This is a genomic window from Microbacterium sp. NPDC089188 (assembly GCF_040685155.1).
Classification (GTDB): Bacteria; Actinomycetota; Actinomycetes; order Actinomycetales; family Microbacteriaceae; genus Microbacterium; species Microbacterium galbum.
Genome location: NZ_JBFBHH010000003.1, coordinates 1 through 57,480, shown reverse-complemented (window position 1 = coordinate 57,480; position 57,480 = coordinate 1). Strand labels below are relative to the sequence as shown.

The window sequence follows — 57,480 nt, the reverse complement described above, 5'->3', positions numbered from 1 at the left end:
GCGGCGGGCAGGTCCAGGCCCGACAGGTCGAGTTCTTCGGTGCGGGGCAGGCGTCCGATCGGGCTGTCCACGGCATCCACCTGTCCGTCGACGCGACGGATGATCCAGTCGATCACGCGGGCATTGTCGCCGAAGCCGGGCCAGAGGAAGCGGCCGTCGTCGCCCTTGCGGAACCAGTTGACCTGGAAGATGCGCGGTGCGCGGTCGAAACGCAGCTTCTCGCCGACCTTCAGCCAGTGGCCGAAGTAGTCGCCCATGTTGTAGCCGCAGAACGGGAGCATGGCGAACGGGTCGCGGCGGAGCTCCCCGACGGTGCCCTCCTGCGCGGCCGTCTTCTCGCTCGAGACGGTCGAGCCCAGGAAGACGCCGTGCGACCAATCGGTGGCCTCGAGCACGAGCGGGACGTTGGTCGCGCGGCGACCGCCGAACAGGATGACGTCGAGGGGCACGCCCTCGGGGGTCTCCCAGTCCTCCGCGATCTGCGGGCACTGCGCCGCGCCGACGGTGAAGCGCGAGTTGGGGTGGGCGGCGGGGCGGCCCGACGCGGGCGTCCAGGGGTTGCCCTCCCAGTCGGTGAGGTGCGGGGGCGCCTCGTCGGTCAGCCCCTCCCACCAGACGTCGCCGTCGGGACGCAGGGCGACGTTCGTGAAGATCGTGTTGCCCCAGAGGGTCTCGATCGCGGTGACGTTGGTGGACTCGCCGGTGCCGGGTGCGACACCGAAGAAACCGGCCTCGGGGTTGATCGCCCAGAGGCGTCCGTCCTCACCGGGGCGGATCCATGTGATGTCGTCGCCGAGCGTTTCGACGCGCCACCCCGGGATGGTCGGGCGCAGCATCGCCAGGTTGGTCTTGCCGCAGGCCGAGGGGAATGCGGCCGCGACGTGGTACGCCTTGCCCGTCGGGTCGATCACGCGGATGAGCAGCATGTGCTCGGCGAGCCAGCCCTCGTCGCGACCGATGACCGACGCGATGCGCAGGGCGAAGCACTTCTTGGCGAGGATCGCGTTGCCACCGTATCCCGACCCGAACGACCAGACCTCGAGGGTGTCGGGGAAGTGCACGATGTACTTGTCGTCGTTGCAGGGCCACGCCACATCCGCCTGGCCCGGGGCCATAGGGGCACCGACCGAGTGCACGGTCTTGACCCACGGCGCGCCCTGGGCGATCTGCTCCGTGACGGCCGTGCCGACGCGGGTCATGACGCCGATGGATGCCACGGCGTAGGCGCTGTCGGTGATCTGCACGCCGATGTGGCTGAGGGGGCCGCCGACGGCGCCCATCGAGAACGGCACCACGTACATCGTGCGACCGCGCATCGAGCCCTCGAAGACGCCGTTCAGCGTCTCGCGGATCTCGGCCGGCGCGATCCAGTTGTTGGTGGGGCCGGCGTCCTCTTCGCTCTCGGAGGCGATGTAGGTGCGCGACTCGAGGCGCGCGACGTCGCCGGGGTGCGAGCGGGCGAGGTAGGAGCCGGGGCGCCACTCGGGGTTCAGCTTGATGAGCTTGCCCTCGTCGACCATCTCGCGCAGCAGCGCGTCGTTCTCGGCGGCGGAGCCGTCGACCCAGTGGATGCGGTCGGGCTTCGTGAGGGCCGCGACCTGGTCCACCCACGCGGTGAGGGCGGCCAGGCCGGGACCGTCGACGGCCGGCTTCACGCCGTATCCGGGACGGGCGGGGGCGGCGGCGACCGCGGCGGCGCGGCCGGTGGAGCGGGAAGCGAAGATGTCGGCGAGAGCCATGTCGTTCTCCTCGGTTGAGAGCGAATTCGGTGTTCTCCCCCATCTTGAGGGCCTGGTCGCCGGTCTTTCGAGGAAGATTGCGTGTAAGAAACTCGGTTCTTTCGATATGGTCAAGGAATGGCCTCGTCCTTCGAACTCACCACGCTCGGTCACCGCATCCGCCATCATCGACTCGCGCGCGGGTACACCCTCGACGAGCTCGGCGCACTGGTGGGCGTGGCCGGCAGCCAGCTGAGCCTCATCGAGAACGGCAAGCGCGAGCCGAAGCTCTCCCTGCTGCAGGAGATCGCGCGCGCGACCGAGACCGAGGTGACCGAGCTCCTCTCCCGCGAACCTCCGAACCGTCGCGCGGCCCTGGAGATCGAGCTCGAACGGGCGCAGACCAGTCCGTTCTTCCACCAGCTCGGCATCCCGCCCGTCAAGGTCACCAAGGGCACCAGCGACGAGACCATCGAGGCAGTCCTCGGCCTGCACCGCGAACTCCTGCGGCGCGAGCGCGCGACGATCGCGAGCCCCGAGGAAGCCCGTCGCGCCAACACCGAGCTGCGTCTGCGGATGCGCGAGACCGCCAACCACCTGCCCGAGATCGAGCGCCTCGCCGAGAAGCAGCTCAAGGCGGCGGGCCACTCGACCGGCGCTCTCACCCACCGCACGGTGAGCATCATGGCCGAGCAACTGGGCTTCGAGCTCATCTACGTCGCCGACCTCCCGCACTCGGCGCGATCGGTCACCGACCTCGAGCACGGCCGCATCTATCTGCCCCCCGCGTCGATTCCAGGCGGCCACGGCCTCCGCTCCATGGCGCTGCAGGCGATGGCGCACCGGCTCCTCGGACACCGCCCTCCCACCGACTACGCCGACTTCCTCCAGCAGCGGCTCGAGATCAACTACTACGCCGCCTGCTGCCTTATGCCCGAGACCAGCGCGGTGGCGTTCCTCGCGCAGGCGAAGAAGGACCGCAACCTCGCGGTCGAGGACTTCCGCGACGCGTTCGGCGTCACCCACGAAGCCGCCGCGATGCGCATGACCAATCTGATGACCGCGCATCTCGGCATCCATCTGCACTTCCTGCGCGTCGACGGCGACGGGGCGATCTCGCGCGTGTACGAGAACGACGGACTGCCGCTGCCCACCGACGTCACGGGCAGCGTCGAAGGCCAGGTCGTGTGCAAGAAGTTCTCGGCGCGCTCCGCGTTCGCCGAGCACAACCGCACGACGGAGCACTACCAGTACACCGACACCCCCGCCGGGACCTTCTGGTGCTCGACGCAGACGGGGAGCACCAGCGACGGGGACTTCTCGATCACCGTCGGCGTGCCCTTCGACGACGCGCGGTGGTTCCGCGGTCGCGACACCGCCAAGCGCGGCGTCTCGCACTGCCCCGACGAGTCGTGCTGCCGGCGCCCCGACGCCGAGGCCGCGGAGCGCTGGCAGGGCAAGGCCTGGCCGAGCGCGCGCGTGCACCGCCACATGTTCTCACCGCTGCCGCGGGGCATGTTCCCCGGCGTCGACGACGCCGAAGTGTTCGCCTTCCTCGACCGTCACGCGGACGGCTGACGCCCCCTTCCGCCGAGTCGCCATTTCTTGTCGCTTCGCACGGCCCGGAAGCGACAAAATTTGGCGACTCGTGCGCAAGGGCGGATCGACGGATGCCACGACCCCGGGCCCTCGCGGCGCGCCGGGATCGTGGCATCGGAACGTGTTACGCGTAGGGGTTCGCCGTCAGCGTGTACTTCGTCTGCAGGTACTCGTGGATGCCCTCGTCGCCGCCCTCGCGGCCGAGGCCCGACTGCTTCCAGCCGCCGAAGGGAGCGGCGGCGTTGGAGACGACGCCGACGTTCAGGCCCATCATCCCGGTCTCGAGCTTGTCGATCATGCGCTGACCGCGCGAGAGCGACTCGGTGAAGACGTACGAGACGAGACCGTACTCGGTGTCGTTCGCGAGGCGCACGGCGTCGTCCTCGTCGTCGAAGGGGATGATCGCGAGCACCGGCCCGAAGATCTCCTCCCGGAGGATGTCGCTGCCCGGCTTCACGTCGGACACGACGGTCGGCTCGAAGAACGTGCCGGGGCCGTCGATGGGCGAACCACCGACGGTGACGGTCGCGCCGCGCTCGACGGCATCCCCCACCAGCGTCTTGGCCTTGTCGACGGCGCGGTCGTCGATCAGGGGCCCGATCTGCACGCCCTCCTCGGTGCCGCGACCGATCTTCATGCCCTGGACGCGGTCGGTGACGCGTCGGGTGAACTCCTCGACGACGCTGCGCTGCACGATGAAGCGGTTGGCGGCGGTGCAGGCCTGGCCGATGTTGCGGAACTTCGCGAGCATCGCACCCTCGACGGCCTTGTCCATGTCGGCGTCGTCGAACACGACGAAGGGGGCGTTGCCGCCGAGCTCCATCGAGGTGCGGAGCACGCCCGGGGCTGCTTGCTGCAGCAGCTTCACGCCGACCGGGGTCGAGCCGGTGAACGAGAGCTTGCGCAGGCGGGGGTCGGAGATGATGCGTTCCGACACGGGGCCGGTGTTCGTGGTGGTGACGACGTTCACGACGCCGGCGGGGAGCCCGGCATCCTGCAGGATCTGCGCGAAGAAGAGCGTCGTCAGCGGCGTGAGGGTGGCCGGCTTGATGACGACCGTGCAGCCGGCGGCGAGCGCGGGGGCGATCTTGCGGGTGGCCATCGCGAGGGGGAAGTTCCAGGGGGTGATGAGGTAGCAGGGACCCACGGGGTGCTGCGAGACGATCATGCGACCCGTGCCCTCGGGATTCGCACCGTAGCGGCCCTGGGTGTGGGCGGTGACCTCGCTGAACCAGCGGAGGAACTCCCCGCCGTAGCCGACCTCGCCGCGCGCTTCGGCGAGCGGCTTGCCCATCTCGAGCGTCATGAGCAGGGCGATGTCCTCCTTGCGCTCCTGCAGCAGGTCGAACGCCCGGCGGAGGATCTCGGCACGCTCACGCGACGGAGTGGCCGCCCACGACGGGAACGCCTCGGCCGCGGCATCCATCGCCGCGACGCCGTCGTCGATGGACGCGTCGGCGATCTCGAGCAGGACGTCACCGGTGGCGGGATCGTTCACCGCCACGGTCTTGCCGGCCTCGGCTGTGCGCCACTCCCCGTTGATCAAGAGGCCGGTGGGTACGGATGCCAGCAGTTCGCTCTCGCGCGAATCGGTCATGAATCCTCCTGGATCGGGGCGGGGTGTCCCGCCCATTCTCGTCAGCCCGCGAAGCGGTGCCGATATACGTCGTGTACAAACCGGATGACGCGGTGGCCTCGGTGGACACGCGGAGGGAGCGAACCGGCGCATGCCGCGGCACTCCGCCCGAGCGTCTCCTCCCGGGTCGCTCCACTCACCCTGCGCGTGTGAACGCTCCGCACCGGGAGGAACGCCATGTCACCGCGTTTCTGGCTCGGGGGAGCGTTCACAGGGTCAACCCGCCGTCGGCTCCGCCATCGCCCCGGCGAGGAAGCGCTCGAGGCCGGCCGGGTCGGTCAGCGGCAGCACATGCGCCACGTACTGGTCGGGGCGCACGAGCACCACCGCCCCCTCCGGGCCGATGCCGCGCTCCGCGAAGATGTCGGCGGTCGTCCAGGCCGACGGTGCGGCGGCGAAGACCTTCTCGAGATCGGTCAGGCCCAGCGGCCCCGAGCGCGGGCGGAAGAGCGCGGGCGCGTCGACCACGTCCTCCCATCGGCCGGGGAACACCGCCTTCACGTCGAACACCGCGTCGAGGTCGGCCCCTGCGGGCGTGAACCGCTCGACGATCTCCTGCGCGGCTTCGGCCCAGGCGCGCAGGGCCGAGCCGTCGGCATCCGCGAAGGCATACACGCGCCACCGGCCATCGGCCTTCGCGTGATGGCCGAGGTGCACGGCGTTGCCGTCGCACACCCGCACGACCTCGACGCTCTTGAAGCGCTTGCCGACCGGGAATCCGGATGCCAGGTCCTGAGCGGGCGCGTCGGAGGTGATCGCCGAGGGGGCGTACTGCGTCATGAATCCCGAGGGGAACTCGGCCGTGGCCAGGTAGTAGGTCGACAGCTCCGCGGGGTCGGTGATCTCGCCGGGCTTGCGCGCCATGAGCGATGACCACTCCCGGTCGAAGTCGATGAGCTGCTGGGCCACCGGGCGCCGCTCGTCGTCGTAGGTGCGCAGCAGATCGGCGGGAGCCAGGCCGGTCAGCACGTGACCGAGCTTCCAGCCGAGGTTGAACCCGTCCTGCATCGACACGTTCATGCCCTGGCCCGCCTTGGCGCTGTGGGTGTGGCAGGCATCGCCGGCGAGGAAGACACGCGGGGCGTCGAGGTCGTCGACGAACCGGTCGGTCACCCGGTGCCCCACCTCGTACACGCTGTGCCACGCGACCTGCTTCACGTCGATCGAGTACGGGTGCAGGATCTCGTTGGCCCGCCGGATGACCTCCTCGATCGGAGTCTGACGCACGCGGTGGTCGTCGTCGGCCGCGACCTCGCCGAGGTCGATGTACATGCGGCTGAGATAGCCGCCCTCGCGCGGGATGTGCAGGATGTTCCCCGCCGCGGCGTTGATCGCGCACTTGATGCGCCAGTCGGGGAAGTCGGTCTCGACGAGAACGTCCATCACTCCCCACGCGTGACGGGCGGCGGCTCCGACATGAGTGCGGCCGATCGCCTGACGCACGCCACTGCGCGCTCCGTCGCACCCCACGACGTACCGCGCGCGGACGGTCCGCTCGCCCGCGGCATCCGCCACGCGCACCTCGACGCCGTCGTCGACGACCGTCAGACCGCGGAACTCCACGCCGTAGTCGGGCACGATCCGCGCGGGACCCTGCGCGGCCGCCTCGGCGAAGTAGTCGAGCACGCGCGCCTGATTGACGATGAGATGCGGGAACTCGCTGATCTTCAGGCCGTAGTCCTCGGTGCGCGTCGTCCGCACGATGCGGTCGGGGTTCTCGGGGTCGGGCGCCCAGAAATTCATCCAGCCGATGTTGTACGCCTCGGCGGTGATGCGGTCGGCGAAGCCGAAGGCCTGGAAGGTCTCGACGCTGCGGGGTTGGATGCCGTCGGCCTGACCGAGCGCGAGACGACCATCGCGTTTCTCGATGAGGCGCGTGGTGATCTGGGGGAACTGCGACAGCTGCGCCGCGAGCAGCATCCCCGCGGGGCCCGAGCCCACGATGAGCACGTCGACCTCGTCGGGCACCGCCGCGGGGCGGTCGACGCCGGTGCCTGCGGCATTCTGCACGCGCGGATCGCCAGAGACGTAGCCGTGGTGGTGGAACTGCATCGTTTCTCCTGACGTCGATGTCGGGTTGCGGCACCCTCGTCACTGTTCTATATTCGAACGCAACGTTCCGCTATCGAACGAGAGGCTAACCGACCGATGCCGCCACGGCAAGACGCCGCTCCCGCCTCGCAGACGCTGAGCCGCGGCATCCGCCTGCTCGAAGAGCTCGCCGATGCGCGGACACCGCTGTCGATCGACGACCTCGCAGCCCGCGTCGACCTGCATCGCTCCGTCGCGTATCGATTGCTGCGGACGCTCGAGGACCACGGTCTGGTGAGCCGGGATTCCGCGGGGGCCGTGCGCCTGGGGACGGGCCTGGCGGCGCTGGCCGCCGGGGTCGCCGCCGACCTGCAGGCCGAGGCCCTGCCCGAACTCACCGCGGCCGCCAACGATCTCGGCATGACGTGCTTCCTCGTGGTGCTCGATCACGACGAGTGCGTGACCCTCGCGAGCGTCGAACCCCGGCACACGGTGACGGCGGTGGCGCAGCGGCCCGGGTCGCGGCATCCGGTCACCCGGGGTGCCCCCGGGCGCGCGATCCTCGCGCAGCTCCCGCCGCGCCGCTGGCCCGACGAGGTCGATGCGCGGCTGGCGTCGGAGGTGGCGGATGCCGCGGAGCGCGGCTGGGCGACGAGTCATGACGAGGTGATCCCGTCGCTGCACGCCGTGGCGGTCCCCCTGCAGGTGCAGGGGCGGGAGCCCGCGGCGATCGCCGCGGTGCACGTGGCGACCGACCTCGACGAGGCGGCGATCGCCGCGCGGCTCGGGGCCGCGGCATCCGCGATCCGGGGAGCGCTGTAGGTCGGGTCCCGCACGCGGTGCGCCGCCCGGGTTCTTCGTCCGGAGCCCGCGCCCGGGATCCGCCGGGACGGCATCCTGCTGACGAGCCCGCATCAGCCCGCACGGGCGTGTCGGCGACGAGCGGTCTCGTCTCCGAGGGCGGCAGCCTCGGTCACGCGCCCCGCGGACCCCACGGGGCCCGAGCGATCGTATATGATCGCTCCCGTCAGGCGCACGAGGTCGTGCGTCGCTGCTCGAAAAAGGGGCACGTAGCGCGAGACCCGCGCGAGACACATACGGCTCATTCCCGTTCCTGTTTCGCGAAAGGCTTCCGCATGCCCATCGTCTCCGCGCACGTCGCCCACACCCTCGGCCGCCACCTCGACCACGTCTTCGGCGTGATGGGCAACGGCAATGCGTACTTCCTCGACGCCCTGCACCGGCACACCGATGCCGTCTTCACCGCGATGCGGCACGAGGCCGGCGGGGTCGTCGCCGCCGACGCGCACTATCGCGCGTCGGGTCGCATCGCCGCCGCCACCGCCACCTACGGCGCCGGCTTCACCAACACCCTGACCGCTCTGGCCGAGTCGGCGCAGGCGCGCATCCCCCTGCTGCTCGTGGTCGGCGACGAGCCCACCTCGGGCCCGCGCCCGTGGGGCGTCGACCAGGTCGCGCTCGCCTCGGCCGTGGGCGTGCGCACCTACACCGTCGGCGACCGCGACGCCTCGGCCACCGTGCTCATCGCGCTCGAGCACGCGCTGACGTATCGCGTCCCCGTGGTGCTGGCGATCCCCTACGACGTGGTCACCCGCGAGGCCGGAGAGCTGACGGATGCCGGGACCGTGACGATCCCCGCTCCCCTGGCCCCGCAGGGCCCCTCGGCGAGTGCCGCGCTCGACCGCATCGCCGATGCCCTCGCCGGAGCCGAGCGCCCGTTCCTGCTCGCCGGCCGCGGAGCCTGGCTCGCCGACGCCGGCCCCGCGCTCGGGCGCCTCGCCGAGACGACCGGGGCGATCACGGCATCCACCGCCCTCGGCCGGGGCATCTTCCCCGCGTCCGAGCACGACCTCGGCGTCACGGGCGGATTCGGCGCCGCGGGAGCGATGGAACTCGTGCGCGAAGCCGACGTCGCCGTGGTCTTCGGCGCGGGGCTCAACCAGTTCACGATGCGCTTCGGCGAGCTCTTCGCCCCGGGCACCGATGTCTTCCAGGTCGACGTGGCGACCACCGCGACCCACGCCCAGGTGGGGGGATTCGTGCGGGCGGATGCCGCGGTGGCGGCCGAGGAGATCACCAGCCGCCTGCGCTCCCGCGGCGCGATGTCGTCGGGCTGGCGCGATCGCGTCGACGTCGCCCCGCTGCGCGAGCAGGAGGCGGGCGAGGGCCTCGCGCCGGATGGCCGACTCGACCCCCGCTCCGCCGCCGCACGGATCGGTGAGCTGCTGCCCGAGGACCGTGTCGTCGTCTCGGACGGCGGACACTTCCTCGGCTGGTCGAACATGTACTGGCCCGTCGCCTCCCCCGACCGCGTGATAATGGTCGGCACCGCGTACCAGTCGATCGGCCTCGGCTTCCCCTCGGTCGCGGGAGCGATCGCCGCCCGCCCCGACGCGACGGTCGTTCTCACCACCGGCGACGGCGGTGGCCTCATGGCGATCGCCGACCTCGAGAGCGCCGTGCGCACGGCCGCCGGCCACGGCATCGGGGTGGTGTGGAACGACGCTGCCTACGGCGCCGAGATCAACCTCTACGGCCTGAAGGGCCTCGCCCGCGAGCCGATGCTCATCCCCGAGGTCGACTTCGCCGCGGTCGCCCGCGGCTTCGGCGCCGAGGGCGTGGTGGTACGCGAGGTCGCCGATCTCGAGGCGCTGGCGGAGTGGACCCGCCGCGACCCCGCCGAGCGGCCGTTCCTGCTGCTCGACCTGCGCATCAGCGGCGCCGTCATCGCGCCGTACCAGCGCGAGATCATCAAGGTGAACTCGTGAACGAGTCCGCGGCGGGGGCCGGTCCCGTACCGGGCTTCGCGGGCGCCGCCGGACACAGGCCCACGGGTGCTGCCGGCGTAGGGCACGACGCCTCGACCGCGTCCGCCGCGGACACCCCGACCGACACCCTCGGCGACCTCCGCACCGCCCTCGGCGACCGCCTCCTCACCGACGCGGACAGCCTCGCCGCCTACGCCGGCGACAGTTCGCGCGCGCAACCCGAGGGGCTGCCCCTCGCCGTCGTGCGGGCGACCTCGACCGGCGACGTGTCGACGGCTCTCGCGTGGGCGCACGCCCGCGGCATCCGGGTCTCCGTCCGCGGAGCGGGCACCGGGCTCTCCGGCGGGGCCGTGGCGTACGCCGGCGGCCTGGTCGTCTCGCTCGAGGCGATGACCCGCATCGTCGACATCGACGTCGACAACCGTCTCGCCGACGTCGAGGCGGGGGTGATCACCGCGGACCTGGATGCCGCAGCCCTGGCCCACGGCCTGTTCTTCCCGCCCGACCCGGCGAGTGCGCAGTGGTCGACGATCGGCGGCAACATCGCCACGAACGCCGGCGGCCTGCGCTGCGTCGCGCACGGCGTGACCACGGACGTCGTGGCCGCCCTCGAGGTGGTGCTCGCCGACGGCCGTGTCCTGCGCACCGGCGCCCGCACGCGCAAGAACACCACCGGCTACGACCTCGCGAGCTTGTTCACCGGCTCCGAGGGCACCCTCGGAGTGATCACCGCGGCAACCGTGCGCCTCAAGCCCGTGCCGCCGGGGCAGCCGCGTACCTTCCGGGCGAGCTTCGACGACATCGAGGATGCCGGACGCGCGGTCACCGCGATCGTCTCGGGACCGGCCGCCCCCGAAGTGCTCGAGCTGATCGATGCGCGCAGCGTCGAGATCATCGAGGCGTTCCACCCGAGCGGCCTCCCCTCCCCCGTCGCCGCGATGCTCGTCGGCCAGACCGTGGGACTCGCCGCGCCCGAGACCGCGGAGGCCATCGTGGAGATCTGCCGGACGCACGGCGCGGTCGAGACCGAGATCAGCGATTCCGACAGCCTGCTCGAGGCCCGCCGCCTGGCGAACCCCGCGCTCACCGCGCAGGGATTGCGCGTCTCGTGCGACGTCGGCGTGCCGGTCGCGCAGCTCGCGACCGTGTTCCGCGGCATCGGTGAGCTGGCCGAGCGCCACGGCCGACGCATCGCCGTGGTCGCGCACGCGGGTGACGGCAATCTCCACCCCACGGTCGAAGCGGGCGACACCCCCGACGAGTACGCCGCGGCCGAGCTCGTGATCGACGACATCACGCGCCTCGCGCTCTCGCTCGGCGGCACCATCTCGGGCGAGCACGGCATCGGGTCGGTCAAACGCCACGAACTCCCCTGGCAGCAGGATGCCGTGGCTCTCGACGTGCAGCGGGCGATCAAGGCCGCGCTGGACCCGCGCGGCATCCTGACACCGGGGCGGGCGATCTGAGCCCGGGCGTCGGGCCGCCTCTCCCTCTCCTCCCTTGCCGCAGACGGCCGCATCACGACCGTATGAGCGACAAACCGCGGCAAACGACGCTCAGCCACCGACGCTCACCTGACGCAGACGGCCGCACCACGACCGTGTGAGCGACAAACCGCGGCAAACGGCGCTCAACCACCGACGCTCACCTGACGCACACGGCCAGGCGCTCGGCGAGAGGCGAGCCGAACCACCCGAGGCGAGGATCGTGCGCTCGTCGTGGACAGGCCCGACCGCAAATGGCGCCGACAAGAGTTGAGCAACCGTAGGCACGTATTACCCGATTGCAGCGCAGGACCGACGCTGAACCAGGGCGACCGACAATCTGAGGCGAACGAAGAAGCGGGCCGCGGCGCCCCCGGTCGAACGAATGGGCGGTTGTCCACAGATCGCGGATGCCGCGCCGCGGGCCATGCGCTCTGTGCGATGTTTCGGGAGTGAGAGCTGCACCCCTGCCCGCCGAGCTGCCCGAGGCCTTCTCGGTCGGCGCGGCAACGCAGCTGGGAGTGTCACGGCGACGACTTCGGGCTGCGGACCTCTCCTCTCCCTTCTCCGGAGTGCGGACGCGTTCAGCCCCGCCGGACGACGCGTTGGAGGCATCCGTTCGGCATCGATCAGCCGCCTACGTTGCACGGATGCGAGAGTGCGAGTTCTTCTGCCTGGTCGCCGCAGCAGTGGCGTGGGGCGCGCCGCTGCCCGCGTCGGTCTTCCACCACCGCGACGGGAACCGGCTCGTCGAGCGTCCCCTCGACGTCGGAGTGTTCCTGCCTTCGCGCGCGAGCAGGGCGCGGGGAGTGCGCGGCACCTCCATCTCGGAGGGGATAGGCAGCGTCCGCACCGAACCCGTGAGCGGGCTGCGGGTGACGAGCCCCGCGACGACCTGGGCCATGATGGGCGCCATGTTGTGCCGGGACGACCTCGTCGCGCTGGGCGACGCCTTCGTTCGCGAGCCCATGCGCAGGGGTGACCCGCCCGCGCTCGCGACGATCGCCGAGCTCGCGGCCTCGCTCGAGGCAGGTCGCCGACGGGGCGCCACGGCGCTGCGCGAAGCGCTCTCCCTGACTCGCACACGCTCGCGGTCGAGGAAAGAGACCGAGACCAGACTCGTGCTCGTGGCCGCGGGTCTGCCCGAACCGTCTCTGAACCATCCCGTGGTCGTCGAGGGGAAAGTGGTGGCGCTCGTCGACCTCGCCTATCCCGACCGCAAGGTCGGCATCGAGTACGAGGGTGAGCAACACCTCACCGACCCACGACAGTGGGCACGCGACATACGGCGCTACGAGATGCTCGCCGACCTCGAATGGCGCATCATCCGCGTGACCGCGTCCGACCTCGCGCAGCACCGCGAGGAGCTCGTGGCGAGGGTGCGCGGGGCGCTCTCCGGTGGAGTGCGCCCCGGTTGACCCGCACCGGCGTCGGTAGCCCACGCATTCGTTCGCCTCGAATGGTCGGCCGTCCGAGCAACATCGACCATCTCAGGCAAATCAGCCGGCAGCCTCCGCGCTCACGTGCCGCGGACGGCCGGTCGCTCGCGCAACACCCACCATCTCGGGCAAACGGGCCTCGCCTCGCTGAGAACGGGCGAGCCCGCGCGCTCGAGTGGCAGCACCCACGGAACGGCCCACCGCGCCGGAGCGCGACAGGGCCGTTCGATCGGTTCAGACCTTCGACAGCCCGCGGATCGGGCTCACCTCCTGCTCGGCCTCGTGATCAGGACCCAACGGGATGCCGCTGCGGTCGCGCAGCAGCAGCGTCGCGACGAGACCGAGCACGGCCATGATCGCCAGGTACACCGTGACCGACACGGTCGTTCCCGTCGCGTCGACGAGCGCCGTCGCGATCGTCGGGGCGAAGGCGCCGCCCAGGATCGCGCCGACGGCGTAGGCGATCGACACCCCCGAGAAGCGGATGGATGCCGGGAACAGCTCGGCGTACAGCGCCGCCTGGGGGCCGTAGGTCAGGCCGAGGCCGACGGTGAGCAGCATGAGGCCGACCGCCAGCAGCACGATGCTGCCGGAGTTGACCAGCGGGAACAGCGCCACGATCGCGACGAGCATCGAGATCCAGCCGATGATGTAGGTGTTGCGGCGCCCGATCTTGTCGCCGAGCCACCCGCCGAGCCACGTGAAGATCAGCCACGTCACGGCCGAGAGCGTCACGGCGCCGAGCACGTCGGCGGTCGCGAGCCCCAGAGGGCCGTCGGGGTTGGTCGCGTAGCGCTGGATGTAGCCGCCGGTGGTCATGTAGCCCACGGCGTTGTTGCCGGCGAAGACGAACGCGGCGATGATCACGAGCAGCGAGTGCTTGCGGAACAGCTGCACGATCGGCATCCGGGTCTGCTCCTTGCGCTCGGAGAGCTCGACGAACACCGGGCTCTCCTCGACCTTCTTGCGCACGTAGTAGCCGACCAGGATCAGCACGAACGACAGCAGGAACGGCACGCGCCAGCCCCACGCGAGGAAGGCGTCACCCGGGGCGATCAGCGCCATGAGCGCGAGCATGCCGCTCGCGAGCAGCAGACCGAGGGGCACGCCGAGCTGCGGCGAAGCGCCGAAGAGGCTGCGCTTGGTCTTCGGCGCATGCTCGACGGCCATGAGCACTGCGCCACCCCACTCGCCACCGGCCGAGATGCCCTGCAGCACGCGCAGGAGGATGAGCAGCACGGGGGCGGCGACGCCGATGACCTCATAGGTCGGCAGCACGCCGATGAGCGTGGTCGAGGCGCCCATCATGATGAGCGTCAGCATGAGCACGACGCGACGACCGTATTTGTCGCCGAGGTGCCCGGCGAGGAAGGCACCGAGCGGACGGAACAGGAAGCTCAGACCCACCGTGAGGAATGACAGGATCTGCGCGATCCCGGGGCCGGCGGGCGCGAAGAACAGCTGACCGAACACGAGACCGGCAGCCGAGGCGTACAGGAAGAAGTCGTACCACTCGACGGTGGTGCCGACGACCGTGGCGAAGACCACCCGGCGGCGGTCCGTGGACGTGGAGATGGTGCCGGTGGGGGTGAACCCCGGCGATTGCGAGCGGGACATGGAACTCCTTCGAGACGTCATCGTCAGACCCCCGGACGTCGTCGTCGGCGACGAGGCGTGGTCTTGCTGGGGTGGGCAACATCGTATACGATTTCGAATACGACGCAAGGGAGCATCCATGACCGACACCGACCCCCGGTTCACCGCCCTCGGTGCGCGCCCCGGCAAGATCGTGGCCGTCCACCTCTCCTACGCCTCGCGCGCCGATCAGCGCGGACGCCGCCCCGCCGCCCCGTCGTACTTCTTCAAGCCGTCGAGCTCGCTCGCCGCGTCCGGCGCCGAGACCGTCCGCCCGGCCGGCACCGAACTCCTCGCCTTCGAGGGGGAGATCGCGCTCGTCATCGGCGAGCCCGCGCGGTGGGTGACCCCGGATGCCGCGTGGTCGCACGTAGCATCCGTCACCGCCGCGAACGACTTCGGCCTGTACGACCTCCGTGCGAACGACAAGGGCTCGAACGTCCGCTCCAAGGGCGGCGACGGCTACACGCCGATCGGCCCGGCGCTCATCGACGCCCGCGACATCGACCCCGCCGCCCTGCGCCTGCGCACCTGGGTGAACGGCGACCTCGTGCAGGACGACTCGACGGCGGGCCTCATCTTCCCGCTCGCCCAGATCGTCGCCGACCTTTCGCAGCACTTCACCCTCGAAACCGGCGACGTCATCCTCACCGGCACGCCGGCCGGCTCGTCGGTCGTCGTCCCCGGCGATGTGGTGGAGGTGCAGGTGGATGCCGGCTCCCTGACGACCGGCAGACTCCGCACGACGGTGGTCCCGGGCGCCCAGCCCTTCGATCCCGCGATCGGATCCGTGCCCGCGATCGACGAGACGCAGCGCGTCGAAGCCTGGGGCTCGGCCGAAGCGGCCGCCACCGCCGCCTCGAGAACAGGCGATGTCACCGCAACAGGCGAAAACCCGACGGATCAGCCTGTTCCCGTCGCATCCCCTGTTCTCGTGACGGATGCCGCGACGCCCCACGCCGCGCCCGAAACAGGCGATGTCACCAGAACAGGCGGAGATCCAGCGGATCAGCCTGTTCCCGTCGCATCCCCTGTTCCGATGACGGATGCCGCGGCCCCGCGCCTCTCCCCCACGCTCCGCGGCAAGCTCGAGCGCGTCCCGGTCGCCGCCCTCAGCGGACAGCTGCGCAAGCGCGGCCTCAACGACGTCACCATCGACGGCGTGCACGCCCTCACTCCCGGTAGCCGCTTCGTCGGCACCGCCCGTACGCTGCGCTTCGTCCCCCACCGCGAGGACCTCTTCGCCTCCCACGGCGGCGGGCAGAACGCGCAGAAGCGGGCGTTCGACGCGGTCGGCGAGGGCGAGGTCATCGTCATCGAGGCCCGCGGCGAGACCGGCTCCGGCACGCTCGGCGACATCCTCGCGATCCGCGCCCACGCGCGGGGAGCCGCCGCGATCGTCACCGACGGCGGAGTGCGGGATGCCGAGGCCGTCGCCGCTGTCGGCATCCCCGTCTTCACCGCCGGCCCGCACCCGGCCGTCCTCGGGCGTCGTCACGTGCCGTGGGAGACCGACGTCGCCGTCGGCTGCGGCGGCACCACGGTCGAGCCGGGCGACATCCTCGTCGGCGACGGCGACGGCGTGATCGTGATCCCGCCCGCGATCGCCGAGGAGGTGGTCGACGCCGCGCTCGCGCAAGAGACCGAAGATGCGTGGATCGCCGAGCAGGTGGCATCCGGTCACCCGATCGAGGGACTGTTCCCGATGAACGCCGAATGGCGCGCCCGCTACGAGAGCGAGGCCACCCGATGAGCGAGGTCACCGGGAGCAGGAGCAAGTCGCAGCAGGCCTACCACTGGATCAAGCAGCGCATCGCGTCGCAGGAATTCTCTCCGGGCTACCGGCTCGTGCTCGGCACGATCGCGGGCGAGCTCGACATGAGCGTCGTCCCGGTGCGCGAGGCCATCCGCCAGCTCGAGGCCGAGGGACTCGTGATGTTCGAGCGCAACGTCGGCGCGCGCGTGTCGATGGTCGACGACACCGCCTACCGGTTCAGCATGCAGGCGCTCAGCCTGCTCGAGGGAGCCGCGACAGCCCTGTCGGCGCGCGCACTCACCGCCGACGACGTGCGGCGCGCGCGTTCCGTCAATGACCTCATGGTCGAGACGCTCGAGCACTTCGACCCGCGCGCCTTCACCGCGCTGAACCAGGAGTTCCACGCGATCCTCTTCGAGAAGTGCGCCAACCCCCGCATGCTCGAACTCGTCCAGGCCGAATGGGCCCGCCTCGGGCACCTGCGCGACTCGACGTTCAGCTTCGTCCCCGGCCGCGCCGCCGAATCGGTGCGCGAGCACGAGAACATCCTCGTCCTCATCGAGAACGGCGCCCCGCTCGCCGAGATCGAGAAGGTCTCGCGCCGCCACCGCTCGGCCACCCTCGATGCCTACATGATCCACGAGCACCCCGATGAGGTGCTCGGCCTTCCCGCTTTCTGACGTTCCGCCCACCCGACATCGCCGTCGCGGATCGCCGGCCGCCGGCATCCACCCCTCCCACAAAGGAGCAGCCATGACCACCCCGCTCACCACCACACGCCGGACCCCGGCCGACCTGCCCGAGCACATCCAGCACTACATCGGCGGATCGTTCGTCGACTCCGTCGACGGCGACACGTTCGACGTGCTCGACCCGGTGACGAACCAGACCTACCTGCGGGCAGCCGCGGGCAAGAAGGCCGATATCGACCTCGCGGTCGCCGCCGCCCGGAAGGCGTTCACGGAGGGCCCCTGGCCCCGGATGCTGCCGCGCGAGCGCTCGCGGGTGCTCCACCGCATCGCCGACATCGTCGAGTCGCGCGACGAGCGCCTCGCGGAGCTGGAGTCGTTCGACTCGGGGCTCCCGATCACGCAGGCCCTCGGTCAGGCCCGCCGCGCGGCCGAGAACTTCCGCTTCTTCGCCGACCTGATCGTGGCGCAGACCGACGACGCCTTCAAGGTGCCCGGCCGTCAGCTCAACTACGTCAACCGCAAGCCGATCGGCGTCGCCGGCCTCATCACGCCGTGGAACACGCCCTTCATGCTCGAGTCCTGGAAGCTGGGACCGGCGCTCGCCACCGGCAACACGGTGGTGCTCAAGCCCGCGGAGTTCACGCCCCTCTCGGCATCCCTGTGGGCGGGGATCTTCGAGGAGGCGGGCCTGCCCGAGGGCGTGTTCAACCTCGTCAACGGCCTCGGCGAAGACGCCGGTGACGCGCTGGTGAAGCACCCCGATGTTCCGCTCATCTCCTTCACGGGCGAGAGCAGCACCGGGCAGCTCATCTTCGCCAATGCGGCGCCCTTCCTGAAGGGCCTGTCGATGGAGTTGGGCGGCAAGAGCCCCGCGATCGTCTTCGCGGATGCCGACCTGGATGCCGCGATCGACGCGACCATCTTCGGGGTGTTCTCCCTCAACGGCGAGCGCTGCACCGCGGGCAGCCGCATCCTCGTGCAGCGCGACGTGTACGACGCCTTCGTCGAGCGGTACGCGGCCCAGGCCGATCGCGTGAAGGTCGGGCTCCCCGACGACCCCGCGACCGAGGTCGGCGCGCTCGTGCACCCCGAGCACTACGCCAAGGTCATGTCGTACGTCGAGCTCGGCAAGACCGAGGGGCGCCTGGTCGCCGGCGGCGGCCGTCCCGAGGAGTTCCCGGAGGGAAACTTCGTCCGCCCCACGGTGTTCGCCGACGTCTCCCCCGAGGCGCGGATCTTCCAGGAGGAGATCTTCGGCCCCGTCGTGGCGATCACCCCCTTCGACACCGACGAAGAGGCACTCGCCCTCGCGAACAACACGAAGTACGGCCTGGCCGCCTACGTCTGGACGAACGATCTGAAGCGCGCCCACCTCTTCGCGCAGAACGTCGAGGCCGGGATGGTGTGGCTGAACTCCAACAACGTCCGCGACCTCCGCACCCCGTTCGGCGGCGTGAAGGCCTCGGGCCTCGGGCACGAGGGCGGCTACCGCTCGATCGACTTCTACACCGACCAGCAGGCCGTGCACATCACGCTCGGCCCCGCGCACAACCCCACGTTCGGCAAGGCGCAGGCGCACTGAGCCCCACCGGTGGCTGAGCCCGTCGAAGCCACCCCCGACCCGCAGAACACTCCACGCAAGGACGCGACCCCATGGCAAAGCACACCGAAGAACAGAAGACCTCCTCCGGGTTCTGGGTGACCGAAGAGGCACCGATCCAGTCGGACAACCCCATCCCCACGCCCACCTCACCGGCGCCCGACATCCTGCGCTGCGCGTACATGGAGCTCGTGGTGACCGACCTCGCGGCATCCCGTGTCTTCTACGTCGACATCCTGGGCCTGCACATCACCGAGGAGAACGACGAGGCGATCTACCTCCGCTCGACCGAGGAGTTCATCCACCACAACCTGGTGCTGCGTCAGGGTCCGGTCGCGGCCGTCGCCGCCTTCTCGTACCGCGTGCGCAGCGCCGACGACCTCGACAAGGCCGTCGCGTTCTACGAGGAGCTCGGCTGCGAGGTGCGCCGCGAGCCGAACGGGTTCACCAAGGGCATCGGCGACTCGGTGCGCGTGGTCGATCCCCTCGGCTTCCCGTACGAGTTCTTCTTCGACACCGAGCACCAGGAGCGCCTGTCCTGGCGCTACGACCTCTATTCCCCCGGCGAGCTCGTGCGCCTCGACCACTTCAACCAGATCACCCCCGACGTGCCGCGCGCGGTGAACTTCATGCAGTCGCTCGGCTTCCGCGTGACCGAGGACATCCAGGACGAGGAGGGCGTCGTCTACGCGGCCTGGATGCGCCGCAAGCCCACCGTGCACGACACCGCCATGACCGGCGGCGACGGACCTCGCATGCACCACGTGTGCTTCGCCACGCACGAGAAGCACAACATCCTCGCCATCTGCGACAAGCTCGGCGCCCTGCGCCGATCGGATGCCATCGAGCGCGGTCCCGGCCGCCACGGCGTCTCGAACGCGTTCTACCTGTACCTGCGCGACCCCGACGGCCACCGCGTCGAGATCTACACGCAGGACTACTACACCGGCGACCCCGACAACCCGGTCATCACGTGGGACGTGCACGACAACCAGCGCCGCGACTGGTGGGGCAACCCCGTCGTGCCGTCGTGGTACACCGAGGGCTCGCTCGTGCTCGACCTCGACGGCACCCCGCAGCCGGTGCGCGCGCGCACCGACTCGAGCGAGATGACCGTGACCATCGGCGCCGACGGCTTCAGCTACACCCGCGCGCCCGAAGAGGTCGGTGCCGGCGAGTTCAAGCTGGGCAACCAGCTCTGACCCGCCGCCGCGCCAGCCCTGCCAGCGCCGGCGCCCGCCCACCGATGTCCCACTTATGGCTGGTTGGGCGCCCCTCAACCAGCCGAATTCGGGACACGCTCCACCAAAAGTGGGACGCGCGCACAGCCGCAGCTCGTCCAGCCCGTCCATGTCCCACTTCTGGCTGGTTGGGCACCCCTCAACCAGCCAGAAGTGGGACACGCTCCACCAGAAGTGGGACGAGGTTCGTGAGACCGACCAAGGAGACCCCATGCTCACCGACGCACAGATCGACGCCATCGCGGCCGAGCTCGCCGAGGCCGACCGCACGCACGCGGTGATACCGCGGATCACGGCGAGGTATCCGGATGCCGTGGTCGAAGACTCCTACGCGATCCAGGGCCGCTGGCGCGATACGCAGATCGCCGCGGGACGCACCCTCGTCGGGCGAAAGATCGGCTTGACCTCGAAGGCGATGCAGCAGGCGACGGGCATCACCGAGCCCGACTACGGCGTGATGTTCGACGACACGGTCTACCGCTCGGGAGACGAGATCCCGGTCGCCCTGTTCTCGAACGTGCGCATCGAGGTCGAACTCGCGTTCGTTCTGAAGACCCCGCTCGAGGGCCCCGACTGCACGCTCGACGACGCCCTCGCCGCGATCGACTACGCCGTGCCCGCGCTCGAGGTGCTCAACTCGCACATCGAGCTCGAGGGCCGCACGATCGTCGACACGATCAGCGACAACGCCGCCTACGGGGCGATGGTGCTCGGCGACGTGCACAAGCGCCCCGACGAGATCGACCTGCGGTGGGTCCCGGGCGTGCTCAGCCGCAACGGCGAGATCGAAGAGACCGGCGTCGCCGCAGGCGTCCTCGGCCACCCGGCGACCGGTGTGGCGTGGCTGGCGAACAAGTTCCACCAGCACGGCGCGCGCCTGGAGGCGGGCGAGATCATCCTGGCAGGATCGTTCACGCGCCCGATGTGGGTGTCGCAGGGCGACGACGTGCTGTGCGATTACGGACCGATGGGAACGATCTCGTGCCGCTTCGTCTGACCCCGACCTTCCGCGCCGCCCTCGCGGCATCCGATCGCTCCCTCGCGGGCATGTGGGTGTGTTCGGGCAACGCCACGATTACCGAGGTCGCCGCCGGCTCGGGCCTCGACTGGCTGCTGCTCGACATGGAGCACTCGGCGACCTCGCTCGAGTCGGTGCTGACCCAGCTGCAGGTGGCCGCGGCGTATCCGGTCACGCCGGTCGTGCGCGTGCCGTGGAACGACCCCGTGACCATCAAGCGGGTGCTCGACCTGGGTGCGCAGAACATCATCGTGCCGATGGTCTCGACCGCCGACGAAGCCCGCGCCGCAGTCGCCGCCACGCGGTACCCGCCGCAGGGCGTGCGCGGTGTCGGCAGCGCCCTCGCCCGCAGCGCCCGCTGGAACCGCGTCGACGGCTACCTCACCGAGGCCGCCCAGCACGTCTCGCTCACGGTGCAGATCGAGACGACGACGGGAGTCGACAACGCGGCTGCGATCGCCGCGGTCGAGGGGGTGGATGCCGTCTTCGTCGGCCCCAGCGACCTCTCGGCCTCGATGGGCCTGCTCGGGCAGCAGTCGCATCCCGATGTCGTGGCGGCGGTGCATCGCGTGTTCGCCGCAGCGGCGGATGCCGGGACCCCGGTCGGCGTGAACGCTTTCGATCCCGCGGTGGCCGAGGCCTACCTCGACGCCGGAGCGGATTTCGTCGCGGTCGGCGCCGACGTCGCTCTGCTGGCCCGCGCGTCCGAGGCGCTGGCGGCGCGGTTCGTCACCGCCCGCGCGGAGCAGCGCGACAGCTACTGAGCGCGCGCCGTCCCGAGGGCCGCGAGCTCGGCCCGCGTGGAGACGCCGGCTTTGCGCAGCAGGTTCGACACGTGGAACTTCGCGGTGTTCTCGCTGATGCCGAGGCGTTCGGCGATCGCGCGATTGCGTGAGCCCGCGACGACCAGGCTGAGCACCTCGCTCTCGCGGGGGCTGAGGTCGACCGCCTCGTCGAGGAAGTCGGGGCGCGGGGGCGGATCGAGCGGCAGCACGACCGACAGCTCCGACCCCCACCCGGGAGTCGAGGCGACGTCGAACGCGCCGTTGAGCGCGCTGACCCGCTCGACGATCGGTCCCAGCGAGTCGTCGTGAGCGGTGAGGGTGCCCGCTCCGTCGTCGCGGATGCCGATGAGCAGGTTCAGCCCGTCGCAGTCCCATTGGATGCGCACGCGGTGTGGAGTGCCCCGGTCGAGTAGGGCGAGCACGGCGCTGCGGACGATCGCCCGGGCCTCGTGCGCGACTTCACCCGGCAAGGCGCGCCCGGTCGCCGGAGGCTCGACGAACTGCACGTCGAGGTCGCCGTGCCGGACGAGCGGACGGAGGTCGGTGCGCAACCGGGCGAAGGCCCCGGTGACGGGCTCGAGCAGGGCGCTGCGCTGCTGATCGGTGGAGGTCCGCAGCACGACGAGGGCGGCGGCCGCGGTCTCCACGGCGAGGGCGCGCGCGGCCCGGTCGTCGAGACGCGTGGACCGCAGGATCGCCAGCACCGATTCGAGCGTCACGGCGTGGCGGTCGGCCTGCTCGGCGACGACGCGTTCGTGCTCGATGACGAGGGCGCGGGACGCGGGAGACGACAACTCGGCGGACGACTTCACCCGCCCAAACCTAGCCGACGGAGCCAAACCTACCCGATCGGGTAGGTCGACCTCTGCCGTCGACCGGCCTCGCGCTCCGCTCCCCCGGCGAAGCATGGACACATGACCTCCCCCGACGCCGGCATCGCGGCATCCCTCACCCGCATCTCGGGCGAGCTGACCTCGGTCGTCGACAGCCTCGCCACCGGCGACGGCGCGGACGACGTGCTCGAGGTGCTGGGCGGCGCCGACCGCGTCTTCGTCCTCGGCGCCGGGCGCTCGGGCCTCGCGCTGCAGATGACGGCGATGCGCCTCATGCACCTCGGCCTCGCCGTGCACGTCGTCGGCGAGACCACCGCCCCCGCGATCCGCGCCGGCGACGTGCTCCTCACCGCCAGCGGCTCGGGGACGACGACCGGCATCGTCCGCGCCGTCGAGACGGCCACCGAGGTCGGCGCGCGCGTCGTGGCGATCACCACCGCGCCCGACTCGCCCCTCGGGCGAGCGGCGGACGCCCTCGTCGTGGTGCCCGCCGCGACGAAGCTCGATCGCTCGGGCACGGCCTCCACCCAATACGCCGGCGGTCTGTTCGAGCAGGCCGTCGTCCTCGTCGGCGATGCGGTCTTCGACGCGCTCTGGCAGCGCTCGGGCCTCTCGGCCGACGACCTGTGGCCCCGCCACGCGAACCTCGAATGACCCTCCACCCCGACAGTCAGGACCCCCGAATGAAGCTGCAGTTCGCCATGGACACCCTCACCACCGAGGCCGCCCTCGACCTCGCCGCCGCCGCGGCGCCGCACGTCGACATCCTCGAGCTCGGCACCCCGCTCATCAAGAGCGAGGGCCTCTCGGCCATCACCGCCATCAAGAAGGCGCACCCCGACAAGATCGTCTTCGCCGATCTGAAGACGATGGATGCCGGCGAGCTCGAGGCCGACATCGCCTTCGGCGCCGGAGCCGACCTCGTGACGGTGCTCGGCAGCGCCGGCGACAGCACGATCGTCGGAGCCGTCACCGCCGCCAAGAAGCACGGCAAGGGCGTCGTCGTCGACCTCATCGGGGTCGCCGACAAGCCGGCCCGCGCCAAGGAGGTCATCGCCCTCGGCGTCGAGTTCGTCGAGATGCACGCCGGCCTCGACGAGCAGGCCGAAGAGGGCTTCACCTTCGCCACGCTGCTGCGCGACGGAGAAGCCTCGGGCGTGCCGTTCTCGGTCGCCGGAGGCGTCAACGCGTCGAGCATCGCCGACGTGCAGAAGTCGGGCGCCCAGGTCGCCGTCGCCGGCAGCGCCATCTACAGCGCCCCCGATGTGGGCGCCGCCGCCGCCGAACTGCGCGCCGCGATCGTCTGAGCGCCGACCGCATCCCGAGAACGACGAAGGGCCGGACGATCGCTCGTCCGGCCCTTCGTGGTGTCGAGGGTCAGTCCTCGTCTTCGTCGTCTTCGTCGTCGTCGCCGACGATCTCGATGTCTTCGACCTCGAGCTCGGGCGTGAGCTGCACGTGCACGAGAGCGTCGGGGAACGAGGTCTGACCGGCGAAGACCACGATGATCGCGTCGGCGAAGACGCCCACGCCGATCGCCTCGAGGTCGGTGCGCAGGTCGACGTCGGCATCGAGCTCGTCGTCGTCGAGGGCGTCTTCGATGTCGCTCGCGACCTCTTCGACGATCGCACGCCAGCGCTCCTCGCCGACCGAGAGCACGTCCTTGAGGTTGCTCATGATCGCGTCGAGGTCGGGGGCATCTTCCTCGTCGATCTCGGGGTCGAGGTCGACCTCCACCTCGACGCCGGCGGCATCCAGGTGTCCCGACCCGATGACGCTGTCTTCGTCGATCTGGGCGTCGTCGAGCAGGCCGCTCTCGGTGACGCGGCGGAGGAGGTCGTTCAGCACGGACTCAGTCATGAATCAACGATCCCACGTCCGGCTCCCCGGTGTGAACACCTTGCGCGCGCCGCGACGGCTGTTCAACCCGCGCTTGCGCGCGGTTCACCTCAGACGGATGCCGCCCGCTCGGCCGCCTCGACCACGTTGGTCATCAGCAGGGCCACGGTCATCGGTCCGACCCCGCCCGGGTTCGGCGAGACGAACCCGGCGACCTCGGCCACGTCGGGGTGCACGTCGCCGTACACGCGGGACTTCCCGGTCTCGGGGTCGGTCTCGCGCGTGACGCCCACGTCGAGGACGGCAGCTCCCGGCTTGACGTCCTCCGCGCGCACGATGTGCTTCACGCCCGCCGCGGCGACGATCACGTCGGCCTGACGCAGATGCGTGGCGAGGTCGGCGGTGCCGGTGTGGGTGAGGGTCACGGTCGCGTTGATCTCGCGGCGGGTCAGCAGCAGCCCGATCGAGCGGCCGATCGTGACGCCGCGGCCGACGACGACGACCTCTTTGCCCTTCAGGTCGTAGTCGTTGCGCAGCAGCAGCTCGATGACCCCGCGCGGCGTGCACGGCAGGGGCGTGTGGATCGGCGCGTTGACGTTGAGCACCAGACGACCGAGGTTCGTGGGATGCAGGCCGTCGGCATCCTTCGCCGGATCGATGCGCTCGAGGATCGCGTCGGTGTCGATGTGCTTCGGCAGCGGCAGCTGCACGATGTAGCCGTGGCAGGCGGGGTCGGCGTTGAGCCGGTCGATGACGGCCTCGACCTCCTCCTGCGTGGCCTCGGCGGGCAGCTCGACCTGGATCGAGTTCATGCCGATAGCCTCGGACTGCTTGTGCTTCATGCCGACGTACAGCTGCGAAGCGGGGTCCGCGCCCACGAGCACCGTGGCGATGCCCGGCACGACGCCGCGTTCGCGGAGTGCCGCGACCCGCTCGGTGAGCTCGGCCTTGATCGCCGCCGACGCGGCCTTACCGTCGAGAATCGTCGCCGTCATGGCATCCCTCGTTCTGTGTGTCATTCGTGTCATGAAGTGGTGCGGTGCCGCGCCCCGAAGCCGCCGGGGGCACGGTCGTCGGTGTCACCGCAGCGATAAACGCTGATCCTCGTGAGACACGCGGCGTCGCACCGTGTTTCGACAGAATCAGCGTTTATCGCGGCCCTGCGCCGGACGAATGCGACGCCGGGGACCGCGCCGCGAAAAGCGGACACCGGATGCCGGGGCGGGGCCGCCTGCGCGACGCCCGCCCCGGCACGGCTCACTGCTGCAGGTCGGGGTACAGCGGGAAGGCCTCGGTCAGCGTCGCCACGCGGGCGCGGAGAGCCTCGACGTCGGCGCCCGGGATCAGCGCGAGGGCGATGATGTCGGCCACCTCGGTGAACTCCACGTCGCCGAAGCCGCGGGTCGCGAGCGCCGGGGTGCCGATGCGAAGGCCCGAGGTCACCATCGGCGGACGCGGGTCGTTCGGCACGGCGTTGCGGTTGACCGTGATGTGGATGTCGTGCAGCAGGTCTTCGGCCTGCTTGCCGTCGATCTCGGCCTCGCGGAGATCGACGAGCACGAGGTGCACGTCGGTGCCGCCCGAGCGCACGGCGATGCCGGCGTTCTTCACGTCGTCCTGGGTGAGACGGTCGGCGAGGATCGCCGCTCCGCGGAGCGTGCGCTCCTGACGTTCCTTGAACTCGGGCGTCATCGCGAGCTTGAACGCCGTCGCCTTCGCCGCGATGACGTGCATGAGCGGACCGCCCTGCTGCCCGGGGAAGACCGCGGTGTTGATCTTCTTGGCGATGTCGGCGTCGTTGGTGAGGATCAGGCCCGAGCGGGGGCCGCCGATCGTCTTGTGCACGGTGGTGGAGACGACGTGCGCGTGCGGGATCGGGCTCGGGTGCACGCCCGCGGCCACGAGACCGGCGAAGTGCGCCATGTCGACCCAGAGGAGGGCGCCTACCTCGTCGGCGATCGCGCGGAACGCTTCGAAGTCGAGCTGACGCGGGTATGCCGACCAGCCGGCGATGATGACCTTCGGCTTGTGCTCGACGGCGAGACGGCGCACCTCGTCCATGTCGATGACCGAGGTCTCGGGGTCGACGCCGTACGCGACGATGTCGTAGAGACGGCCCGAGAAGTTGATCTTCATGCCGTGCGTCAGGTGGCCGCCCTGGTCGAGGGCGAGACCGAGCAGCGTGTCGCCGGGGCGCGCGATCGCGTGCAGCACCGCAGCGTTGGCGGAGGCGCCGGAGTGCGGCTGGACGTTGGCGAACTCGGCGCCGAACAGCTGCTTGGCGCGCTCGATCGCGAGCGACTCGGCGACGTCGACCTCTTCGCAGCCGCCGTAGTAGCGGCGTCCGGGGTAGCCCTCGGCGTACTTGTTGGTCAGCACCGAGCCCTGCGACTGCAGCACCGAGACGGGCACGAAGTTCTCCGACGCGATCATCTCGAGGAAGCCGCGCTGGCGGTTCAGTTCGCGCTCGAGGACCTCGGCGATCTCGGGGTCGACCTCCGAGAGAGGGGCGTTGAAGTACGGATCGGTCATGCGATCTCCTTGACGATGGTTCCGGATGCCGCGGACTCGGCGAGTCCGCGGAGATACCGCATCGACCCAGGCGTGCGGTCGAATACCGTCAAGCGGTCGCTCCCCGGTGGTGTCCCACCTCAACGCCAGTCGCGACGGTGCCACTGTATCGCGTATCACGTGCGCGGCCTCGCGTGACCCGGCATCCACCGTTGCTCCACAGGTTCCTCTCGACGCGGAGGGGGCTGAGCCTGTCGAAGGCGCCACGGTCCGCGTCAGCCCTGTCCGACGCAGAGGTGGCTGGGCTCGTCGAAGCCACCGGGGCCTCCGCGGGTCCCGGTGGCTTCGACAGGCTCAGGGACCTGAGCTGGGCGAGGGGGCTGAGCGTGCCGACGCCGCCGCGGCCGGCGCGGGCCCGGTCTCTTCGACAGGCTCAGGGACCTCGGTTGCGGCGCGATCGGCTCGACGGTGAGCGATCCCGGATGCCGAGCCCGCGGGCCCGCGTAAAATGGCGGGGTGACCGACTCCCCCAACGTCCGCGCGCAGGCGCCCCTCGCTCCCGGCATGCGCCCGCGGCCGACGGCGGTCGAGATCGGCAGCGTCGTCTGCGGCCTCTTCGCCTTCGTGACGCTCGCCATCTGGGGCTTCACCGCGTGGCCGCTGCCGTGGAACATCGTGGCCGGCATCGGCGCCCCGGCCCTGGCCGTGATCGTCTGGGCCCTGTTCGTCTCACCCCGCGCGGTGCTCGCCGTGCACCCCTTCGTGCGCGCCATCGTCGAGCTGTTCGTCTACGCCGCGGCCACCGTGGCGTGGTGGAGCATGGGCCAGGCCTGGATCGGCCTCGGTTTCGCCATCGTCGCCGTCGTCTTCGGCGCCCTGAACGGCCGCCGGCGCCTGGCATGACAGACGAGACGGCGCACCTCACGCCGTCGCAGCGCGCGGGTGACGACGTCCTCGCGCTGCTCCGGGCCGAACTCGGCGCGCGCGTCGACACCGCCCCCGCCGCCCTCGAGGCGGCTCGCGCCGACAAATCGGGCCACGCGGCCGAGGGCCTCCCCCTCGCGGTGGTGCACGCGGCGTCCGTCGCCGACGTCCAGGCCGTCATGCGCATCGCCACCGCCACACGCACGCCCGTCGTGCCGCGCGGAGCGGGGACGGGACTCGCGGGCGGCGCCAACACCGGCGGCGGTGAGATCAGCCTGTCGGTGCGCGCGATGGACCGCGTGCTCGAGGTGCGCCCCGACGATCTGCTGGCCGTCGTCGAACCCGGCATCCTGAACGCCGACCTCAACACCCACCTCGAATCTCACGGAGTCTGGTGGGCCCCCGACCCCGCGAGCCGGGCCATCTCCACCGTCGGCGGCAACATCGCCACCGGTGCGGGTGGCCTGCTGTGCGCGAAGTACGGCGTGGTGCGCGACGCGGTGCTCGGCGTCGACCTCGTGCTCGCCGACGGCCGCCTCCTCCACCTCGGCCACCGCAGCGTGAAGGGGGTGACCGGCCTCGACCTCACCTCGCTCGTGATCGGATCCGAGGGCACACTCGGCGTGGTGGTGGGCGCGACCCTCAAGCTCCGCCGCCTCGTCGAAGGCGAGCGTGTGACCCTGACGGCCCTGTTCGACGGCGTGCGCGCCGCCGCCGTCGCCTGCGCCGCGGTCACGGCATCCGGAGTGCAGCCCGCGATCATGGAGCTGATGGATGCCACGAGCCTCGCCGCCGTGCACCGCCTGCTCTCGCTGCCCACCCCTCCCGCGGGCGCGGCGCAGGTGACGATCCAGACCGACGGCCCCGTCGCGGTCGATGAAGCACGGGCGATCGCCGCGGTGCTGGAGGCCGCGGGAGGACGCGTGTCGGTCGCGGCCGACGCGGCCGAGGGCGAGGAGCTGCTCGCGGTGCGGCGGGCCATGCACCCGGCGATGGAGACGCTCGGCACCCCCCTCATCGAGGACGTGTCGGTACCCCGCAGCGCGCTTCCCGACATGTTCGACGAGATCGCCCGCATCGAACGGCAGTACGGCCTCGTCATCCCCGCCGTCGCCCACGCGGGCGACGGCAACCTGCATCCGAACTTCGTCTTCGAGGGGCCCGAGGTCCCCCCGGTGGTGTGGGAGGCGGCGGAGGAGCTGTTCCGCGCGGCGCTCGCGCTCGGCGGCACGCTCACCGGTGAGCACGGCATCGGCGTGCTCAAGCGACGCTGGCTCGCCGAGGAGTTGGGCGACGATCAGTGGGCCCTGCAACGAGACATCGCCCGCGTCTTCGATCCCCTCGGCATCCTGAACCCCGGCAAGGTGTTCGCTCCCTGAGTCGCGCTTCCCGGCCGGCACGGCCGCGTCGCGCCACGGGCGTGATCAGACCGTGATATTGCTCAGGGCAGACGCGCAGTGTGCGCCTCTACCATTGGAAGACTGACTTCCGGGGGGTTTGACTATGACCGACGGCGCACCTGGCACCGACGGCGCGACGTACGCCTGGGCTCCCGCCGAGCCCCAGCCGCGCAAGAACCGCTCCGGCCTGTGGATCGGCATCCCCGCCGGTGCCACGGCCGTGGCCCTCATCGCCGCTTCGCTCGTGCTGATCGCCCCCGGGGCCTCGGTCGCCGGCGTGCAGATCGGCGGTCTCACGGCCGGCGCTGCGGCGCAGGCCATCGAGTCGCGTCTGGCGCAGACGGCCGTCACGGTCGAGAGCCCCGCGGGCGAGGTCGTCGTGACCGGTGCCGACCTCGGCGCGACCGTCGACGCGGCAGCCCTCGCCGACAAGGCCTTCGCCGACAACCCGATGTGGAAGCCCTCGTCGTGGTTCCCGCAGGGGACGGGCGTGTCCGTCCAGATCGACGAGGCCGAGGCCGCCGCAGCTCTTCGCGACAAGGCCCCCGGCGCGTACCGCGCTCCCGTCGACGCGACCGTCGCGTATGACGCCGGGTCGCAGGCCTACGTGACCACCCCCGCCGAGGCCGGCGAAGGCATCGATGTCACAGCGGTTACCGCGGCGCTGCAGTCGGCATTCGACGCCGGCACCGCTGCGACCACCGTCGAGGCCTCGCTCGTGCCCGTCGACGCCCCCGTCTCCACCGACGAGGCCGCGGCCGCGGTCGGCACGCTCAACGGCATCCTCGATTCGGCCGGCTTCTACGTCGGCGACGAGCGCACCGTCACCGTCGACCGCGCCACCGCCGCCTCGTGGCTCACCGTCACTCCCGACGGCAAGGGCGTGTTCGCGATCTCGGCCGACGAGGCCGCGATCCAGGATGCGGTCGCCGGGCTCCCCGCCGCGGTCGATCGTGGGGCGATCAACGCCGACGTGATCGTCGACACCGGCGGAGAGGTCATCCACACCAACACCGAGGGTCAGACCGGACGCTCGCTCGGCGACACCGCCGGCATCGCCGCGGCCTTCGCCACGCAGCTCGCCGAGGGCAACGGGCGGTACGCCCTGACCGTGGCCGAGACGCCGTTCGAGACGACGAAGACCGAGCGCCGTATCGACGTCAACCTCAGCACGCAGACCACGACGCTCTGGCAGAACGGGCAGGTGTACCGCACCTACACGATCTCGTCGGGCGCGGGCGACCACGCCACCCACACCGGCGAGTTCCGCATCGGCTGGAAGACGGCCATGCAGGACATGGGCTGCGTCCCCGGCTACGACTACTGCACGAAGGACGTCCCCTGGGTCGCCTACTTCAACGGCGACGAGGGCTTCCACGGCACCTACTGGCACAACAACTTCGGTACGCCGATGAGCCACGGCTGCATCAACATGACCATCCCGCAGGCCAAGGAGCTCTACGACTGGGCCTACCGCGGCACCGAGGTGTCGGTCCACTACTGAGCCCGGATCCTTCAGAAGAGGGGCGGATGCCATTCGGCATCCGCCCCTCGTCCCGTTTCGGGGCCCCTCCCTCGAGTGGGCGTGCGACAGCCCGTCCGCTCACGCGGGCGCGACATCACGCGGGCCGTCCCCGTGGGCGCGACGCACCGCAGGAGTTCCCCTCCTCGGCCGGCCCGTCCGCCCCGGGATCGCGTCCCTCGCGCGCACAACTCCTGCGCTACGGCTCGGCCGAATGTTCATCGCCAGCGGGAGCGGCGGCTCTGCAGGAGCTGTGCACGCCGACCCGGGCCGACGGATCGGCCCAACGCACGGTCTCGGGGCGGGGCGACGACGAAAGAGGGGCGGATGCCGATGGCATCCGCCCCTCTCGGGATCAGGCGATCAACGCAGCGCGTCGATGACCGCGTTCAGCGTGGCCGAGGGGCGCATGACCTTCTCGACGAGCGCCGTGTCGGGGCGGTAGTAGCCGCCGATCTCGGCGTGGTGGCCCTGGACCGCGTTGAGCTCGGACACGATGGTCTGCTCCTCCGCCTCCAGCTTCTCGGCGACAGGGGCGAAGACGGCCGCCAGGTCGGCATCCGTCGTCTGCTTCGCGAGCTCCTCAGCCCAGTACAGCGCGAGGTAGAAGTGGCTGCCGCGGTTGTCGATCGTGCCGAGCGCACGGCCCGGCGACTTGTCGTTCTCGAGGAACGTGCCGGTCGCCGCATCCAGCGTCTGTGCGAGCACGCGGGCGCGGTCGTTGCCCGTCGTGTCGGCGAGGTGCTCGAGCGAGGCCGCGAGGGCGAAGAATTCGCCGAGCGAGTCCCAGCGGAGGTAGTCCTCCTCGACGAGCTGCTGCACGTGCTTGGGGGCGGAGCCACCGGCACCGGTCTCGAACAGGCCACCGCCCGCGAGCAGCGGCACGATCGAGAGCATCTTGGCGCTCGTGCCCACCTCGAGGATCGGGAACAGGTCGGTGAGGTAGTCACGCAGCACGTTGCCGGTGACCGAGATGGTGTCCTCACCGCGGCGGATGCGCTCGAGCGAGTACCGCGTGGCCTCGGCCGGAGCGAGGATCTCGATGGTGAGGCCCTCGGTGTCGTGGTCGGCGAGGTACTCGTGCACCTTGGCGATGAGGTTGCGATCGTGCGCGCGGGTCTCGTCGAGCCAGAACACGGCCGGAACGCCGGTCGCGCGGGCGCGCGTGACGGCGAGCTTCACCCAGTCGCGGACAGCCACGTCTTTGGTCTGCGTCGCGCGCCAGATGTCGCCCGTGCTCACCTCGTGCTCGAGCAGCACGTCGCCGTTCGAGGCGACGACCTGCACGCGGCCCGGGGCCGGGATCTCGAAGGTCTTGTCGTGGCTGCCGTACTCCTCGGCGGCCTGAGCCATGAGACCGACGTTCGGTACCGAGCCGATGGTCGCCGGGTCGAGCGGACCGTTGGCGATGACGTCCTCGATGGTCGCCTGGTAGACACCGGCGTACGAGGAGTCGGGGATGACGGCGAGTGTGTCGTCTTCTCCCCCGTCGGCGCCCCACAGCTTGCCGCCGTTGCGGATGAGCGCGGGCATCGAGGCGTCGACGATGACGTCGGAGGGCACGTGCAGGTTGGTGATGCCCTTGTCGCTGTTCACGTACGAGAGGCGGGGGCCGTTCTCGAGACCGGCGCGGATCTCGGCCGCGATGGCCTCGCCGCCCTCGACGTTCGCCAGACCCGCGAGGATCGAGCCGAGGCCGTCGTTCGGGGTGAGCCCGGCGGCCGCGAGGGCGTCGCCGTGACGGTCGAAGACATCGGCGAAGAAGGCCTTCACGACGTGACCGAAGATGATCGGGTCGCTGACCTTCATCATCGTGGCCTTGAGGTGCACCGAGTAGAGCACGTCGTCGGCCTTGGCCTCGGCCAGCGTGTCGGCGAGGAACGCGTCGAGGGCCGCGGCCGAGAGGAACGTGGCATCCACGATCTCGCCCTGGAGGACCTTGAGGCCGTCCTTGAGGGTCTTCGTGGTGCCGTCGGCCGAGACGTGCTGGATGGTGAGCACGTCGTCGTCGGCGATGACGACCGACTTCTCGTTCGAGCGGAAGTCGTCGTGGCCGAGGGTCGCGACGCGGGTCTTCGAGCCCTCGCCGAACGCCTTGTTGCGGTGCGGGTGCTTCTTGGCGTAGTTCTTCACCGCCAGGGGCGCGCGGCGGTCGCTGTTGCCCTCGCGCAGCACGGGGTTCACGGCCGAGCCCTTGATGCGGTCGTACCGGGCGCGGACGTCCTTCTCATCGACGCTCGACGCCTCGTCGGGGTAGTCGGGGATGTCGTAGCCCTGCGCCTGCAGCTCGGCGATCGCCGCCTTGAGCTGAGGGATGGATGCCGAGATGTTCGGCAGCTTGATGATGTTCGCCTCGGGCAGCGTCGCGAGACCGCCGAGCTCGGCGAGGGCGTCGCCCACCTGCTGCTCGGGGGTGAGGCGCTGCGGGAAGGCCGCGAGGATGCGGCCGGCGAGCGAGATGTCGCGGGTCTCGACGTCGACGCCCGCCTGCTTCGTGACGGCCTGCACGATGGGCAGGAACGACGCGGTGGCGAGAGCCGGCGCCTCGTCGGTGTACGTGTAGATGATGGTGGAATCGGGCACGTCAGATCTCTCCGTAGAGGCGGCCAGGGTTGCGAACCAGCCTATCGCACCAGGGCAAAGTCTCTTGATGTCGAGATAGTTCCACTCGGCGCCCCCCTGTCGTGTGGACCCCGTTCAGGCGCGGATGCCGTGCTCCCGGGCCGTCTTCGGATGCGCCATGGTGTCGCGAGGAAGGTCGGCGACGCGCATCCACCCCGGCCCCTCGATCCGGGCGCCCTTCGCGGCGAGACCGTCGATCGCAGCATCCACCTCGCGGGAGATCTCGTCGGCGAGCTGACTGCCGACCACCATCGACACGATCACGCGGCACTCCTCTCGCTCGACGCGCGACGTCACGACGACCACGGCCTTCAGGGAGAACGGTCCGATACGCGTCGTGAAGAGTGACAACCCGGTGTTGTTGAACAGCGCCTCGCTGACGATGTCGCCGCGCTCCCACACCCAGAGACTCTCGCCCGTCGCCCCCGGATCGGCGGAGCTCGTGCGTTCCGGCGCCGGGCGCAGGTGCGCCCGCGCCAGAGCAGCCGACACCGCGTCGACCGTGGTGCCCTGCGCCTCTCGCTCCACGTGGAGGACGCACGCGCGGGCGACCTTCCACCGACCCGCCGGTCCGTCTTCGGCGCGGGGAGGGCGCGCGGGCGGCGGGGTGGCGGCATCCATCCATCCACCCTACGGCGGGTGCCCGGGGCGGGGCGGCGGGCGGGCGGGGGCGCGAAAACCATGACGCCGAACGCATGCGGTGGCATGGGATCTTGGGGCCGGGACGACGGTGCCGCTAGCCTGGGCGCATGGCTGACCTGCGTCTCGTCGAACTGTCCGCCGCCACGATCGTGGCCGTGAACAACCTCTCGCTCAAGCCCGGCCAGGAGCAGTTCCTCGCCCCGGTCAGCTACGGCATCGCCGCGACCGTGATGAACCCGTCCACGTCGTGGCAGCGCGTGGTGCTCGACGGCGACGAGGTCGTCGGCTTCGTGAGCGCCAACTTCGACGGCGAGGCCCCCGAGGAGCACTTCCGCTCCGTGCTGTGGCGCATCAACGTCGACGCCGACGACCAGGGCCGCGGTGTCGGCAGCTTCGCGCTCGGGCAGCTGCTCGAAGAGGCGCGCCGCCGCGGTATGGACCACGTCGACGTCATCTACGAACCCGGCGTCGGCGGCCCCGAGGCCTTCTTCCAGCGGGTGGGTTTCGAGCCCGTCGACGAGACGGAGTACGGCGAGGTCATCGCGCGCGTTCGCGTGTGAGGCGAACCACCTCTGCTTCCCGGGTGAGGTTGTAGCCTCCGGGCGCGCGGAGGACCCGCTTCCTCGTACGGTGTCCCCGTGTCCGGACCGTGGTTCTCCATCCCCTTCGGGGTCGCGCTCGCGGCCTACAGCCTCGTTCAGCTGGGCTCGACTCCGCACTGGTGGAACATCGCCACCACGGCCATTCTGCTTTCCGCTGCCGTGACGTCCGTCCTGCGGGGCGTCCTCGACCTACGGGCTCGCCGCCGCGCTCCGCGTGACTGACGACGGATGCCACGCGCCCCGCGTCAGGCGGGGGGCGTGGCATCCGATGTTCTCGGCGCCCGGGGTCAGACGAGCGACTCCCGCCACGCCGCGTGCAGCTGAGCGAACTTGCCCGTCCCGGCGATGAGGGCGGCGGGGGTGTCGTCCTCGATGATGCGACCGTGCTCCATCACCAGCACGCGGTCGGCGATCGCGACCGTCGACAGGCGGTGCGCGATGATGATCGCCGTGCGGTCGGCCAGCAACGTCTGCAGCGCATCCTGGATGAGACGCTCGCTCGGGATGTCGAGCGACGCCGTCGCCTCGTCGAGGATCAGCACCGCGGGGTCGGCGAGGAAGGCGCGCGCGAAGGAGATCAGCTGACGCTGGCCCGCAGAGACCCGACCGCCGCGCTTGTTCACGTCGGTGTCGTAGCCGTCGGGCAGCTTCGAGATGAAGCCGTCGGCGCCCACCGCACGGGCGGCGGCGCGGATCTCGTCCATCGTGGCGTCGGGCTTGCCGAGCGCGATGTTGTCGGCGACCGTTCCGCTGAAGAGGTACGCCTCCTGGGTGACCATGACGATCGCGCGGCGGAGATCCTTCGGATGCAGGCGACGCAGATCGACCTCGTCGAGGGTGACGGCACCCTGCGTCGGGTCGTAGAAGCGCGAGATGAGCTTCGCGAGCGTCGTCTTGCCGGCGCCGGTGGTGCCGACGAGGGCGATCGTCTGCCCCGCGGGGATGTCGAGCGTGAAGTTCGGCAGGATGACCCGACCCTCGGTGTAGCCGAAGGTGACCTCGTCGAAGCGGACGTGCCCGCGGGCACTCCACAGGTCGACGGGGTCGCTCGGGTCGGGAACCGTCGGCTCCTCCTCGAGGACGCCCGACACCTTCTCCAGGGCCGCGGTGGCGGACTGGTAGGAGTTCAGGAAGAACGCGACCTCCTGCAGGGGGGAGAAGAAGTTGCGCACGTACAGCACGGCAGCCGTCAGTACGCCGATCTCGAGCGGACCGGCGATGACGCGACCGCCGCCCCACAGCAGCACGACGGCCACCGAGACGGCGGCGACCGCCATGATCCCCGGCTCGAACGTTCCGAATAGGCGGATCGAGCGCATGTTGACGTCGCGGTAGTCCGCGGCGAGCGCGCCGAACTCGGCGTCGTTGCGGGGTTCCTTGCGGAACGCCTTCACGGCGCGGATACCCGTCATGGTCTCGACGAACTTGACGATGACCTGCGCACTGATGACGCGCGACTCCCGGTAGATGACCTGCGAGCGCGTGTAGAACCAGCGCATGAGCAGGTACATCGGGATGCCCATGACGGTGAGGATCAGCCCCGACTGCCAGTCGATGAGGAAGAGCGCGGCGAGGGTGAACAGGCCGTAGAGCACCCCCGACACCAGCTCGTTCAGTCCGCCGTCGAGCAGCTCGCGGATGGTGTCGAGGTCGCTCGTCTGACGCGAGATGATGCGGCCGGAGGTGTACGACTCGTGGAATTCGAGGCTGAGCTTCTGCGTGTGCAGGAAGATGCGCTTGCGCAGGTCGAGCATGATCGCCTGCGTCAGACGCGCGGCGACGACCACGTACCAGCCGATCAGCACGGCACCGCCGATGCCCGCGAGCAGGTACACGCCGACCACGCCGTAGGTCGGCATCCAGTCGCTGCGCTCGATGACGGCGGGGAGCGCGTTGTCGATGCCGTAGGCGATCAGCGCGGGACCGGCCACACGCAGTGCCGTCGAGACGACGAGCACGGCCGCAGCCAGCACGAGCTGCCACCGCAGCGGTGACACGAGCGATCCGAGCAGCCGGAGGGAGCGCTGCCGGATGGCCTTGCTCTCGGCGCGCGTGTAGTCGGAGCGGTCTTCGCCGCTGGTCCCGGACACGGTCGCGGTGCTCATCGGGTCGCCTCCTTCTCGGTGAGGGCGTCGTCGGTGGGGGCGTCTCCGGATGCCGTGGCCCGGCGCCCGTCGGTGTCCGCGAAGTCCTCGTCGGGAGCGATGATCGAGACGGCTCCCGTTCGCGCCTCGCGCTCGGCTTCTTCGAGGCTCGAGATGACGTAGCGGTAGTGCCCGCTCTCGCGCAGCAGCTCGGAATGGGTGCCGACCGCCGTGACGCGCCCGTTCTCCAGCAGCGCGACGCGATCGGCCAGGGTGACCGTCGAGGGCCGGTGGGCGACGACCAGGGCCGTCGTCTCGCTGAGGACCTCGCGCAGGGCGTCTTCGACGAGGGCCTCGGTGTCGACGTCGAGCGCCGACAGCGGATCGTCGAGCACGAGGACGGCGGGGCGGGCGGCGACCGCTCGCGCAAGGGCGAGACGCTGACGCTGGCCGCCCGAGAGGCTGAGCCCCTCCTCGCCGATGACGGTGTCGACACCGTCGGGCAGGTCGTGCACGAACTGGGCCTGAGCGACCTGCAGGGCTTCGCGCAGGATCTCCTCCGCCTCGGGCGAGCCCGGGACGAGGTCTTCGCGCCCGAGGAGGACGTTGTCGCGCACCGTCTGCGAGAACAGGGTCGCGTCTTCGAAGGCCATGCCGACATGGCGCCGCAGCTCGGCGAGCGACAGCTCGCGCACGTCGACGCCGTCGAGCAGCACGCGTCCGCCCGTGACGTCGTAGAGCCGGCCCGGCAGGGTCGTGAGCGTGGTCTTGCCGGAGCCGGTCAGGCCCACGAGGGCCATCGTCTCGCCCGGGCGCAGCGTCAGATCGATCCCGTCGAGCAGATCGGGCTCGGTGCCGGCGGCATCCTGATAGCGGAAGTGGGCGCCCTCGAAGGTGAGCTCGCCGCGCGGTGCGGCGATCGAACGCGGGTTCTCCGGGTCGACGATCGTGTTCTGCTCGTCGAACACCTCGAAGATGCGGTCGGTCGCGGTGCGCGCGTCGAGCAGGAACGAGAAGAGGAAGCCGATCGACTCCATCGGCCAGCGCAGCACGGTGGCCATGGCGAAGAAGGCCACGAGCTCGGCGACCTGCAGCTGCTCGAGTTGCGCCAGCACGATCCCCGCGCCGAGGCAGACGGCGAAGGCGATGTCGGGCAGCAGCACGAGCCAGAACCAGATCCAGCCGACCGCGCGGGCCTTGTCGATCTCGGTCTCACGCAGCGACTCCGCCTGGCGGGTGAACTTCTGCAGCGCGTGCTTTCCGCGGCCGAAGGCCTTGAGCACGCGGATGCCGTGGACGCTCTCTTCGACGGAGGTCGCGAGATCGCCCGCCTGATCCTGGCTCTGACGGGTGAGGGCGCCGTACCGCTTCTCGAACCGGAAGCCGACGTAGATCACCGGGGCCGAGGTGACGAGGAACAGTGCTCCGAGCAGCCAGTGCCAGCGGAAGAGCAGGATCGCGCCGATCGCGATCGTCAGCATGTTGACGACGAGCAGGATGACACCGAAGGCGAGCCACCGGCGCAGCATGCTGATGTCCTGCATCATGCGGGAGAGGAGCTGCCCCGACTGCCACCGGTCGTGGAAGGCGACGGGCAGCCGCTGCAGGCGCGAGTAGAACGACTGGCGCAGGTCGTATTCGACCTTGGTCGCCGGCGCGAGCACGAACCACCGACGCAGCCACACCATCGCCGCCTCGGCGAGGCCGAGCGCGAGCACGGCGAGCGAGCCCCCCACGAGCGCGGCGGGGTCGAGGGAGGCGATGGGGCCCGCGACGATCTGCTCGAGGACGAGCGGGATGGCGAGGGCGAGGAGGCTCGCGATGAGCGCCGTGACGGCGCCCGCGATGAGGCGCGGCAGCACCGGCCGCGCGATGGGCAGCAACCGCGCGAGCGCGCGCGGCGTGGAGAGACGTTTCGGAGTCGTCGAGGTGGTCATGATCCTCAGGGGGTCGAAGCGGGCGCCGGGATCGGGCGCGGACAGGGAAGCCGAGGGCGCGACGGGTTTCGTCGGTCAGGGCGGAAGCGCGAGCGCCGGAGCGTGGACGCGGGCCCTAGGAGCGTCGGCCGGGACGCGCGGCGACGGAGAACGCGGCGGCCGGGGCGACGGGGGCGTCGATCTGGTCCATGGCATCCTCCTTGATCTGGTGAAGCCATCGCCGGGGGAACGACAGCCCTCCAGAGTATCCCTGTGAGAACGCTGAAGGCAAGGGTGTCTTCGCCGCTCAGGCCGCCGCTTCGCGCGCGAGGAGGCTCTGCTTGACCGCGGTGCCCCACGCGAATCCGCCCATCGTCCCGTCTCCCCGCAGAACGCGGTGGCACGGGACGAACAGGGCGACCGCATTGCGGGCGCAGACGGATGCCGCGGCCCGCACCGCGGTGGGCGAGCCCAGCGCCGCGGCGAACCCGGTGTAGGTCAGCGGGGAACCGGGCGCGATACGGCGCAGGCCCTGCCACCCGGCGAGCTGGAGGGCCGTACCGTGCTGCGCGACCTCGACGTCGTCGATCGCCGCGACATCGCCCGCGTAGTAGGCGCGGACCGCCACGGCCGCGGCGGTCTCGCCCGGGGACACGAGGTCGGGACGGCGGTCGGGCCGCAGGCGGGCGAGGACGGCGTCGCGGTCGTCGGTCCATCCCGACACGATCACGCGATCGGCGGCGTCGGCGAGGATCGCGAAGGGGCCGTCGGGGGTGTCGACGAACTGCAGGGTGGCCGTGGTCATGCGGGGGTCTCGCTTTCTGCGTCGGGGGCGGGGATCGGTGCGGGGCGGGCGGGTCGCGCCCCGGCGGGTGCCGCGGTCTCGGGGACCGCGAAGGCAGGTGACGCGGGCGCGAGCACCGCGGAAGCGGGTGACGTGTCGCGAGGTGCGATGGCGCGGGCACCGTGCGGCGCGGATGTCGCGGATGCGCCGCGCGCGGGCGCCGCGGCATCCGGCACGGAGGCGGCGTCGTCGATCGCCACGGCGAGACCGTTCGCGACGACGTCGACCCCCGCGGCGCGGCGCCGCGGCCGGTCGACAGCCGCCGCAGCCGCCGTCTCGGCGGGCGAGCGCCAGGCCTGGGTCACCGGGGCGGCGTACCAGTAGTGCGCCATCGCGTAGCTGCGCCACGGAGCCAGGCGCTGCGACCAGGCGGTGAACCCGGCGGGATCGGACGGCAGACCGAGCTGCGCGGCACCGGCGCGCGCTGCGACGTCTCCGGGGAGCAGCACGTCGGGGTCGCCGAGGACACGCATGCGCACGTAGTCGGCGGTCCACGGGCCGATCCCCCGCCGGGCGAGGAGCCGCTCCCGCTGCTCGGCGCCGTCGTCGCCGGGTCCGATCTCGAGTGAGCCGTCGGCCAAAGCTGCGGCGGCCTCGACGATCGCGCGCATGCGCGCGGCCGGCCCCCGCAGCACCTCGAGTCCGCGTTCGCCGATCACGGCCGGCGGGGGGAACAGCGTCATCGGCTCGGGCGCCACGCTCGCGGACTCACCCAGCTCGGCGGCGAGTCGCCCCTGCATGGTGCGGGCCGAGGCGACGCTGATCTGCTGGCCGATCATGGCGCGTAACAGCATCTCGTCGGCATCCATCGCCCCCGGCACCCGGACACCGGGGATCGCGGCGACGGCGGGAGCGAGTTCGGGATGCCGCGCGAGGGCGTCGTCGATCGCGCGCGGGTCGGCATCGAGATCGAACAGTCGCCTGACCCGTGCGATGAGCGTGCCGAGATCGGCGAGCGCGCTCAGCCGCGCGCGCAGGCGCAGCTTGTCGTCGGCGCGGCGCACCTCGAACCACGCGGGGCCACCGGGAAGGCGCACCACCCGTGCGAACGAGCGGTCGTCGCCGACCTCGACACCCGGGATCGCGTGCGCCCGCATCCATCCGAAGAGCCCGACCGTGTCGATGGGCCCGCGTACCGGAAGCGCCAGATCGATCTCGCCCGCCGCCGCCTCGGCGCGCGCGGTCGCCGAACGGCGCGCGCGCAGGGCGCTGGGCGTCATCCCGAACACCTCGCCGATGGTCTCGGTGAATTGACGGACGCTCGAGAATCCGGCCGAGAAGGCCACGTCGGCCGACGACAGGTCGGTGCCCACGAGCAGGGCCCGCGCGGTGTGGGCGCGATGGGCTCGCGCGAGGGCGAGCGGACCCGCACCGAGCTCGACGGCGAGGAGTCGCGTGAGGTGACGCGACGAATACCCCAGGCGGCGGGCGAGGCCCGGGACGCCCTCGCGATCGACCACTCCGTCGGCGATGAGGCGCATGGCGCGGGCCACGACGTCTCCGCGTACGTCCCACAGGGGCGAACCCGGGGCGGCTTCGGGCAGACACCTCTTGCACGCGCGATAGCCCGCCTCGTGCGCTGCGGCGGAGGTGGCGTAGAAGGTGACGTTCTCTTCGTTCGGGGTGCGCGCCGGACAGCTCGGACGGCAGTAGATGCCCGTCGATCGCACGGCCGTGACGAACTGCCCGTCGAAGCGTCGGTCGCGCGACTGGATCACGCGGTAGCGCTCGGTGAAGCCCGGCGCGTCGGCGGTGGTGGGGGTCATGGCATCCACCCTGCCACCGACCTCCGACATCGGCTGGCGGAAATCGGACACGGCCGTGGGCGGCCGCGGAAGCGCGGGCGGAGACGGGGTGGCGACAGGGGCGCAGGTGGCCCCGGGGCGACGGAGGTTGCCCCGGGGCCGCCGCGCACGCCCCGACTCGGCGCGCCCGGAACCCCCCGGGGCGACGGAAGTGGCTCCGGGGCGGCCGCGCCGGCCCCGGGGCCATCCAGCGACGAGGCCATCGCCGCAACCCCTCCCCGATGTCGGTGGCCGTCGCTAGCGTGAGGGCATGAGCGAACGCGAATACGACCTGATCGTCATCGGCGCGGGCCCGGTGGGCGAGAACGTGGCCGACCGTGCCGTGCAGGCCGGTCTCACCGCCGCCATCGTGGAGTCCGAACTCGTCGGTGGCGAGTGTTCGTACTGGGCGTGCATGCCGTCGAAGGCGTTGCTGCGCAGCGGCGCCGCCCTGCGCGCGGCCCGTGACGTCGACGGCGCGAAGCAGGCGATCACGGGCGATCTCGACGTGGCCGCGGTGCTGCGGCGCCGCGACACGATGACGAGCAACTGGGACGACTCGGGTCAGGTGCAGTGGCTGCAGGGCGCCGGCATCGACCTCGTCCGCGGACACGGGCGGCTCACGGGCGAGAAAACGGTGCGCGTCACCGCCGCCGACGGCACCACGACCGATCTCGTCGCTCGGCACGCGGTCGCCGTGTGCACGGGTTCCGCCGCACTCCTCCCCGACATCCCCGGCCTCGCCGACGTCTCGCCCTGGACGAGCCGCGAAGCGACCGCCGTCGAACGGATCCCCGGCTCGCTCGCCATCATCGGCGGTGGCGTCGTCGGTGCCGAGATGGCCACCGCGTTCCAGAGCCTCGGCACACAGGTCACCATCATCGCGCGCTCCGGACTGCTGGGCGGAAACGAGCCGTTCGCCGGCGAGCTCGTCGCATCCTCCCTCCGCGACCGCGGTGCGACCGTCAAGACGGGGGCGGATGCCGCGTCGGCGCGCCGCGACGACGACGGCCGCGTCGTGCTCGAGCTGTCCGACGGCACGACCGTCACCGCCGACGAGGTGCTCGTGGCGACCGGACGGGTCCCCCGCACCGACGACCTGGGAGTGGAGGCCGTCGGACTCGTCCCGGGCGAGTGGCTCGACGTCGACGACACCCTCCGCGTGCGGGGCTCGGACTGGCTGTACGCGGTCGGAGACGTCAACCACCGCGCGCTCCTCACCCACCAGGGCAAGTACCAGGCGCGGGCCGCGGGCGACGTCATCGCCGCACGCGCGAAGGGCGACGAGGTCGACGACGCCCCGTGGGGCGCTCACGTCGCCACCGCCGACCACGACGCCGTGCCCCAGGTCACGTTCACCGATCCCGAGGTGGCATCCGTCGGTCTCACCGCCGCGAAGGCGGAAGACAGGGGCCTCAACGTCACGGTGCTCGACTACGACCTGGCCAGCGTCGCGGGCTCGAGCGAGCAGTCCGACGCCTACGTCGGCAAGGCCCGCGCGATCGTCGACACCGATCGCGGCGTGCTCGTGGGGGCGACCTTCGTCGGCCCCGACATCGCCGAGCTGCTGCACTCCGCGACGATCGCCGTGGTGGGCGAGGTCCCCGTGAAGCGCCTCTGGCACGCGGTGCCGTCGTACCCGACGGTGAGCGAGGTCTGGCTGCGCCTGCTCGAGACGTTGGGGCGCGACTCGGCGTGAGACACGGCGCGGTGCTGTCGTCGGCCCCCTTCGAACCGACCGCTCGATGGAGGAGGGCCGCACCATGCCGCGCGTCGTGGCGCTGATCCGCGGGGTCGGTGGCACCACGGCCCTGAAGATGCCCGCGCTGCGCGAGGCGCTGGCATCCGCCGGCTTCGGAGACGTCGACACGCTGCAGGTCGCCGGCAACCTCGTGCTCGACGACGACGGCCGCGCCGCCGACGATCTCGCGGCGGTGATCCGCGACACCGTCCGAGACGCCTTCGGCTTCGATCTGCCCGTGCTCGTGCGCACGCACCGCGAACTCGTCGACGCCCGGGCGCGCAACCCCTGGGCCGATGCGGCCGAGGGGCGATGGGTGCAGACCGTGTTCCTCGACGGCGAGGCGACGACGACGCTCGAGCTGCCGCAGGGCGTTCCCGAAGAGGCGGTGGTCGACGGCCGTGAGGTCTTCGTGCGCTACCCGGAGGGGATCGGCGGATCGAAGCTGCAGGCCGGGTGGTTCGAGAGACGTCTCGGCGTCGTCGGTACCGCGCGCAACAACAACACCGTCGCGAAGCTCATCGAGATGAGCGCGTGAACGCGGCGGCATCCGTCGCGCCCCGAGTCGGCGCGCTCGCTCGCGCCGTCGATCGCTGACGGACCGTCACGGCGATCGCCGCGCACGCGATCACCGCGAGTCCCCCCACGACGGTGACGGCGGTCAGCTGCTCCCCGAGCAGCAGAGCCGCCCACGCGAGGGAGAGCACCGGTTGAGCGAGCTGGAGTTGGCTGACGCGGGCCATCGGTCCGATGGCGAGCCCGCGGTACCAGGCGACGAATCCGAGGAACATGCTGACCACGGCGAGGTAGGCGAACGAGCCCCACGCGGCCGGGTCCGCCGTGACCGGCGTGCGCATCGCGGAGACGGCGGTGAGGGCCACCATGACCGGGCTCGACAGCACCAGGGCCCACGAGATCGTCTGCCAGGCGCCGAGCTCGCGAGAGAGCACCCCACCCTCGGCGTAGCCGATGGCGGCGGCGACGACCGCTCCGAGCAGCAGCAGGTCGGAAGCGTGCACGCCACCGGCACCCCCCGCCAGGGCGAAGGTCACGGCGACGACGGCCCCGACCACCGCCGCGATCCAGAACGCCCGCCCCGGCGACTCCTGCGTGCGGATGACCGCGGCCACCGCGGTGGCGGCGGGGAGCACGGCGATCACGACGGCGCCGTGGCTCGCCGGTGCCGTGGTCAAGGCGAACGAGGTGAGCAGCGGGAACCCCAGCACCACTCCCCCGCCCACGATCACGAGGCGCGCAGCCTGGCGGGGTGACGGGAGCCGCGACCGCGTCGCGACGAGCGCGATCCCCGCGATCGCCGCGGCCACCACGGCCCGCCCCGCGCCCACGAAGAGCGGATCGAGCTGCGCGACCGCGATGCGGGTGAAGATGACCGTGAACGAGAAGGCGAGCACGCCGAGACCACCCCACACGAGCCCACCCCGCAGGAGGCCACCCGTCACGGGGCCCCCGCGCACCACGAAACCGGACGCTCTCTGCATCCGCCCACTCTGCTGGCCGGGTGCCGCGCATCGCGCGGTCCACTCGCCGTCGCGTGGCACCATCGCCTCCCGCCCCGACCTCGTGCCGCGCCCCGCCGAGGGCGACCGAGCCGGTTCGACGGGCGCGCGGGCGTCCGGGGCGCACGCGCCGCGGAAGGCGGCCGAGCCGGTTCGACGGGCGCGCGGGCGTCCGGGGCGCACGCGCCGCGGAAGGCGGCCGAGCCGGTTCGGGGCGTCATCGCGCGTTCGGGGCGGGTACCTTCCGCCCCGAACGAAAGAACACGCCCCCACCCAGCCCACACCCGCACCACCGCCACGCGGCCCACACCCGCACCCGCACCGCCACGACGGAGCACGCCCCGCACACGCGACGACGCCGCCGCAACCGGAGCTGCGACGGCGTCGAACGACGACCGGAGGTCAGTGGAAGAAGTGACGCTCCCCCGTGAAGAACATGGTCACCCCGGCGGCGCGCGCGGCGTCGACGACCTCGGCATCCCGCACCGATCCACCGGGCTGGATGATCGCCGAGATGCCCGCGTCGATCAGCACCTGCGGGCCGTCGGCGAAGGGGAAGAACGCATCGGATGCCGCGATCGAACCGCGAGCGCGGTCGCCCGCACGCTCGACGGCGAGACGGCACGAGTCGACACGGTTGACCTGGCCCATGCCGATGCCGACCGTGGCCGAGGCCTGTGCGAGCACGATCGCGTTGGACTTCACCGCGCGGCACGACTTCCACGCGAAGATCAGGCTCTCCATGTCGGCCTCGGCAGGTCGCTCGCCCGAGACGAGCTCCCAGTTCTTCGCGACCGACTCGATGTCGTCGGGGAAGCGGTCGGCGTCCTGCAGCAGCAGTCCGCCCGAGACCAGGCGCACATCCATGCGCTCCTGCTGCCAGTCGGTGGGCAGCTGCAGCACGCGCAGGTTCTTCTTCAGCTTGAACACCTCGAGCGCTTCGGGCTCGAAGTCGGGGGCGATGATGACCTCGGTGAAGATGTCGCGCAGGTTCTCGGCCATCTTCAGCGTCACGGTGCGATTCGCCGCGATCACGCCGCCGAACGCCGAGACGGGGTCGCACTCGTGCGCGCGCAGGTGCGCCGACGCGATCGGGTCGAGGGCGTTGGGCGCCGCGACCGCGATACCGCAGGGGTTGGCGTGCTTGATGATCGCCACCGCGGGCTTGACCATGTCGAAGGCCGCGCGAAGGGCCGCGTCGGCGTCGACGTAGTTGTTGTACGACATCTCCTTGCCCTGCAGCTGCGTGGCCTGAGCGATGCCGTGTCCGCCGACGCGCGTGTAGATCGCGGCGCGCTGGTGCGAGTTCTCGCCGTAACGCAGGGTCGACAGGCGCTCGGCCTGGATCGTGAGGTGCGCGGGCAGATCGATGTCGTCGCCGAGGGTGCCCTCGGCGAACCAGGTCGACACCGCGGTGTCGTACGCGGCGGTGTGCGAGAAGGCCCGCGCGGCGAGCTCGCGGCGCTGCACGAGAGTGGTCCCGCCCTGCGCCTGCAGCGCGTCGATGATCGCGGGGTACGACTCGGGCGAGACGACGATGGCGACGTTGGCGTGGTTCTTCGCCGAGGCGCGCACCATGGCGGGGCCGCCGATGTCGATCTGCTCCACGACGTCGTCGCCCTCGGCACCGGATGCCACGGTCTCGACGAACGGGTAGAGGTTGACCACGACGAGCTCGAAGGGACGGATGCCGAGGTCCTCGAGCTGCGCCTCGTGCGACGCGAGACGCAGGTCGGCGAGCAGGCCCGCGTGGACGTTCGGGTGCAGCGTCTTCACGCGCCCGTCGAGCGACTCCGGGAAGCCGGTGACGGCCGACACGTCGGTGACGTCGTATCCGGCCTCGCGCAGCAGCGTGGCCGAGCCGCCGGTGGAGACGATCTCGACGCCGGCGGCGGCGAGGGCCTCGCCGAGGGCGAGCAGGCCGGTCTTGTCGCTCACCGACACCAGCGCGCGGCGGATCGGGACGACGTCGCGGGGACGGTAGTCGGCGGGGTCGTGTCGGGGTCCGGCCATGGCGTTCGGCTCCTGTGTCTCGAGTCGGGTTCGATCGCGGCGGGCGAGCACCCGCCGCACGGTCAGGCGGTTCGGGATGCCGAGTCGGCGAGGTCGAGCTCGCCCTCGGCGATGCGTCGCACCACGTCGATCAGCAGACGCCGCTCGACGGGCTTGATGCGCTCGTGCAGGGTGTCCTCGTCGTCGCCGGGGAGGACGGGGATGCGCTCCTGGGCGAGGATCGGACCGGTGTCGACACCCGAGTCGACGACGATGACGCTCGCCCCCGTCTGGTCGACGCCCGCGGCGAGCGCGTCGCGCACACCGTGCGCGCCCGGGAACTCGGGCAGATACGCGGGGTGGGTGTTGATGATGCGCGGCTCCCACGCGGCGACGAGGTCGGCCGGCAGCAGGCGCATCATGCCGCTGAGCACGACGAGGTCGGGGTTCCACACCGACAGCTGCTCCCCGAGCTCCGCGCCCCACTCCTCGCGCGTGGCGAACGAGCGGAAGGGCACGAGGAAGGTGGGGATGCCGAAGTGCTCGGCGTGCGCGAAGCCCTCGGCCTCGCGATCGGCACCGACCGCGACCACGCGCGCCGGGAAGTCGGGGGCGGAGGCCGCCTCGAGCAGGGCGCGGAGGTTGGAGCCGGTGCCGGAGATGAGGACGGCGACCGTGAGCACGGAGGTCAGTCTACGCAGGTGCGCCGGAGCGCGCCGAGCGGGGCGGCGGGAGGCTCAGGAGCGCGGGCTGCGCTCCGGAAGCGGAGCCCGCGGCTCCTCCCCCGGAGCCGGATCGGCGCGCTCGCGCGCGGGGTCCGGCTCAGCGCCGGGGCTCGTCGTCGTTCGACTCGGCCCAGGCGGCACGGATGCGTGCCCGCACCTCGTCGTCGCCGGCGGTGGACGGGCCGGCGGCGGACGGGTCGGAGTCGTCGGGTCCGCGGTAGGAGCTCGGCCACACGTCGTGCGCGATGCCCGTCCCGGGAGCGGACACGGCCGGGGCGGGACCGGTGGCGTGCTCGTCGCGGTCGAAGGGCGTTCGATCGCGCGGCGCGAACGAGAACGCGGGGGCCTCGTCGCGGTGCGGGGCGAAGACGTCGGCGTCGTCGGGGCGGGCACCGAAGCGCGGGCTCAGCAGCAGGATGGCGAGGCCCACCAGCACCTCGATCCCGAGGGCGAGGGCGAGCGGCCCCGGCTGCGGTCCCGTGTCGGCGAGCCGACCGGGTCCGATGGCCCCGGCGGAGGCCAGAGCGGCGAGGGCGCCGACCCCGCCGGTCAACGCGGCGACGGCGAGAGCGACGACGAGACGTGGCGCGAGTGGTTCGGGCTCGACGCTCGACGGCATCCGCGATCGCAGGATCCACCCGGTCAGCGCGCCGACCCCCACCGGCAGCAGCACGAGCAGCAGCAGCCACGACGACGTGGAGTCGGGCACCGCGCCCAGCACCGGGATGCCGGGGAGCGCGCCGACCTGCGTCGCGGCGGGCGTGACGGCGGTGTCGGTGCCCAGGGCGAACCCCGGTCCGGCGGTGAAGGCGACCGCCCACAGCAGGAGGGTCGGCAGGTATACGAGCTGGCCGAGTGCGATGACGGTCGCGCCGATGCCGTCGGCGTTGCTGGCCTGGTAGAGCCCGATCACCTGGGTCGAGCGCGTGATGAGACCCGCGACCACGACGACGCCGCCGACGGCGACGAGGCCCAGCGTGGTGAGGGCGAGCCCGCGCAGCACGAGTCCGGGCACGGGCGCCCAAGCGGCCGGCATCCGTTCGATCCGATCGCGGACGGCGTCGACCGGACCGTCGTCGCCCACGCGCCAGGCACCGACGACCGCGCCGATGAACGACGGGACGAGGAAGAGCAGCGCCGGCAGCAGGATCGCCAGCCACGTCTCGGATTCCACGAGGTCGGCGTTCGAGGTGAGGGCGACGAGGCTCGCCAGCCCGGCGAACACCAGGGAGCCCGACAGCCAGCCGGTGACGGCGGCGCCCGCCTCACCGGCGCGCACGCCCGAGCGGGCGGCGAAGAGGGCGGTGAAGGCGGCGAACGCCAACGGGGCGAGAGAGAGGGTGAAGGTCGCGAACGACGGATCGATGCCGGTGGCGGCCAGATACGCGTCGGGCAGCGTCACCGTCACCGGGACGAGGTGCCCGAGATGCCACACGGCCGCCGACGCCGGCCACAGCGCTCCCCAGTCGGGGGCGCCCAGTCCGAAGACCCACAGCAGGGTGAGGGGGGCGAGCACGACGGCGATGCCGCCCGCGGCGGCCAGGACGGCGTCGAGGGCGGCCAAGAGGGCGACGAGGAGGCGATGCATGGGCGACTGCGACCCTACCCGCGCTGCCCCGGAGCGCCGCTCAGGCGCGGCGGCGAGCGCGCGAGAACAGCGCAAGCAGGCGTGCGCGCGCGCCGCGGGGCGTGCCGGCGGAGGGCCCAACACCCACCGAGGACCCTGAGCCCGTCGAAGGGTCCGGACCCACCGCACCGCCGGGGGCTTCGACGGGCGCCGCCACCTCCGCCCGTGACGCCACCGCACGATCGGAGGCTTCGACAGGCGCAGCCGCGTCGGCGGCGTCGGGCTCGCGCACCGCGCCGCGCGCGGCCGCCCACCGCTCCCACACCACCGTGGCCAGGCGCGGATCCGCGCCGATCGGTGCCGAGGTCAGGTCGGCCTCCGCCTTCTCGATCACGCGTGAGAAGTGCCCGGGCGCCAGCACGTAGCTCGCGGCCACCGTGCGCCGCCCTTCCGCGCGCGCCGCGTGCACGGCATCCGGGATCCGGGGCTCTGAGGCGGCGGCGTAGGCCGTCACGACGGGGCCGGCGATGCCGGCTGCGCGCATCAACCCGGCCATGCGCTCGACATCGACGACCGCACCGGGGCGCGTCGACCCCGCAGCGGCGAGCACGACGGTGTCGTCCGGTCCCGCGCCCGTCGCCTGGACGCGATCGACGAGGATCTCGGCCAGCACGGGGTGCGGCCCCAGCGCGGGAGCGACGGGGAGGCCGTCGGCGGCTTCCACGAGGTCGACCTCGGTGTGATACCCCGTCGAGAGCAGCAGCGGCACGATGACGATGTCGTCGGTCCGCTCGCGCGCGGCGGCCACCACGTCCGTGACGTACGGCCCGTGCACATCGACGTAGGCCTCGTGCACCTCGACGCCCGCGGGGGCGGTCGCCCGCAGCACCTCGAGCAGTTCGCGCACGACGACGCGTCCCTCTTCGAACCTCGTGCCGTGTGCGCAGGCGATGAGCACCGCGGTCATGCGTCCTCCTCGTCGACGATGTCGAGCCGGTATCCGCGCTTGTACACGGTGCGGATGAGGTCGATCCCCCCGAGCGCCTCGCGGGTGCGCGCCACGGCGACCTCGACGGCGTGTCCGCTCGCGTCGGCGGTCGGCAGCGCGGCGATCAGGTCGGCGCGCGAGACGACCGCTCCGGGGTGTCGGGCGAGCGCCCGCAGGATCTCGACGCCGGTCCGCGGCAGGGCGGTGAAGACGCCCTCGAGCACGATGCCCGTCGAGCGGATGCCGAGCCGCCCGGCGCTCGTGCGCAGCACGGCCGCGTCGGGGCCGCCGTAGTGCGTCACGACGGCCCGGACGAGAGCGCCCAGGCGCCCGCGATCGGGGACGAGCGGGTCGATGCCGACGTCGCGCAGCGGTCCGGCGGTGATCGGGCCGACCGCGGCGACGAGCACGCGACCGTCGGCGGTGCGGGCGGCGACCCCCGCCAGGGCGTCGGCGCGGTCGGCGGCCAGGACCCACTCGCGAGCCGCGGGTGCCGAGGTGAACAGCACGGCGTCGATCTCGCCGCGCGCGACCTGACGGGTGGAGGCGGCGACGACCTCGGGGTCGGGGGGTGGCCCCCACCGGTAGATCGTCAGGCTCGTGACGCGGGCGCCCGCCGCCTCGAACGCCTCGTCGAGGCCGTCGGCTCCCGAGCCGTGGTGCTGCACGGCGACGTGCAGACCCTGCACGCCCTCGGCGACGAGGAAGTCCCGCAGCTCCGCCGAGGTCTCGCTCTCGGCGACCCAGTCGGCGTCGAAGCCCGCCTGCTGGATCGCCCCGCGCGCCTTCGGGCCGCGGGCGACGATGCGCGCCCGGTCCATCACGGCGCTGAGCTCGTCGTGCAGGCCCGCTTCGTCAGCGGTCTCCATCCATCCGCGGAACCCGACCCCGGTCGTGGCGACGACCACGTCGGGCGGGTCGGTGACAAGGCGCCGCGTCTGGGCGATGAGGTGCTCGTCGTCGACGTGCGGCACGATCGTCAACGCCGGCGCGACGCGGACGCGCGCGCCGTGGCGCTCGAGCGCGGCCGACAGCTCCCCCGACCGGCGATCGACGGGAAGCAGCACGGTGCAGCCCTGGAGCACCGTGCTGATCGTCCGCGCGGGTGTCGTCACCCGATGCCTTCCCCGCGCGCCCCCGCCGAAGCCGCAGCGGGCTCCACGGCCGGGAGCAGCAGGTCGGGTCGGGCGACCTCGCCGAACACCAGGACCGCGGGGTTCGCGAGGCGGTGGATATCGGCATCCTGGATCGCCGTTGCGAGCGTCGTGCGGATCGTCCGCTGCGCGGGCGTGTGTCCGTTCTCGACGAACGCGACGGGGCGGTCCGCGGGGGCCCCCGCGGCCCGGGCCGCCGCGACGAAGCGCGGCAGGGCGCTGACGCCCATCAGCGCGACGACCGTGGCCGAGTCGTCGCGGAGGGCCGCGAGGGTGGCCTCGCTCGGCGTCTCCTGACCGTTCACGACGTGAAGGGTACCGGCCACGCCGCGGTGCGTCACGGGGATCCCGGCCGCCGACGGCACGGCGATCGAGCTCGAGATGCCGGGGACGACCTCGACCGGGATGCCGGCTTCGCGGCACGCCAGGACCTCTTCGCCGCCGCGTCCGTAGACGAACGGGTCGCCGCCTTTGAGCCGGACGACGCGCAAGCCCTTCGCGGCGCGGTCCACGATCAGGGCGTTGATCTCTTCCTGCGGCACCGGGTGGTGCTGCGGGCGCTTGCCCACGTCGATCAGTTCGACGTCGTCGCCGAGCTCGGCGAGCACGCCGGTGGGGCCGAGGCGGTCGTGCACGACGACGTCGGCCTCGGCGAGCAGAGCGCGAGCGCGGACGGTCATCAGGTCGATCGGGCCGGGGCCGCCGCCGACGAGCGCCACGCTCCCCACGAGCGGGCGACGTCGGCGGCGGAGCGGAAGGGCGCCTTCGGCGAGGCGCTGGGCGATGGCGTCGCGGACCGCGACGGTGCGGCGCGGGTCGGCGCCCGCTGTCGAGACGACGCCGACCATGACGTCGCCGCTCGTGGTCTCGGCGGCGAGGCGCGCAGTACCCCTGCCCCCGTGCCCGGCGTTGACGCACCACACCCGGCGGGCCTCCGCCGCGGCGACGACGGACGCGTCGACGGATGCCGAGCCGGTGGCGGTGTGGCAGAACCAGGCGTCGTCGAGGTCGCGGGGTTCGAAGGCGCGCTCGTGCCACTCGATGTCGCCGGAGACGGCGAGCGCCGTGAGCCCCGCGGTGGCGACCGGCGCGACCAGGCGCACGCGGGCACCGGCGGCGCGGAGCCGCGCGATGCGCTTCTCGGCGACGGAGCCTGCGCCGACGCACACAACGAGCCGGTCGGTGAGGTCGAGTCCTGCGAGAGCGATCATCGGGGGTCCTTTCCTGCGCCGGCGGCATCAGCCGCGGGGGCGAGCTTGACGAACACGACGCCGTCGGTCACCGCGACCGGGTGGACCCGGACGCTCAGCGGCTCCTTGCCCTGCGTGTCGAGGCACTGGCCGGTGCGCAGGTCGAACACCTGCTTGTACATCGGGGATGCCACGGTGGGCACGCCCGCGCGATCGCCGACGATCCCCCGCGAGAGGACGGCCGCCCCGCTGAACGGGTCGATCTGGTCAGTGGCGAAGAGGCGGCCGTCGTAGGTGCGGAACAGCGCGATCTGGTGCCCGTCGACGAGAGCGGCCGCCCCGCGCTCGACCAGGAGGTCGTCGACGCGGCAGATGCGGGTCCAGCCGTGCGGGGCGTCGGCCGCGGGGGTCGCGCTCGCCTCATCGCCGGGCCCTGCGGTCGTCGCCGACGCGGCGGCGGCGGGGGCCGTCACACCGGGGGCGGCGGGCGCGGGGCTCGGCGTCGCGGCCGGTGTCTCGGCATCCATCGTCATCGCCTGCGACATCGTCATGACCGCACCGCCAGCGTCGTACCGCCGATGAACACGGCGCCGGACGCGCGCTCCTCGTCGGTGGCGGGGCGGGCCTGGCCGCGCTCGGCGACGTAGGCGAGCGAGGGGTCGGCGACCTCAGGGGCGTTCACGAAGCTCTGGAAGCGCGTGAGCTTCTCGGGGTCGGCGAGGGTCGCGGCCCACTCGTCTTCGTAGGCGTCGATGTGGGAGGCCATGGCGCGGTCGAGATCCTCGGCGATGCCGAGGGAGTCGTCGAAGACGACGGCCTTGAGCGCGTCGAGGCCGCCCTCGTATTCGGCGGCCCAGGGAGCGGTGCGCTGCAGCCGGTCGGCGGTGCGGATGTAGAACATGAGGAACCGGTCGATGGCCCGCAGCAGCCCTTCGTCATCGAGACCCTCGGCGAAGAGAACCGCGTGGCGGGGCGTGAAGCCGCCGTTGCCGCCGACGTAGAGGTTCCAGCCCGCCTCGGTCGCGATGACCCCGATGTCCTTCCCGCGGGCCTCGGCGCACTCGCGCGCGCAGCCCGAGACGCCGAACTTCAGCTTGTGCGGCGAGCGCAGGCCCCGGTAGCGCAGCTCGAGCTGCACGGCCATGCCGACCGAGTCCTGCACGCCGTAGCGGCACCAGGTCGAGCCGACGCACGACTTCACCGTGCGCAGCGACTTGCCGTAGGCGTGGCCCGACTCGAAACCGGCGTCGACGAGGCGCTTCCAGATGTCGGGCAACTGATCGAGGCGGGCGCCGAACAGGTCGATGCGCTGGCCCCCGGTGATCTTCGTGTACAGCCCGAAGTCGCGCGCGACCTCGCCGATCACGACGAGCCCCTCGGGGGTGATCTCGCCTCCCGGGATGCGCGGCACGACGCTGTAGCTGCCGTCGCGCTGGATGTTCGCCATGACGTGGTCGTTGGTGTCCTGCATCGTCGCGAGCTCGCCGGCGAGCACGTGTTCCGAGTAGAGGCTGGCGAGGATGCTCGCGAGCGCCGGCTTGCAGATGTCGCAGCCGCGACCGGCGCCGAAGCGCTCGACGATCGCGGTGAAGGTTTTCAGCCCCGAGACGCGGACGGCGTCGAAGAGCTGCGCCCGCGTGAACGAGAAGTGCTCGCACAGGCCGTTCGAGACCTCTTTTCCGGATGCCGCGAGCTCGGTCGCCACGAGCTTCTTCACCAGCGCGAAGCACGAACCGCACGCCGCCCCGGCCTTGGTGCAGGCCTTGACCTCGGCGGCATCCGCGCACTGGTGTTCGGTCACCGCGCCGCGGACGGTGCCGGCCGTGACGCCGTTGCACGAGCAGACGATCGCGTCGTCGGGGAGGTCGCCCTGCGGGGCCGGCGCGAGGTCGCTCGGCATGAGGTACGCGGCCGGGTCTCCGCCCAGCGCGCGACCGACGAGCGGACGCAGTGAGGTGTATGCCGAGGCGTCGCCGACGAGGATGCCACCGAGCAGAGTCTGTGCGTCGTCGCTCAACACGAGCTTCTTGTACACGCCCGACACCGGATCGGCGTAGGTGACGTCGAGGGCGTTCGGCGTCTCGGCGAACGCGTCGCCGAAGCTGGCGACCTCGACGCCCGAGAGCTTGAGTTTCGCCGAGGTGTCGAAGCCGTCGAACGCGGCCTCCCCGCCGAGCAGGCGGGTCGCGGCGACCTCCGCCATCGCGTAGCCCGGAGCGACGAGACCGATGCACTGACCGTCGAAGCTCGCGACCTCGCCGATGGCCATGATCGCCGGGTCGGACGTGTCGCAGCCCGCGTCGATCACGACGCCGCCGCGCGCGTCGACGGCGAGGTCCGCGGTGCGCGCGAGCTCGTCACGGGGGCGCACGCCGACCGTGAAGACGACGATGTCGACGGCCTCCCACGTGCCGTCGCGCAGCTCGAGGCCGCACACGGCGCCGGACTTGTCGGCATCCACCCGGGTCGTCACCGCCCGCGTGCGCACCTCGATGCCGCGCGCCTCGATGAGCCGCTGCAGCGCCTTCGCGCCGCCGAGGTCGAGCTGCGCCGACATGAGGCGCTCGTTCGACTGGAGCACGAACGGCGAGACGCCCTCGGCCTGAAGCGCTCCCGCTGCCTCGAGTCCGAGCAGACCGCCGCCGACGACGGCGCCGCGCAGGGGCCGGCCGAGCTGCGCAGAGCGCTGCGCGACCCACGCGCGCATGCCGGCGACATCGTCGAGGGTGCGGTAGACGAAGCAGCCCCGGTGGTCGAAGCCGTCGAGCGCGAGGCGTGCGGCGTAGGAGCCGGTTGCCAGGACGAGGCGGTCGTAGGCGTGCGTGGAGCCGCCCGCGGTGGTGACGGTGCGCGCCGCGCGGTCGATTCTGGTGACGCGGGCGTCGGTCTCGACGCGCACCCGCTCGTGAGCGAGCACCGCGGGATCGAGCGCGAGGTCATCGGGGGTCCTGCCGCTGAAGACGCCCGTCAGTCCGACCCGGTCGTAGGGCCCGCGGGCTTCGTCGCCGAGCACCGTGATCGACCAGCGGCCGTCGGTGTCGCGGCTGGTGAGGCTCTCGACGAAGCGGTGGGCCACCATCCCGGCACCCACGACCACGACGGATCCGGATGGAGCGGGGTGGAGCATGCCGTCACGGTACGCGGCGGACTTTGCCGACGCGTCAGCGCCGTGTTTCGTTCCGGTTGCGGGGTTCGAGCGGGCCATGCCCCGACGCTAAGCAGCCGAGGTTTCCCCCGCCCTCGCCCCGGCGTTACCCCGGGCGAACGTTTCCCTCACGCGGCGGTGGCGCTCGTGTGAGGTTTGGCCGCCGGCATCCGTCCCGCTCTTCCGTGCCCGGCGCGCTCTCGCGCCTGTCACCCGTTGAGTGTCCAAAACACCCCGGACGAATTTCGCGACGTCCGGGTGTCTTGGACCCTCAACGCCCGCCGAGGGACGCCGCGTCAGTCGACAGGCTCCAGCACGAACAGCTCGATGCGCCGCTCCGTCTTCTTCTGGTACTCGTCGTAGTCGGGCCAGACCTCCGTCGCGTAGCCCCACCACTCCTCGCGCTCGGCGCCCTCGGCCTGGTGCGCGTCGTACTCCTTCTTCACGTCGCCGTCCTGGAGGGCGACGCGCGGGTTCTTCACGAGGTTGTAGAACCACGCGGGATGCTCGGGTGCCCCACCCTTGGATGCCACGACCGCGTACTTTCCGCCGTGCTCGACGCGCATGAGGGCGGTCTTGCGCAGGCCGCCCGTTTTGGCGCCGACGGTGGTGAGGACGATGATGGGTACGCCCCGCAGTTCGGCGGATTCCTGGCCTCCCGAGGCCTCGAACGTCTCGGCCTGCTGGCGGGCCCATTCGCTGGTGCTGGGCAGATACTCTCCTGAGAGCGACATGTCTCCCACGATACGTTGGCGTCTTCCCCTCCGGTCCTCACCCTCCCCTGTTTCTCTCCCGTTTCCTGGAGCCTTCATGAGCGCTTCCGCTCCCGAGACCACGGCCACCCCCGCACCGAAGAACGGCCTCGACCGCTTCTTCGAGATCACCGCCCGCGGCTCGACCGTGAGCGCGGAGGTGCGCGGTGGCGTCGTCACGTTCGTGACGATGGCGTACATCGTCATCCTGAACCCGATCATCCTGTCGGGCACCCCCGACGTCTCCGGCAACGCCCTCGGCTTCCCGCAGGTCGCCGCGGTCACCGCCCTCACCGCGGGCGTGATGACCATGCTCTTCGGGCTCGTCACCCGTCTGCCCTTCGCCTTCGCCGCGGGCCTCGGCATCAACTCGTTCCTCGCCGTCGGCATCGTCGGCGAGGTCACCTGGCCCGAGGCGATGGGCCTGGTCGTCATCAACGGCCTGATCATCGTGCTGCTGGCGGTCACGGGCCTGCGCCGCATGATCTTCGAGGCCGTCCCGCTGGCGCTGAAGACCGCGATCACCGTCGGCATCGGCCTCTTCATCGCCTTCATCGGCTTCGTCGACAGCGGCCTCGTCACCTCGACCGGGCTCAACTCTCCCCCGGTCGGCCTGGGCGTGGGCGGCTCGATCGCCACGATCCCGACGGCCCTGTTCGTGCTGACCCTCGTCATCACCGCCGTGCTGCTGGTGCGCAAGGTCAAGGCCGCGCTGCTGATCGGCCTGCTCTCGGGCACCGTCATCGCGGTGATCGTCGAGGCCGTCATGGGCCTCGGCGCGAAGGCCGACGGCAACCCCGGCGGCTGGGGCCTGAGCGTGCCGACGCTGCCGTCGCAGTGGGTGAGCCTGCCCGACCTGTCGCTCGTGGGACAGGTCGACCTCGCCGGATCCTTCGGCCGCATCGGTGCCCTCGCGGCCCTGATGCTCGTCTTCACCCTCGTTTTCACCAACTTCTTCGACGCCATGGGCACGATGACCGGCCTCTCGCGCGAGGCGGGCCTCGCCGCCCCCGACGGCACCTTCCCGCGCCTGCGCTCCGCGCTGGTGATCGAGGGCATCGGCGCCGTGGCGGGTGGGGCGACCTCCTCGTCGTCGAACACCGTCTTCATCGAGTCGGGCTCCGGCATCGGCGAGGGAGCCCGCACGGGCCTGGCCAACGTCGTCACGGGCGGGCTCTTCCTGCTCGCGATGTTCTTCACTCCGCTGACGAGCATCGTTCCCACCGAGATCGCCGCCGCAGCGCTGGTGATCGTCGGCGCGCTGATGATGGCGCAGATCCGCCACGTCGACCTCAGCGACATGTCGGTGCTCATCCCGGTCTTCCTGACCGTGACGGTCATGCCCCTGACCTACTCGATCGCCAACGGCATCGGTGCGGGCTTCGTCAGCTGGGTCCTCATCCAGGCGCTGTCGGGCCGCGCCCGCCGCGTGAGCCCGCTGCTGTGGATCGTCGCCGCCGGCTTCGTGATCTTCTTCGCGCGTGGTCCGGTCGAGGCGCTGCTGGGCTGAGCCCGGTGCTGTGCGGGGGCCCGGATGCCACGGCATCCGGGCCCCTTTCCCGTGCGCCCACCCACATCACACATTCCGCGCGAGACCACCCGCTGCGGTCGGGGGGGGGGGGGGGGGGGGCGGGGGGGGGGGGGGGGCGGGCGGGGGGGGGGGGGGGGCGGCGGGGGGGGGGGGGGGCCCCCCCGCCCCCGCCGGGGGGGGGGCCCCGGGGCCGCGCGCGGGGGCGGGCGCGGGGGCCTCGGGCGCGCCGCGG

45 protein-coding genes and 1 riboswitch (1 of these 46 only partly in view) are annotated in these 57,480 nt (G+C 71.6%); of the genes, 21 read left to right on the top strand and 24 right to left on the bottom strand.

The window, feature by feature from the left end; all coding sequences use genetic code 11:
- Positions 1-1,739, bottom strand: the 5' portion of a protein-coding gene (locus tag AB0N80_RS10195) for a phosphoenolpyruvate carboxykinase (GTP) (RefSeq protein WP_363578676.1). It extends 151 nt beyond the left edge of the window; 1,739 of the gene's 1,890 nt are visible here — the first part of the coding sequence; its start codon is at positions 1,737-1,739; its stop codon lies off the left edge, out of view.
- Positions 1,740-1,856: 117 nt separating this feature from the next.
- Between AB0N80_RS10195 and AB0N80_RS10190 the strand changes: the two genes are divergently transcribed.
- Positions 1,857-3,296: a helix-turn-helix domain-containing protein gene (locus AB0N80_RS10190; protein ID WP_363578675.1), complete on the top strand. Its 1,440-nt coding sequence runs from the start codon at positions 1,857-1,859 to the stop codon at positions 3,294-3,296.
- A 145-nt stretch (positions 3,297-3,441) separates the two neighbouring features.
- Here the strand turns inward: AB0N80_RS10190 and AB0N80_RS10185 are convergent, their stop codons facing one another.
- The gene (locus tag AB0N80_RS10185) at positions 3,442-4,914 is read right to left on the bottom strand and encodes an NAD-dependent succinate-semialdehyde dehydrogenase (RefSeq protein ID WP_363578674.1); all 1,473 of its coding nucleotides are present in this window, start codon (positions 4,912-4,914) and stop codon (positions 3,442-3,444) included.
- Positions 4,915-5,169: 255 nt separating this feature from the next.
- Positions 5,170-7,005: an FAD-dependent monooxygenase gene (locus AB0N80_RS10180; protein ID WP_315993395.1), complete on the bottom strand. Its 1,836-nt coding sequence runs from the start codon at positions 7,003-7,005 to the stop codon at positions 5,170-5,172.
- Between the two features lie 96 nt (positions 7,006-7,101).
- Between AB0N80_RS10180 and AB0N80_RS10175 the strand changes: the two genes are divergently transcribed.
- The 4 genes from AB0N80_RS10175 to AB0N80_RS10160 all read left to right on the top strand — a co-directional run bounded on the left by AB0N80_RS10175 (position 7,102) and on the right by AB0N80_RS10160 (position 12,675).
- The gene (locus AB0N80_RS10175) at positions 7,102-7,806 is read left to right on the top strand and encodes a helix-turn-helix domain-containing protein (RefSeq protein WP_315993396.1); all 705 of its coding nucleotides are present in this window, start codon (positions 7,102-7,104) and stop codon (positions 7,804-7,806) included.
- 314 nt (positions 7,807-8,120) lie between these two features.
- The gene (locus AB0N80_RS10170) at positions 8,121-9,773 is read left to right on the top strand and encodes a thiamine pyrophosphate-binding protein (RefSeq protein ID WP_363578673.1); all 1,653 of its coding nucleotides are present in this window, start codon (positions 8,121-8,123) and stop codon (positions 9,771-9,773) included.
- A complete protein-coding gene (locus AB0N80_RS10165) occupies positions 9,770-11,239 on the top strand; it encodes an FAD-linked oxidase C-terminal domain-containing protein (RefSeq protein ID WP_363578672.1) in 1,470 nt (489 codons plus the stop codon). Before AB0N80_RS10170 ends, AB0N80_RS10165 begins: the two co-directional genes overlap by 4 nt.
- Positions 11,240-11,907: 668 nt before the next feature.
- Positions 11,908-12,675 (top strand): hypothetical protein, encoded by a 768-nt coding sequence (locus AB0N80_RS10160; RefSeq protein WP_363578671.1) that lies wholly within the window; start codon positions 11,908-11,910, stop codon positions 12,673-12,675.
- Positions 12,676-12,930: 255 nt separating this feature from the next.
- Here the strand turns inward: AB0N80_RS10160 and AB0N80_RS10155 are convergent, their stop codons facing one another.
- Positions 12,931-14,313, bottom strand: a complete 1,383-nt coding sequence (locus tag AB0N80_RS10155) for an MFS transporter (protein ID WP_363578670.1) — start codon at positions 14,311-14,313, stop codon at positions 12,931-12,933.
- A gap of 118 nt (positions 14,314-14,431) precedes the next feature.
- Between AB0N80_RS10155 and AB0N80_RS10150 the strand changes: the two genes are divergently transcribed.
- The 6 genes from AB0N80_RS10150 to AB0N80_RS10125 all read left to right on the top strand — a co-directional run bounded on the left by AB0N80_RS10150 (position 14,432) and on the right by AB0N80_RS10125 (position 21,402).
- Positions 14,432-16,084, top strand: coding sequence for a fumarylacetoacetate hydrolase family protein (locus AB0N80_RS10150; RefSeq protein ID WP_363578669.1), 1,653 nt, complete (start codon positions 14,432-14,434; stop codon positions 16,082-16,084).
- Positions 16,081-16,767, top strand: coding sequence for a GntR family transcriptional regulator (locus AB0N80_RS10145; protein ID WP_363578668.1), 687 nt, complete (start codon positions 16,081-16,083; stop codon positions 16,765-16,767). The genes AB0N80_RS10150 and AB0N80_RS10145 overlap by 4 nt, the downstream gene beginning before the upstream one ends.
- A gap of 73 nt (positions 16,768-16,840) precedes the next feature.
- The gene (gene hpaE, locus AB0N80_RS10140; RefSeq protein ID WP_315993403.1) at positions 16,841-18,361 is read left to right on the top strand and encodes a 5-carboxymethyl-2-hydroxymuconate semialdehyde dehydrogenase; all 1,521 of its coding nucleotides are present in this window, start codon (positions 16,841-16,843) and stop codon (positions 18,359-18,361) included.
- 71 nt (positions 18,362-18,432) lie between these two features.
- Positions 18,433-19,581 carry a 3,4-dihydroxyphenylacetate 2,3-dioxygenase gene (gene hpaD, locus AB0N80_RS10135; RefSeq protein ID WP_363578667.1) on the top strand — a complete coding sequence of 383 codons (1,149 nt, stop codon included), beginning with the start codon at positions 18,433-18,435 and terminating at the stop codon, positions 19,579-19,581.
- A 250-nt stretch (positions 19,582-19,831) separates the two neighbouring features.
- Positions 19,832-20,617: a fumarylacetoacetate hydrolase family protein gene (locus AB0N80_RS10130; RefSeq protein ID WP_363393253.1), complete on the top strand. Its 786-nt coding sequence runs from the start codon at positions 19,832-19,834 to the stop codon at positions 20,615-20,617.
- Positions 20,602-21,402, top strand: a complete 801-nt coding sequence (locus tag AB0N80_RS10125) for an HpcH/HpaI aldolase/citrate lyase family protein (RefSeq protein WP_315993406.1) — start codon at positions 20,602-20,604, stop codon at positions 21,400-21,402. Before AB0N80_RS10130 ends, AB0N80_RS10125 begins: the two co-directional genes overlap by 16 nt.
- Here AB0N80_RS10125 and AB0N80_RS10120 read toward each other — a convergent pair.
- Positions 21,396-22,235: a helix-turn-helix transcriptional regulator gene (locus tag AB0N80_RS10120; RefSeq protein ID WP_315993407.1), complete on the bottom strand. Its 840-nt coding sequence runs from the start codon at positions 22,233-22,235 to the stop codon at positions 21,396-21,398. The genes AB0N80_RS10125 and AB0N80_RS10120 overlap by 7 nt on opposite strands.
- Before the next feature lie 102 nt (positions 22,236-22,337).
- On the opposite strand from AB0N80_RS10120, the gene hxlB reads away from it, so the two are divergent.
- A complete protein-coding gene (gene hxlB, locus AB0N80_RS10115) occupies positions 22,338-22,910 on the top strand; it encodes a 6-phospho-3-hexuloisomerase (protein ID WP_363578666.1) in 573 nt (190 codons plus the stop codon).
- A 29-nt stretch (positions 22,911-22,939) separates the two neighbouring features.
- Positions 22,940-23,563: a 3-hexulose-6-phosphate synthase gene (hxlA, locus tag AB0N80_RS10110; RefSeq protein ID WP_315993409.1), complete on the top strand. Its 624-nt coding sequence runs from the start codon at positions 22,940-22,942 to the stop codon at positions 23,561-23,563.
- A 70-nt stretch (positions 23,564-23,633) separates the two neighbouring features.
- Here hxlA and AB0N80_RS10105 read toward each other — a convergent pair whose 3' ends face one another.
- From AB0N80_RS10105 to glyA, 3 genes are all read right to left on the bottom strand, one after another.
- Positions 23,634-24,116: a cytochrome C5 gene (locus AB0N80_RS10105; RefSeq protein WP_144829129.1), complete on the bottom strand. Its 483-nt coding sequence runs from the start codon at positions 24,114-24,116 to the stop codon at positions 23,634-23,636.
- An 89-nt stretch (positions 24,117-24,205) separates the two neighbouring features.
- Complete coding sequence (locus AB0N80_RS10100; RefSeq protein ID WP_363578665.1) at positions 24,206-25,090, bottom strand: bifunctional methylenetetrahydrofolate dehydrogenase/methenyltetrahydrofolate cyclohydrolase; 885 nt, start codon at positions 25,088-25,090, stop codon at positions 24,206-24,208.
- Positions 25,091-25,352: 262 nt separating this feature from the next.
- Positions 25,353-26,627 (bottom strand): serine hydroxymethyltransferase, encoded by a 1,275-nt coding sequence (gene glyA, locus AB0N80_RS10095; RefSeq protein WP_363578664.1) that lies wholly within the window; start codon positions 26,625-26,627, stop codon positions 25,353-25,355.
- Between the two features lie 57 nt (positions 26,628-26,684).
- A riboswitch (ZMP/ZTP riboswitch) is annotated at positions 26,685-26,770 on the bottom strand.
- Between the two features lie 352 nt (positions 26,771-27,122).
- Here glyA and AB0N80_RS10090 point away from each other — a divergent pair.
- The 3 genes from AB0N80_RS10090 (at position 27,123) to AB0N80_RS10080 (ending at position 30,434) form a co-directional block, all read left to right on the top strand.
- The gene (locus AB0N80_RS10090) at positions 27,123-27,509 is read left to right on the top strand and encodes a YrdB family protein (RefSeq protein ID WP_315993412.1); all 387 of its coding nucleotides are present in this window, start codon (positions 27,123-27,125) and stop codon (positions 27,507-27,509) included.
- The gene (locus AB0N80_RS10085) at positions 27,506-28,909 is read left to right on the top strand and encodes an FAD-linked oxidase C-terminal domain-containing protein (RefSeq protein ID WP_363578663.1); all 1,404 of its coding nucleotides are present in this window, start codon (positions 27,506-27,508) and stop codon (positions 28,907-28,909) included. Before AB0N80_RS10090 ends, AB0N80_RS10085 begins: the two co-directional genes overlap by 4 nt.
- A gap of 124 nt (positions 28,910-29,033) precedes the next feature.
- A complete protein-coding gene (locus tag AB0N80_RS10080; protein ID WP_363578662.1) occupies positions 29,034-30,434 on the top strand; it encodes a L,D-transpeptidase family protein in 1,401 nt (466 codons plus the stop codon).
- Between the two features lie 381 nt (positions 30,435-30,815).
- Here AB0N80_RS10080 and AB0N80_RS10075 read toward each other — a convergent pair whose 3' ends face one another.
- Together AB0N80_RS10075 and AB0N80_RS10070 are read right to left on the bottom strand one after the other, a co-directional pair.
- A complete protein-coding gene (locus tag AB0N80_RS10075) occupies positions 30,816-33,035 on the bottom strand; it encodes an NADP-dependent isocitrate dehydrogenase (protein ID WP_363393270.1) in 2,220 nt (739 codons plus the stop codon).
- Positions 33,036-33,149: 114 nt separating this feature from the next.
- A complete protein-coding gene (locus AB0N80_RS10070; RefSeq protein WP_363578661.1) occupies positions 33,150-33,695 on the bottom strand; it encodes a hypothetical protein in 546 nt (181 codons plus the stop codon).
- Positions 33,696-33,823: 128 nt separating this feature from the next.
- On the opposite strand from AB0N80_RS10070, the gene AB0N80_RS10065 reads away from it, so the two are divergent.
- Both AB0N80_RS10065 and AB0N80_RS10060 read left to right on the top strand, forming a co-directional pair.
- Positions 33,824-34,276 (top strand): GNAT family N-acetyltransferase, encoded by a 453-nt coding sequence (locus AB0N80_RS10065; protein WP_315993417.1) that lies wholly within the window; start codon positions 33,824-33,826, stop codon positions 34,274-34,276.
- Between the two features lie 78 nt (positions 34,277-34,354).
- Positions 34,355-34,540 carry a hypothetical protein gene (locus tag AB0N80_RS10060; RefSeq protein WP_363578660.1) on the top strand — a complete coding sequence of 62 codons (186 nt, stop codon included), beginning with the start codon at positions 34,355-34,357 and terminating at the stop codon, positions 34,538-34,540.
- A gap of 65 nt (positions 34,541-34,605) precedes the next feature.
- On the opposite strand, the gene AB0N80_RS10055 is transcribed toward AB0N80_RS10060, so the two are convergent.
- From AB0N80_RS10055 to AB0N80_RS10040, 4 genes are all read right to left on the bottom strand, one after another.
- The gene (locus AB0N80_RS10055; RefSeq protein ID WP_363578659.1) at positions 34,606-36,423 is read right to left on the bottom strand and encodes an ABC transporter ATP-binding protein; all 1,818 of its coding nucleotides are present in this window, start codon (positions 36,421-36,423) and stop codon (positions 34,606-34,608) included.
- The gene (locus tag AB0N80_RS10050; RefSeq protein ID WP_363578658.1) at positions 36,420-38,339 is read right to left on the bottom strand and encodes an ABC transporter ATP-binding protein; all 1,920 of its coding nucleotides are present in this window, start codon (positions 38,337-38,339) and stop codon (positions 36,420-36,422) included. The genes AB0N80_RS10055 and AB0N80_RS10050 overlap by 4 nt, the downstream gene beginning before the upstream one ends.
- A 286-nt stretch (positions 38,340-38,625) precedes the next feature.
- Positions 38,626-39,123 (bottom strand): methylated-DNA--[protein]-cysteine S-methyltransferase, encoded by a 498-nt coding sequence (locus AB0N80_RS10045; RefSeq protein WP_315993421.1) that lies wholly within the window; start codon positions 39,121-39,123, stop codon positions 38,626-38,628.
- On the bottom strand, positions 39,120-40,928 hold the full coding sequence (locus tag AB0N80_RS10040; RefSeq protein WP_363578657.1) for an AlkA N-terminal domain-containing protein: 1,809 nt from the start codon (positions 40,926-40,928) through the stop codon (positions 39,120-39,122). The genes AB0N80_RS10045 and AB0N80_RS10040 overlap by 4 nt, the downstream gene beginning before the upstream one ends.
- A 289-nt stretch (positions 40,929-41,217) precedes the next feature.
- Here AB0N80_RS10040 and AB0N80_RS10035 point away from each other — a divergent pair, with 289 nt between their 5' ends.
- Together AB0N80_RS10035 and AB0N80_RS10030 are read left to right on the top strand one after the other, a co-directional pair.
- Positions 41,218-42,645, top strand: coding sequence for an NAD(P)/FAD-dependent oxidoreductase (locus AB0N80_RS10035; protein ID WP_363578656.1), 1,428 nt, complete (start codon positions 41,218-41,220; stop codon positions 42,643-42,645).
- Between the two features lie 64 nt (positions 42,646-42,709).
- On the top strand, positions 42,710-43,225 hold the full coding sequence (locus AB0N80_RS10030; RefSeq protein ID WP_363578655.1) for a DUF1697 domain-containing protein: 516 nt from the start codon (positions 42,710-42,712) through the stop codon (positions 43,223-43,225).
- On the opposite strand, the gene AB0N80_RS10025 is transcribed toward AB0N80_RS10030, so the two are convergent.
- From AB0N80_RS10025 to AB0N80_RS09980, 10 genes are all read right to left on the bottom strand, one after another.
- Complete coding sequence (locus AB0N80_RS10025; RefSeq protein WP_363578654.1) at positions 43,206-44,186, bottom strand: DMT family transporter; 981 nt, start codon at positions 44,184-44,186, stop codon at positions 43,206-43,208. The two genes, AB0N80_RS10030 and AB0N80_RS10025, sit on opposite strands and share 20 nt — an antisense overlap.
- Before the next feature lie 420 nt (positions 44,187-44,606).
- Positions 44,607-46,217, bottom strand: a complete 1,611-nt coding sequence (gene purH, locus AB0N80_RS10020) for a bifunctional phosphoribosylaminoimidazolecarboxamide formyltransferase/IMP cyclohydrolase (protein WP_315993425.1) — start codon at positions 46,215-46,217, stop codon at positions 44,607-44,609.
- Positions 46,218-46,279: 62 nt separating this feature from the next.
- Complete coding sequence (gene purN / locus AB0N80_RS10015) at positions 46,280-46,879, bottom strand: phosphoribosylglycinamide formyltransferase (protein ID WP_363393297.1); 600 nt, start codon at positions 46,877-46,879, stop codon at positions 46,280-46,282.
- Between the two features lie 139 nt (positions 46,880-47,018).
- Positions 47,019-48,509, bottom strand: coding sequence for a DUF6350 family protein (locus AB0N80_RS10010; RefSeq protein ID WP_363393300.1), 1,491 nt, complete (start codon positions 48,507-48,509; stop codon positions 47,019-47,021).
- 40 nt (positions 48,510-48,549) lie between these two features.
- On the bottom strand, positions 48,550-49,455 hold the full coding sequence (locus tag AB0N80_RS10005) for a CbiX/SirB N-terminal domain-containing protein (RefSeq protein WP_315993428.1): 906 nt from the start codon (positions 49,453-49,455) through the stop codon (positions 48,550-48,552).
- Positions 49,452-50,591: a uroporphyrinogen-III synthase gene (locus tag AB0N80_RS10000; RefSeq protein ID WP_363393306.1), complete on the bottom strand. Its 1,140-nt coding sequence runs from the start codon at positions 50,589-50,591 to the stop codon at positions 49,452-49,454. The genes AB0N80_RS10005 and AB0N80_RS10000 overlap by 4 nt, the downstream gene beginning before the upstream one ends.
- A complete protein-coding gene (gene cobA / locus AB0N80_RS09995; protein WP_363578653.1) occupies positions 50,588-51,841 on the bottom strand; it encodes a uroporphyrinogen-III C-methyltransferase in 1,254 nt (417 codons plus the stop codon). Before cobA ends, AB0N80_RS10000 begins: the two co-directional genes overlap by 4 nt.
- Positions 51,838-52,371 (bottom strand): nitrite reductase small subunit NirD, encoded by a 534-nt coding sequence (gene nirD / locus AB0N80_RS09990; RefSeq protein WP_363578652.1) that lies wholly within the window; start codon positions 52,369-52,371, stop codon positions 51,838-51,840. Before nirD ends, cobA begins: the two co-directional genes overlap by 4 nt.
- Positions 52,368-54,947, bottom strand: coding sequence for a nitrite reductase large subunit NirB (nirB, locus tag AB0N80_RS09985; RefSeq protein WP_363578651.1), 2,580 nt, complete (start codon positions 54,945-54,947; stop codon positions 52,368-52,370). Before nirB ends, nirD begins: the two co-directional genes overlap by 4 nt.
- 314 nt (positions 54,948-55,261) lie before the next feature.
- Entirely contained in the window at positions 55,262-55,699 is a 438-nt protein-coding gene (locus tag AB0N80_RS09980) for a nitroreductase family deazaflavin-dependent oxidoreductase (protein WP_363578650.1), read from the bottom strand.
- 76 nt (positions 55,700-55,775) lie between these two features.
- On the opposite strand from AB0N80_RS09980, the gene AB0N80_RS09975 reads away from it, so the two are divergent.
- The gene (locus AB0N80_RS09975; protein ID WP_315993433.1) at positions 55,776-57,227 is read left to right on the top strand and encodes an NCS2 family permease; all 1,452 of its coding nucleotides are present in this window, start codon (positions 55,776-55,778) and stop codon (positions 57,225-57,227) included.
- Positions 57,228-57,480: the final 253 nt, after the last annotated feature.

What these genes read in the sequence shown, in the direction of transcription:
- AB0N80_RS10005 (WP_315993428.1), bottom strand. Translation starts at nt 49,455, where the DNA reads ATGACCGCGGTGCTCATCGCCTGCGCACACGGCACGAGGTTCGAAGAG.
- glyA (WP_363578664.1), bottom strand. Translation starts at nt 26,627, where the DNA reads ATGACCGATCCGTACTTCAACGCCCCTCTCTCGGAGGTCGACCCCGAG.
- AB0N80_RS10155 (WP_363578670.1), bottom strand. Translation starts at nt 14,313, where the DNA reads ATGTCCCGCTCGCAATCGCCGGGGTTCACCCCCACCGGCACCATCTCC.
- hpaE (WP_315993403.1), top strand. Translation starts at nt 16,841, where the DNA reads ATGACCACCCCGCTCACCACCACACGCCGGACCCCGGCCGACCTGCCC.
- AB0N80_RS10180 (WP_315993395.1), bottom strand. Translation starts at nt 7,005, where the DNA reads ATGCAGTTCCACCACCACGGCTACGTCTCTGGCGATCCGCGCGTGCAG.
- AB0N80_RS10070 (WP_363578661.1), bottom strand. Translation starts at nt 33,695, where the DNA reads ATGGATGCCGCCACCCCGCCGCCCGCGCGCCCTCCCCGCGCCGAAGAC.
- AB0N80_RS10055 (WP_363578659.1), bottom strand. Translation starts at nt 36,423, where the DNA reads ATGAGCACCGCGACCGTGTCCGGGACCAGCGGCGAAGACCGCTCCGAC.
- AB0N80_RS10045 (WP_315993421.1), bottom strand. Translation starts at nt 39,123, where the DNA reads ATGACCACGGCCACCCTGCAGTTCGTCGACACCCCCGACGGCCCCTTC.
- AB0N80_RS10185 (WP_363578674.1), bottom strand. Translation starts at nt 4,914, where the DNA reads ATGACCGATTCGCGCGAGAGCGAACTGCTGGCATCCGTACCCACCGGC.
- cobA (WP_363578653.1), bottom strand. Translation starts at nt 51,841, where the DNA reads ATGATCGCTCTCGCAGGACTCGACCTCACCGACCGGCTCGTTGTGTGC.
- AB0N80_RS10150 (WP_363578669.1), top strand. Translation starts at nt 14,432, where the DNA reads ATGACCGACACCGACCCCCGGTTCACCGCCCTCGGTGCGCGCCCCGGC.
- AB0N80_RS10025 (WP_363578654.1), bottom strand. Translation starts at nt 44,186, where the DNA reads ATGCAGAGAGCGTCCGGTTTCGTGGTGCGCGGGGGCCCCGTGACGGGT.
- AB0N80_RS10030 (WP_363578655.1), top strand. Translation starts at nt 42,710, where the DNA reads ATGCCGCGCGTCGTGGCGCTGATCCGCGGGGTCGGTGGCACCACGGCC.
- AB0N80_RS10170 (WP_363578673.1), top strand. Translation starts at nt 8,121, where the DNA reads ATGCCCATCGTCTCCGCGCACGTCGCCCACACCCTCGGCCGCCACCTC.
- AB0N80_RS10050 (WP_363578658.1), bottom strand. Translation starts at nt 38,339, where the DNA reads ATGACCACCTCGACGACTCCGAAACGTCTCTCCACGCCGCGCGCGCTC.
- nirB (WP_363578651.1), bottom strand. Translation starts at nt 54,947, where the DNA reads ATGCTCCACCCCGCTCCATCCGGATCCGTCGTGGTCGTGGGTGCCGGG.
- purH (WP_315993425.1), bottom strand. Translation starts at nt 46,217, where the DNA reads ATGGCCGGACCCCGACACGACCCCGCCGACTACCGTCCCCGCGACGTC.
- AB0N80_RS09980 (WP_363578650.1), bottom strand. Translation starts at nt 55,699, where the DNA reads ATGTCGCTCTCAGGAGAGTATCTGCCCAGCACCAGCGAATGGGCCCGC.
- AB0N80_RS10130 (WP_363393253.1), top strand. Translation starts at nt 19,832, where the DNA reads ATGCTCACCGACGCACAGATCGACGCCATCGCGGCCGAGCTCGCCGAG.
- hxlB (WP_363578666.1), top strand. Translation starts at nt 22,338, where the DNA reads ATGACCTCCCCCGACGCCGGCATCGCGGCATCCCTCACCCGCATCTCG.
- hxlA (WP_315993409.1), top strand. Translation starts at nt 22,940, where the DNA reads ATGAAGCTGCAGTTCGCCATGGACACCCTCACCACCGAGGCCGCCCTC.
- AB0N80_RS10085 (WP_363578663.1), top strand. Translation starts at nt 27,506, where the DNA reads ATGACAGACGAGACGGCGCACCTCACGCCGTCGCAGCGCGCGGGTGAC.
- AB0N80_RS10035 (WP_363578656.1), top strand. Translation starts at nt 41,218, where the DNA reads ATGAGCGAACGCGAATACGACCTGATCGTCATCGGCGCGGGCCCGGTG.
- AB0N80_RS10160 (WP_363578671.1), top strand. Translation starts at nt 11,908, where the DNA reads ATGCGAGAGTGCGAGTTCTTCTGCCTGGTCGCCGCAGCAGTGGCGTGG.
- AB0N80_RS10080 (WP_363578662.1), top strand. Translation starts at nt 29,034, where the DNA reads ATGACCGACGGCGCACCTGGCACCGACGGCGCGACGTACGCCTGGGCT.
- hpaD (WP_363578667.1), top strand. Translation starts at nt 18,433, where the DNA reads ATGGCAAAGCACACCGAAGAACAGAAGACCTCCTCCGGGTTCTGGGTG.
- nirD (WP_363578652.1), bottom strand. Translation starts at nt 52,371, where the DNA reads ATGACGATGTCGCAGGCGATGACGATGGATGCCGAGACACCGGCCGCG.
- AB0N80_RS10105 (WP_144829129.1), bottom strand. Translation starts at nt 24,116, where the DNA reads ATGACTGAGTCCGTGCTGAACGACCTCCTCCGCCGCGTCACCGAGAGC.
- AB0N80_RS10010 (WP_363393300.1), bottom strand. Translation starts at nt 48,509, where the DNA reads ATGCATCGCCTCCTCGTCGCCCTCTTGGCCGCCCTCGACGCCGTCCTG.
- AB0N80_RS10040 (WP_363578657.1), bottom strand. Translation starts at nt 40,928, where the DNA reads ATGACCCCCACCACCGCCGACGCGCCGGGCTTCACCGAGCGCTACCGC.
- AB0N80_RS10190 (WP_363578675.1), top strand. Translation starts at nt 1,857, where the DNA reads ATGGCCTCGTCCTTCGAACTCACCACGCTCGGTCACCGCATCCGCCAT.
- AB0N80_RS10065 (WP_315993417.1), top strand. Translation starts at nt 33,824, where the DNA reads ATGGCTGACCTGCGTCTCGTCGAACTGTCCGCCGCCACGATCGTGGCC.
- AB0N80_RS10175 (WP_315993396.1), top strand. Translation starts at nt 7,102, where the DNA reads ATGCCGCCACGGCAAGACGCCGCTCCCGCCTCGCAGACGCTGAGCCGC.
- AB0N80_RS09975 (WP_315993433.1), top strand. Translation starts at nt 55,776, where the DNA reads ATGAGCGCTTCCGCTCCCGAGACCACGGCCACCCCCGCACCGAAGAAC.
- AB0N80_RS10100 (WP_363578665.1), bottom strand. Translation starts at nt 25,090, where the DNA reads ATGACGGCGACGATTCTCGACGGTAAGGCCGCGTCGGCGGCGATCAAG.
- AB0N80_RS10145 (WP_363578668.1), top strand. Translation starts at nt 16,081, where the DNA reads ATGAGCGAGGTCACCGGGAGCAGGAGCAAGTCGCAGCAGGCCTACCAC.